Origin of the sequence: Leucobacter weissii (genome assembly GCF_017565745.1) — a bacterium.
Taxonomy (GTDB): Bacteria; Actinomycetota; Actinomycetes; order Actinomycetales; family Microbacteriaceae; genus Leucobacter; species Leucobacter weissii.
Genome location: NZ_JAGDYM010000011.1, coordinates 167,184 through 223,376, shown reverse-complemented (window position 1 = coordinate 223,376; position 56,193 = coordinate 167,184). Strand labels below are relative to the sequence as shown.

Annotated in this window: 54 protein-coding genes (2 of these 54 running past the window's edge); 30 read left to right on the top strand and 24 right to left on the bottom strand. The window is 69.3% G+C overall.

What is annotated here, in order from left to right; genetic code table 11:
• Positions 1 to 655: the 5' portion of an SDR family NAD(P)-dependent oxidoreductase gene (locus J4H92_RS10895; protein ID WP_208098209.1), read on the bottom strand. It extends 128 nt beyond the left edge of the window; 655 of the gene's 783 nt are visible here — the first part of the coding sequence; the start codon lies at positions 653 to 655; the stop codon falls past the left edge of the window.
• A 16-nt stretch (positions 656 to 671) separates the two neighbouring features.
• Positions 672 to 1,829, bottom strand: coding sequence for an MFS transporter (locus J4H92_RS10890; RefSeq protein WP_243752240.1), 1,158 nt, complete (start codon positions 1,827 to 1,829; stop codon positions 672 to 674).
• Between the two features lie 682 nt (positions 1,830 to 2,511).
• Between J4H92_RS10890 and J4H92_RS10885 the strand changes: the two genes are divergently transcribed.
• The 4 genes from J4H92_RS10885 to J4H92_RS10870 are packed head-to-tail and all read left to right on the top strand — an operon-like array spanning position 2,512 to position 7,787.
• The gene (locus J4H92_RS10885) at positions 2,512 to 3,873 is read left to right on the top strand and encodes a DNA methyltransferase (protein WP_208098208.1); all 1,362 of its coding nucleotides are present in this window, start codon (positions 2,512 to 2,514) and stop codon (positions 3,871 to 3,873) included.
• A complete protein-coding gene (locus J4H92_RS10880) occupies positions 3,866 to 4,852 on the top strand; it encodes a phosphoribosyltransferase-like protein (protein WP_208098207.1) in 987 nt (328 codons plus the stop codon). The genes J4H92_RS10885 and J4H92_RS10880 overlap by 8 nt, the downstream gene beginning before the upstream one ends.
• Positions 4,852 to 6,822, top strand: coding sequence for an ORC-CDC6 family AAA ATPase (locus J4H92_RS10875; RefSeq protein ID WP_208098206.1), 1,971 nt, complete (start codon positions 4,852 to 4,854; stop codon positions 6,820 to 6,822). Before J4H92_RS10880 ends, J4H92_RS10875 begins: the two co-directional genes overlap by 1 nt.
• Before the next feature lie 8 nt (positions 6,823 to 6,830).
• Complete coding sequence (locus tag J4H92_RS10870) at positions 6,831 to 7,787, top strand: hypothetical protein (protein WP_208098205.1); 957 nt, start codon at positions 6,831 to 6,833, stop codon at positions 7,785 to 7,787.
• A gap of 85 nt (positions 7,788 to 7,872) precedes the next feature.
• Here the strand turns inward: J4H92_RS10870 and J4H92_RS10865 are convergent, their stop codons facing one another.
• Complete coding sequence (locus tag J4H92_RS10865; RefSeq protein ID WP_208098204.1) at positions 7,873 to 8,433, bottom strand: hypothetical protein; 561 nt, start codon at positions 8,431 to 8,433, stop codon at positions 7,873 to 7,875.
• Positions 8,434 to 9,131: 698 nt separating this feature from the next.
• Here J4H92_RS10865 and J4H92_RS10860 point away from each other — a divergent pair.
• Positions 9,132 to 12,293 carry a fibronectin type III domain-containing protein gene (locus J4H92_RS10860; RefSeq protein WP_208098203.1) on the top strand — a complete coding sequence of 1,054 codons (3,162 nt, stop codon included), beginning with the start codon at positions 9,132 to 9,134 and terminating at the stop codon, positions 12,291 to 12,293.
• Between the two features lie 71 nt (positions 12,294 to 12,364).
• Positions 12,365 to 13,015, top strand: coding sequence for a TetR/AcrR family transcriptional regulator (locus J4H92_RS10855; protein ID WP_208098202.1), 651 nt, complete (start codon positions 12,365 to 12,367; stop codon positions 13,013 to 13,015).
• 15 nt (positions 13,016 to 13,030) lie between these two features.
• Here J4H92_RS10855 and J4H92_RS10850 read toward each other — a convergent pair whose 3' ends face one another.
• The 3 genes from J4H92_RS10850 to J4H92_RS10840 all read right to left on the bottom strand — a co-directional run bounded on the left by J4H92_RS10850 (position 13,031) and on the right by J4H92_RS10840 (position 15,942).
• Positions 13,031 to 14,092 carry an ABC transporter ATP-binding protein gene (locus tag J4H92_RS10850; RefSeq protein WP_208098201.1) on the bottom strand — a complete coding sequence of 354 codons (1,062 nt, stop codon included), beginning with the start codon at positions 14,090 to 14,092 and terminating at the stop codon, positions 13,031 to 13,033.
• Positions 14,093 to 14,306: 214 nt separating this feature from the next.
• Positions 14,307 to 14,921 carry a bifunctional 4-hydroxy-2-oxoglutarate aldolase/2-dehydro-3-deoxy-phosphogluconate aldolase gene (locus tag J4H92_RS10845; RefSeq protein ID WP_208098200.1) on the bottom strand — a complete coding sequence of 205 codons (615 nt, stop codon included), beginning with the start codon at positions 14,919 to 14,921 and terminating at the stop codon, positions 14,307 to 14,309.
• A gap of 4 nt (positions 14,922 to 14,925) precedes the next feature.
• Entirely contained in the window at positions 14,926 to 15,942 is a 1,017-nt protein-coding gene (locus J4H92_RS10840) for a PfkB family carbohydrate kinase (RefSeq protein ID WP_208098199.1), read from the bottom strand.
• 296 nt (positions 15,943 to 16,238) lie between these two features.
• On the opposite strand from J4H92_RS10840, the gene J4H92_RS10835 reads away from it, so the two are divergent.
• The 11 genes from J4H92_RS10835 (at position 16,239) to J4H92_RS10785 (ending at position 28,594) form a co-directional block, all read left to right on the top strand.
• Positions 16,239 to 17,681 carry an ABC transporter substrate-binding protein gene (locus J4H92_RS10835; RefSeq protein ID WP_208098198.1) on the top strand — a complete coding sequence of 481 codons (1,443 nt, stop codon included), beginning with the start codon at positions 16,239 to 16,241 and terminating at the stop codon, positions 17,679 to 17,681.
• A gap of 69 nt (positions 17,682 to 17,750) precedes the next feature.
• Complete coding sequence (locus tag J4H92_RS10830) at positions 17,751 to 18,692, top strand: carbohydrate ABC transporter permease (RefSeq protein ID WP_208098197.1); 942 nt, start codon at positions 17,751 to 17,753, stop codon at positions 18,690 to 18,692.
• Positions 18,692 to 19,510: a carbohydrate ABC transporter permease gene (locus J4H92_RS10825; RefSeq protein ID WP_208098196.1), complete on the top strand. Its 819-nt coding sequence runs from the start codon at positions 18,692 to 18,694 to the stop codon at positions 19,508 to 19,510. The genes J4H92_RS10830 and J4H92_RS10825 overlap by 1 nt, the downstream gene beginning before the upstream one ends.
• 22 nt (positions 19,511 to 19,532) lie before the next feature.
• Positions 19,533 to 20,975, top strand: a complete 1,443-nt coding sequence (locus J4H92_RS10820; protein ID WP_208098195.1) for an aldehyde dehydrogenase family protein — start codon at positions 19,533 to 19,535, stop codon at positions 20,973 to 20,975.
• A gap of 55 nt (positions 20,976 to 21,030) precedes the next feature.
• Entirely contained in the window at positions 21,031 to 22,062 is a 1,032-nt protein-coding gene (locus tag J4H92_RS10815; RefSeq protein ID WP_208098194.1) for a Gfo/Idh/MocA family protein, read from the top strand.
• Between the two features lie 7 nt (positions 22,063 to 22,069).
• Positions 22,070 to 23,293: a pyridoxal-phosphate dependent enzyme gene (locus J4H92_RS10810; protein ID WP_208098193.1), complete on the top strand. Its 1,224-nt coding sequence runs from the start codon at positions 22,070 to 22,072 to the stop codon at positions 23,291 to 23,293.
• Positions 23,290 to 24,897, top strand: coding sequence for an N-acyl-D-amino-acid deacylase family protein (locus tag J4H92_RS10805; RefSeq protein ID WP_208098192.1), 1,608 nt, complete (start codon positions 23,290 to 23,292; stop codon positions 24,895 to 24,897). Before J4H92_RS10810 ends, J4H92_RS10805 begins: the two co-directional genes overlap by 4 nt.
• Positions 24,894 to 25,955: an FAD-dependent oxidoreductase gene (locus tag J4H92_RS10800; RefSeq protein ID WP_208098191.1), complete on the top strand. Its 1,062-nt coding sequence runs from the start codon at positions 24,894 to 24,896 to the stop codon at positions 25,953 to 25,955. Before J4H92_RS10805 ends, J4H92_RS10800 begins: the two co-directional genes overlap by 4 nt.
• A 7-nt stretch (positions 25,956 to 25,962) precedes the next feature.
• On the top strand, positions 25,963 to 26,823 hold the full coding sequence (locus tag J4H92_RS10795; RefSeq protein ID WP_208098190.1) for an IclR family transcriptional regulator: 861 nt from the start codon (positions 25,963 to 25,965) through the stop codon (positions 26,821 to 26,823).
• 54 nt (positions 26,824 to 26,877) lie between these two features.
• Positions 26,878 to 27,300: a RidA family protein gene (locus J4H92_RS10790; protein ID WP_208098189.1), complete on the top strand. Its 423-nt coding sequence runs from the start codon at positions 26,878 to 26,880 to the stop codon at positions 27,298 to 27,300.
• A 40-nt stretch (positions 27,301 to 27,340) separates the two neighbouring features.
• Positions 27,341 to 28,594: a type III PLP-dependent enzyme domain-containing protein gene (locus J4H92_RS10785; RefSeq protein ID WP_341783072.1), complete on the top strand. Its 1,254-nt coding sequence runs from the start codon at positions 27,341 to 27,343 to the stop codon at positions 28,592 to 28,594.
• Positions 28,595 to 28,634: 40 nt separating this feature from the next.
• Here J4H92_RS10785 and J4H92_RS10780 read toward each other — a convergent pair whose 3' ends face one another.
• Both J4H92_RS10780 and J4H92_RS10775 read right to left on the bottom strand, forming a co-directional pair.
• Positions 28,635 to 30,080, bottom strand: a complete 1,446-nt coding sequence (locus J4H92_RS10780) for an L-lactate permease (RefSeq protein ID WP_208098188.1) — start codon at positions 30,078 to 30,080, stop codon at positions 28,635 to 28,637.
• 157 nt (positions 30,081 to 30,237) lie between these two features.
• Entirely contained in the window at positions 30,238 to 30,696 is a 459-nt protein-coding gene (locus J4H92_RS10775) for a MarR family winged helix-turn-helix transcriptional regulator (RefSeq protein ID WP_208098187.1), read from the bottom strand.
• A 91-nt stretch (positions 30,697 to 30,787) separates the two neighbouring features.
• Between J4H92_RS10775 and J4H92_RS10770 the strand changes: the two genes are divergently transcribed.
• Complete coding sequence (locus J4H92_RS10770; protein WP_208098186.1) at positions 30,788 to 31,423, top strand: NAD(P)H-binding protein; 636 nt, start codon at positions 30,788 to 30,790, stop codon at positions 31,421 to 31,423.
• A gap of 124 nt (positions 31,424 to 31,547) precedes the next feature.
• The gene (locus J4H92_RS10765) at positions 31,548 to 34,970 is read left to right on the top strand and encodes a hypothetical protein (RefSeq protein ID WP_208098185.1); all 3,423 of its coding nucleotides are present in this window, start codon (positions 31,548 to 31,550) and stop codon (positions 34,968 to 34,970) included.
• A gap of 98 nt (positions 34,971 to 35,068) precedes the next feature.
• Here the strand turns inward: J4H92_RS10765 and J4H92_RS10760 are convergent, their stop codons facing one another.
• Positions 35,069 to 35,485, bottom strand: coding sequence for a DUF4260 family protein (locus tag J4H92_RS10760; RefSeq protein ID WP_208098184.1), 417 nt, complete (start codon positions 35,483 to 35,485; stop codon positions 35,069 to 35,071).
• 155 nt (positions 35,486 to 35,640) lie between these two features.
• On the opposite strand from J4H92_RS10760, the gene J4H92_RS10755 reads away from it, so the two are divergent.
• On the top strand, positions 35,641 to 36,000 hold the full coding sequence (locus J4H92_RS10755) for a YbbN family protein (RefSeq protein ID WP_243752239.1): 360 nt from the start codon (positions 35,641 to 35,643) through the stop codon (positions 35,998 to 36,000).
• On the opposite strand, the gene J4H92_RS10750 is transcribed toward J4H92_RS10755, so the two are convergent.
• Positions 35,997 to 36,326: an antibiotic biosynthesis monooxygenase gene (locus J4H92_RS10750; RefSeq protein ID WP_208098183.1), complete on the bottom strand. Its 330-nt coding sequence runs from the start codon at positions 36,324 to 36,326 to the stop codon at positions 35,997 to 35,999. The two genes, J4H92_RS10755 and J4H92_RS10750, sit on opposite strands and share 4 nt — an antisense overlap.
• 245 nt (positions 36,327 to 36,571) lie before the next feature.
• Between J4H92_RS10750 and J4H92_RS10745 the strand changes: the two genes are divergently transcribed.
• Complete coding sequence (locus tag J4H92_RS10745; RefSeq protein WP_243752238.1) at positions 36,572 to 37,237, top strand: sigma factor; 666 nt, start codon at positions 36,572 to 36,574, stop codon at positions 37,235 to 37,237.
• Positions 37,238 to 37,479: 242 nt separating this feature from the next.
• On the opposite strand, the gene J4H92_RS10740 is transcribed toward J4H92_RS10745, so the two are convergent.
• Positions 37,480 to 38,007: a DUF1697 domain-containing protein gene (locus J4H92_RS10740; RefSeq protein WP_208098182.1), complete on the bottom strand. Its 528-nt coding sequence runs from the start codon at positions 38,005 to 38,007 to the stop codon at positions 37,480 to 37,482.
• 398 nt (positions 38,008 to 38,405) lie between these two features.
• On the opposite strand from J4H92_RS10740, the gene mgtE reads away from it, so the two are divergent.
• Positions 38,406 to 39,764, top strand: coding sequence for a magnesium transporter (gene mgtE, locus J4H92_RS10735; protein WP_208098181.1), 1,359 nt, complete (start codon positions 38,406 to 38,408; stop codon positions 39,762 to 39,764).
• A gap of 288 nt (positions 39,765 to 40,052) precedes the next feature.
• Here mgtE and J4H92_RS10730 read toward each other — a convergent pair whose 3' ends face one another.
• From J4H92_RS10730 to J4H92_RS10715, 4 genes are all read right to left on the bottom strand, one after another.
• Positions 40,053 to 41,081 (bottom strand): DNA topoisomerase IB, encoded by a 1,029-nt coding sequence (locus J4H92_RS10730; protein ID WP_208098180.1) that lies wholly within the window; start codon positions 41,079 to 41,081, stop codon positions 40,053 to 40,055.
• A gap of 77 nt (positions 41,082 to 41,158) precedes the next feature.
• Positions 41,159 to 41,653, bottom strand: a complete 495-nt coding sequence (locus J4H92_RS10725) for a DUF4385 family protein (RefSeq protein ID WP_208098179.1) — start codon at positions 41,651 to 41,653, stop codon at positions 41,159 to 41,161.
• Positions 41,650 to 43,236: an SDR family oxidoreductase gene (locus tag J4H92_RS10720; RefSeq protein ID WP_424960871.1), complete on the bottom strand. Its 1,587-nt coding sequence runs from the start codon at positions 43,234 to 43,236 to the stop codon at positions 41,650 to 41,652. Before J4H92_RS10720 ends, J4H92_RS10725 begins: the two co-directional genes overlap by 4 nt.
• Positions 43,223 to 43,711 carry a pyridoxamine 5'-phosphate oxidase family protein gene (locus J4H92_RS10715; protein ID WP_208098178.1) on the bottom strand — a complete coding sequence of 163 codons (489 nt, stop codon included), beginning with the start codon at positions 43,709 to 43,711 and terminating at the stop codon, positions 43,223 to 43,225. Before J4H92_RS10715 ends, J4H92_RS10720 begins: the two co-directional genes overlap by 14 nt.
• Before the next feature lie 246 nt (positions 43,712 to 43,957).
• Here J4H92_RS10715 and J4H92_RS10710 point away from each other — a divergent pair, with 246 nt between their 5' ends.
• Positions 43,958 to 45,010 (top strand): glycosyltransferase, encoded by a 1,053-nt coding sequence (locus J4H92_RS10710; RefSeq protein ID WP_208098177.1) that lies wholly within the window; start codon positions 43,958 to 43,960, stop codon positions 45,008 to 45,010.
• A gap of 10 nt (positions 45,011 to 45,020) precedes the next feature.
• On the opposite strand, the gene J4H92_RS10705 is transcribed toward J4H92_RS10710, so the two are convergent.
• The 5 genes from J4H92_RS10705 to J4H92_RS10685 all read right to left on the bottom strand — a co-directional run bounded on the left by J4H92_RS10705 (position 45,021) and on the right by J4H92_RS10685 (position 49,614).
• Positions 45,021 to 46,601: an ABC transporter permease gene (locus tag J4H92_RS10705; RefSeq protein ID WP_208098176.1), complete on the bottom strand. Its 1,581-nt coding sequence runs from the start codon at positions 46,599 to 46,601 to the stop codon at positions 45,021 to 45,023.
• On the bottom strand, positions 46,601 to 47,410 hold the full coding sequence (locus J4H92_RS10700) for an ATP-binding cassette domain-containing protein (protein WP_208098175.1): 810 nt from the start codon (positions 47,408 to 47,410) through the stop codon (positions 46,601 to 46,603). Before J4H92_RS10700 ends, J4H92_RS10705 begins: the two co-directional genes overlap by 1 nt.
• Positions 47,407 to 48,432, bottom strand: coding sequence for an ABC transporter substrate-binding protein (locus tag J4H92_RS10695; protein ID WP_208098174.1), 1,026 nt, complete (start codon positions 48,430 to 48,432; stop codon positions 47,407 to 47,409). The genes J4H92_RS10700 and J4H92_RS10695 overlap by 4 nt, the downstream gene beginning before the upstream one ends.
• A 220-nt stretch (positions 48,433 to 48,652) precedes the next feature.
• Complete coding sequence (locus J4H92_RS10690; RefSeq protein ID WP_208098173.1) at positions 48,653 to 49,255, bottom strand: TetR/AcrR family transcriptional regulator; 603 nt, start codon at positions 49,253 to 49,255, stop codon at positions 48,653 to 48,655.
• A complete protein-coding gene (locus J4H92_RS10685; protein WP_208098172.1) occupies positions 49,255 to 49,614 on the bottom strand; it encodes a cupin domain-containing protein in 360 nt (119 codons plus the stop codon). The genes J4H92_RS10690 and J4H92_RS10685 overlap by 1 nt, the downstream gene beginning before the upstream one ends.
• A 188-nt stretch (positions 49,615 to 49,802) precedes the next feature.
• Between J4H92_RS10685 and J4H92_RS10680 the strand changes: the two genes are divergently transcribed.
• Together J4H92_RS10680 and J4H92_RS10675 are read left to right on the top strand one after the other, a co-directional pair.
• A complete protein-coding gene (locus J4H92_RS10680; protein ID WP_208098171.1) occupies positions 49,803 to 50,135 on the top strand; it encodes a DUF7882 family protein in 333 nt (110 codons plus the stop codon).
• Positions 50,136 to 50,139: 4 nt separating this feature from the next.
• On the top strand, positions 50,140 to 50,433 hold the full coding sequence (locus tag J4H92_RS10675) for a DUF7882 family protein (RefSeq protein ID WP_208098170.1): 294 nt from the start codon (positions 50,140 to 50,142) through the stop codon (positions 50,431 to 50,433).
• Here the strand turns inward: J4H92_RS10675 and J4H92_RS10670 are convergent.
• The 3 genes from J4H92_RS10670 to J4H92_RS10660 form a co-directional block, all read right to left on the bottom strand.
• Positions 50,399 to 50,932, bottom strand: coding sequence for a DUF6328 family protein (locus J4H92_RS10670; RefSeq protein ID WP_208098169.1), 534 nt, complete (start codon positions 50,930 to 50,932; stop codon positions 50,399 to 50,401). The genes J4H92_RS10675 and J4H92_RS10670 overlap by 35 nt on opposite strands.
• A gap of 27 nt (positions 50,933 to 50,959) precedes the next feature.
• Positions 50,960 to 51,505 (bottom strand): type 1 glutamine amidotransferase domain-containing protein, encoded by a 546-nt coding sequence (locus J4H92_RS10665; protein ID WP_208098168.1) that lies wholly within the window; start codon positions 51,503 to 51,505, stop codon positions 50,960 to 50,962.
• Between the two features lie 134 nt (positions 51,506 to 51,639).
• Positions 51,640 to 51,897, bottom strand: a complete 258-nt coding sequence (locus J4H92_RS10660; RefSeq protein ID WP_341783071.1) for a Rho termination factor N-terminal domain-containing protein — start codon at positions 51,895 to 51,897, stop codon at positions 51,640 to 51,642.
• Positions 51,898 to 52,212: 315 nt separating this feature from the next.
• On the opposite strand from J4H92_RS10660, the gene J4H92_RS10655 reads away from it, so the two are divergent.
• The 5 genes from J4H92_RS10655 (at position 52,213) to J4H92_RS10635 (ending at position 55,545) form a co-directional block, all read left to right on the top strand.
• Complete coding sequence (locus tag J4H92_RS10655) at positions 52,213 to 52,686, top strand: DUF6098 family protein (protein WP_243752237.1); 474 nt, start codon at positions 52,213 to 52,215, stop codon at positions 52,684 to 52,686.
• A gap of 113 nt (positions 52,687 to 52,799) precedes the next feature.
• Entirely contained in the window at positions 52,800 to 53,069 is a 270-nt protein-coding gene (locus J4H92_RS10650; RefSeq protein WP_208098166.1) for a GlsB/YeaQ/YmgE family stress response membrane protein, read from the top strand.
• Positions 53,066 to 53,260: a hypothetical protein gene (locus J4H92_RS10645; protein ID WP_208098230.1), complete on the top strand. Its 195-nt coding sequence runs from the start codon at positions 53,066 to 53,068 to the stop codon at positions 53,258 to 53,260. Before J4H92_RS10650 ends, J4H92_RS10645 begins: the two co-directional genes overlap by 4 nt.
• Before the next feature lie 46 nt (positions 53,261 to 53,306).
• Positions 53,307 to 54,122 (top strand): trimeric intracellular cation channel family protein, encoded by an 816-nt coding sequence (locus tag J4H92_RS10640; RefSeq protein WP_341783070.1) that lies wholly within the window; start codon positions 53,307 to 53,309, stop codon positions 54,120 to 54,122.
• An 82-nt stretch (positions 54,123 to 54,204) separates the two neighbouring features.
• The gene (locus J4H92_RS10635) at positions 54,205 to 55,545 is read left to right on the top strand and encodes a ferredoxin reductase domain-containing protein (protein ID WP_208098165.1); all 1,341 of its coding nucleotides are present in this window, start codon (positions 54,205 to 54,207) and stop codon (positions 55,543 to 55,545) included.
• A 43-nt stretch (positions 55,546 to 55,588) separates the two neighbouring features.
• Here J4H92_RS10635 and J4H92_RS10630 read toward each other — a convergent pair whose 3' ends face one another.
• Positions 55,589 to 56,193: the 3' portion of an NAD(P)H-dependent oxidoreductase gene (locus tag J4H92_RS10630; protein ID WP_208098164.1), read on the bottom strand. 55 nt of this gene lie beyond the right edge of the window; the window shows 605 of its 660 coding nt (coding positions 56-660); its start codon lies beyond the right edge, outside the window; the stop codon is at positions 55,589 to 55,591.

Sequence of the window (56,193 nt, the reverse complement as noted above, 5' to 3'; positions counted from 1 at the left end):
GTCGGCGCTCCTCGCGGATGAAGCGATCCACGGCCGTATCAGGATCAGTACCGAAGCGCGCCGCGAGCTGCTCGGCGAAGCCGCCCGGCGCGTCGAACAGTGCCGTGCGGGTGGGGCCGGGTGAGACCACGTTCGAACGGATCCCGATCGGTGAGAACTCCGCCGCGAGCGACTTCGACAGCGACAGGATCGCTGCCTTCGACGCCGCATACGGGGCCATCGTCGGGTCCGGCATCCGAGCAGCCTCACTGCCGAGATGCACGATGCTGCCGCCTCCCTCCGACATGGCGGGGATCACCGCGCGCACGAGCCGGGCTGGAGCGAACACATTCACCTCGAACGTCGCCCGCCACAGTTCATCATCGAGTTCAACGAACGAGTCGCGGGTATCGAACAGTGCCGCGTTGTTCACCAGACCGTCGATACGTCCAAAGCGATCCAGCACCTCAGCGACCAGCCATCTTGCGGCCTCGGGGTCAGCAAGATCGGCCGCGATGAATCCCGCCGATTGCGGCAGCGCCCCGTCAGTAGGCGCGTTGCGGGCTACGGCGATGACGTGTGCGCCCTCGCTGGCGAGTTCGTGGACGGTCGCGAGGCCGATGCCGCTGGTGCCTCCGGTGACGATGATGAACTTGTTGTCGAGATTGAGATCCATGATGAGAGCCTCTTCCTTAGTTGGTCGGCTGAGTGAGCGTGTTCTTGCGCCTGGCGGAGATGCGTGCGGCGACGATGAGTGCCAGGCCGATTACGGTGAGTCCGGCGCCGACGAGGGCGGGGCTGACGAGTCCGTACCCGGCGGCGATGGCGGCTCCTGCGAGGCTGACGCCGATGGTGTTGCCGAGGTTGAACGCGGCGATATTCGTGGCTGACGCGAGCGTCGCCGCGCCCTGAGCGTGCCGCATCACGCGCGCCTGAAGGCCGGGCACGGTGGCGAAGCCCACCAGCCCGAGCAAGAACAACAGGATCGCAACCAGCACCGGCACTCCAGCCACCGCGCCCAGGGTAAGAATCACGACCGGCAACAGAATCGAGAGGATCAATACCGCATTATCGGCGTTCTTATCTGCCGCCTTCCCGCCGACGATGTTGCCAGCGAACAGCCCAGCCCCGAAGATCACCAGTAGCCACGGGATCGCAGACGCCGAGTAGCCCGTGACCTCGCGTAGCAGCGGCTCGATGTATGTGAAGACGCCGAACATGCCGCCGAACACCAGCGCCGTCGTCAGCAGCGAGGCGAGCACCTGCGGGCGGGCGAGCGCCCGGAACTGCTGTGCGACCGGCAACTGATCTTGTTCCGGCTTCGTGCGTGGTACCAGCGCGACAAGGCCGGCGAGAGCGAGCACGCCAAGGGCGCTGATGATCCAGAACACCATCCGCCACCCGAACTGTTGCCCCACCAATGCTCCGACAGGCACGCCCAGCACATTCGCGATTGTGAGGCCAGCGAACAGCGCGGCCACGGCAGAAGCCTGCTTGTCCTTCGGTACGAGCGATCCCGCGAGCACAGCGCCGATTCCGAAGTAGCCGCCATGCGCAAGGGCGGCAACGAAGCGACCGGCAAACATCACCTCGTAGTTTGGCGCCCACGCCGAGAGCAGGTTCCCGGCGACGAAGAAGCCCAGCAGCAGCACGAGCGCGTAATTCGGTGGCCGTCTCATCAGAAACGGGGTGATGATGAGCGCTCCTGGTACGACCGCTAACGCATACGCTCCGACGAGGTGCCCAGCCTGACTGATTGTGACGCCGAGATCACTGGCAACCTCGGTCAACAGACCCGCGATAACGAACTCGGTCAGCCCGATCCCGAACCCGCCAATGCTCAGCGCCAATAGCGCGAGTCTCGCCCGCTGACGGGGCGTATCCGGTGGGCTCTCCATGCGAGCGGCGGAGTGAGTTGCGGTTGCCATCGGGCAGGTTCCCTCCCTGAGATCGGGTGAAGTGCGTCCGGTCACACGATGCGAACCGGCCATGCAACTACCATCCCCGGGCGGTCCAGTGGTAGCCAGAACCCCGGTTTGCCTACCACTGCCAGGGACAGGCAGTGCCGGGGATGGACTGAAACACTGGATGCAGGTCTCGAGCCGAATCTTTGCGCGCTATGCCCGCATCGCCGCAGATCGAGCAACCAGCTCCAAGAACCAGCGTTCGACCCTCAGAAATGCGCCCCACGCCCCCGCACGAAGCACTTTGAACCAGCCCCGCTGTGACTCACTCAGCACAGCTCAACGAGCCGCCACACTTCTTTCAACGGAGGTTTGAAGGTCGCGAGTAAGCTCTGATTTGATATCACAGACCCATGCATAGGGGCGATTGCTCCTTGCCAGGTTCTCGCGTTCGTTGTAGTGAACCGGGTCGTCTCCTCGGTCGTTGCCTCCCGCCACAGTCGGCAATGTGTGGAGAATCCAGACACGAGCCTTCATTCTAGAACTGACTTCGCCGATGCTTCGGAGCTGGCGAGGGGGCCATTCGCCCCCTCCATACTTAGCGCGTTTCACGGGAGTCCTGACTGCAATGCTTAACGCCGCAGGCTTCAGACGTGACAACGATAGTATCGAAGGCGTGCTCATGAGAGGTCAGATGCGAGATGGGGGCCTGTCAGAGGCTCACCCCCCTACCTCTTCGTTTAGCGGCATATTCAGTCAACTAGAAGAGCAGTATCAGGGCCGTCCGATTGATGTTAGCTTTCGCGACCTGGTTGGTTCCTTACCTGCTGACGAGCTGACGCATGGAATCTTCCCCTACCCAGCGCGCCTGTTGAGGCAGATACCTCGGATGCTTCTCGCCTGCGAGCAAATCACTAAAGGAGTAGATTATGTGCTTGATCCGTTCTGCGGATCGGGCACCGTGCTCGTTGAAGCGCAAAAGCTGGGATTGCGATCTAGCGGTATCGAACAGAATCCAATAGGTGCTCTCGTATCGAGAGTGAAGACAACCCCGCTAGACACGGGCCAGTTTCGACGCAGCATTCGTCAGGTTCTGCAAGACGCGAAACAAGGGCGTCGCCGACGAGACGCGAAGGAATATGTTCGGCATTGGTATTCGTCAGAAGCATACTCTGCCCTTGCGCGTCTCTCACATGTACTTCAGGGCCGGAACGGCGTTGAAGCTGATGCGTTGTCCCTAGTTTTTGTCCTGACTGCCAAGAAAGTAGCTAATACTGATCGACGGATCCCGGTACCAGTCAGGCCGAAGTCTCCTACAGTTTTCTCTTCCAAGGATGTGTGGCAAACATGGGCCCAAACGGCCGAACAAGTCGCTAATCGACTTGAGAGAATTCAGGCATCGTGTACCGCAGCATCTGTAATCGAAGGAGATGCTCGTGATCCTGGTACTTGGGGCCAGGCATCACTGGGCGACAGAGCTTTAGTTTTTACCAGCCCGCCTTATGGTGCGGCGCAAAAGTACATACGCAGCACGAGTCTTGAACTGGGGTGGCTGCATCATGGTACTGACGCGGGAACCATCGGGCTTGAACGCAGCAGTATCGGTCGTGAGCATCTCTCCCTTGCTGAGCGTACTTCGTATAAGAACGAAGCGCTTCTACCTCACATTGGGGAAGTCATAGAGGCGGCCGAAGCGGTTTCAAAAACGCGAGGAGCGATTTATGCCCACTATTTCTCGGACATGGATAGGGTTTTCGCGAACGCTCAAGCAAAAGCGGCAAGAGTGGTCCTGATTTCTGGAACGAATACGGTCGGAAACCTGGAAGTTGAAACCTATGACCTATTAGGTGACATGCTTGAATATCGGGGTTATAGGCGCGCTATAAGTCTGCGTGATGAGATTCGAGGCCGATCTTTGCTAACGAAGCGCAGATCTGCAGCGAAACCATCTCACGCTGAATACGTTGAGGTTTTCGAGGCTGATGAGTAGTGATAGAAGTGATCAAGTTTTCGCTGTTGAAGACTCGATAGAGGAGGCAATACAGAGTCGCATACGCACACTCTCAGAGGAAGTCTGGTCAGGCGTAGTTCAAGGCTCAGATGTAGAGCGTTGGTTGGGCAACTTTGACGGGCGCGTGCTAGGCGTCGAACGAGAGCGGCTTCATGCTCTTCACCTCTTGGCTAACTTCGATTTCTTTGGAATCAACGAAGTCAGAGAAATGCTGAAATCGCTATTTCGGGATCTCTTCCGTTATCCGATTATCCAGGCGAGTAGAAAGGCTCTGGGGCATACTCGAGATTTTCTCTCCTTAGACGCGGAATTCCGCAGAGAGCTAGCCACGACGAGGTTCCTGGGGATGGGTAATCCATCAGAGAGTGGCGCCCACCTTCTCTACTATTTCCGGCAAGTCAATAAGCTGCCAAAGTCCCTGTTTATTCATCAACATGAGATTATGGCTAAGGCGCCGGGTGTTTCCAACAACGCCATAGCAATACAAGGATTGAAACGGCTTGTGTTTATCGATGACTTGATGGGATCAGGTCAGCAGGCAACGGAGTACAGCAAAAAACTGCTCCAGTATGTCCGGCAGACAGCACAAGAGAGTTCTCTGGACTTAGAGATCTCCTACTTCACACTCTTTGCGCGCTCCCAAGCCCTTGAAACTGTAAGGAAGCTCCCATTTGATCACGTAGAAACAGTGAATGAACTCGATGACGCGGAGAAAGCCTTCGACAAGCGCTCGAGAGTGTATATTTCTCCTCCTGTTGAAATCACTCTTGATGAGGCCAAGCGCTTCGCTGAAGCGTATGGGAAACTACTAGTTCCGAACCATCCGCTCGGCTATAAGGATGGGCAGCTGCTTATGGGATTTCAACATAATGTTCCCGACAATTCACTACCGATTTTCTGGCTAAACGAGTATTCAATTGAATGGGAAGCTGTCTTTCCGCGTTATAGCAAGGTGTAATGATGCCACAGAACCCCTTTGAGGTAACAAAAGCTGTAGACTTCACCGATCATGAGATTGCTACTCGCTTTGTAAGTTTCTCTACCGAAGACTATCCGCTGGTTGATCCGCGTAGTCCGATAACTCAGTATCTTGTGGGAGGTAAAGGGGGAGGTAGAACGCATCTAATGCGTTTCTACTCCTATCCTCTTCAGAAGGATCGTGCTTCCGGTAGCCTTCTGAAGGCGCTGAAAGGGGACGGTTACCTCGGTATCTACGTGCCTGCCAGCGGTCTTGACGGTAGCCGCTTCGAGGGCGCACATATCTCGGATGACGCTTGGCGAGCGGTATTTGCGCAGTCACTAGAGATCCGCCTTGTGCTGCTGCTTCTGGATATTATTTCTGACATTCAGGCCACAGAAAATCCCTGGAACGCGGACGAACTCGAACATCTGGTGGAGACCGGTTCGCAGCTCATCCTGGATTTTCCTAAATTGAAGGCGAACTCACCATTAGCGAATTTCAGGGAAGCACTTGCCGCAGTCCAACAGAACATCGATGCTGCAATAAATAATGCTCCGCTGAAAAAATCTTTAGAGGTTTTGATCCGGTTCTCGCCTGGATCGCTCGTATTCGGTATGGGTTCGGCTGTCCAGCAGCTTCAGGGGCTGGACGGCATGAAACTCACCTATATGCTCGACGAACTTGAGAACCTCACTGAGAGCCAACAGCTATTTGTGAACACGCTCGTTAGGGAGAAGAAGCTGCCGACATGCTTCTTAATCGGATCTCGTGAATGGGGCATCCGTACTCAGAAGACGTTAAGCGCTGGGGAGGAAAACAAAGAGGGCAGCGAGTTTCGAAAGGTTGTGCCAGAGAACGCGTATAGCCAGAGCGAAGAGGCCTACAAGCGATTCTGTGTTGACATGATCGAGAAGAGGCTTCGTGCGGCAGATTTGGAACCTCAGGCTTCGAGGGATTGGGTTCGCAAGCTTGAGGCCAGGAAAACGACTTCATTGTTAGATGACGCTCTACTAGATGCCATTGGATCTCGTGACAGGAAACATCTGACGCGCGTTCGCAAAGTAGTTCTTGAGACAACGCGAAGTCCTGAAATCGCTGACCAAGTAGTAGCGGAAGTGAGGTGCGATGAACACCCACTTCTGGAAAAGCTGGCGATCCTCAAAGCCTTCCAATTGTGGAGTAAAGAGGGTCTGTTTCGGCCGGGACACTTCCAGCAGGCAAGTGAATTTGTCCGCCCCTTAGCGACAGACTCAGCCCAGGTGGAGCAGAAGAACTTTCTTAACCTATGGAAGCATGACATGGCGGCCCAGGTCTATGCCGATCAATCTGTGGACCAACCCTACTTCGGCATAGACACACTAGTAGGTATGACAGGCTACCTGCCTCGGAACCTCCTGGTGATTCTCAAATATATAACTTCCCGGGCGACGTGGCGAGATGAGCAGCCTTTTGGAGAAGGTGTCGTTGTACCGATCTCCACACAGTCGGCAGGAGTGCGCGAGGCGTCTTCTTGGTACCTCAATGATGTAAAGCCGTTGGGGGAAATAGGAACGCACTGCGACCGCGCTATTCGACGCTTGGGTTCTCTGCTTCGGGATATTCGCTATTCAGATAAGCCTTCTGAGGTAAACCTGACTACATTCTCGTCGAACCTCGAGGGGCTGGATCAACAAACAATAAAGGTAATCGAGAGCTGCGTTAAGCATCGCATGTTGATTGAGGTCCCTATGGGCCGGCAATCTCGTAACCGCGGCTCCGTGCATAGGAAGTTTAAGCTCCATCCGATGCTGTCGCCTTTCTTCGGCCTGGGGTTCGGTCGAAGGGGAGATCTGTCGTTGACCGGAGACGAAGTGAGCGCACTGTTCTCACCTGGGTCAGACGAGGCCGCGTTTCAGACCGTAGCCAAAAGGCGCGTATCGCCTCTTACTGCACCATTCAAAAGTCCAGCAATGGATCAGCTGTTCTAGGTCAAGTTATGTATGACTACAGCATATTCTCTCGAACAAGGTTCAGTCCGGAGGAGTTAGGGGATCGTTCATTTGATTTCCTGCTGTCTGCCTACAACGATTCCGAGAGGGTGATAGGACTCTTTGAGCGACTGCCAGCCTCGCAGAAACTATGGCTCGTTCATCCAGAATATGGTTATCCCGCGGATGAACGTCCCTCATCTGCCTGGTGGTCGCCTAATCCGCACGAAGCGATCGTAGACGCGTGGGAAAGGTGCATAGACCAATTTCCGGCTGATCGCTCGAGTCGCGTTGCGATCGATATCACTGGGATGATGCGGCCCTATTTGCTATTGCTGCCGCTTATGTTGAAGCGTGCAGGATTTCAGTATGTAACTCTTCTCTATTCAGACCCGGTTTCCTATATTTCGGGGCATGAGACTACCTTCAGTAAAGGGCCCATCGAAAGGGTCGCGATTGTTCCTGGATATGGAGGACTTCATCGAACGGCGTTTGACGGTCGCGATTGCCTCGTTATCGGAGCCGGTTATGATCATGAGCTGGTGAAGGCTGCGGCAGAAAGCAAGAAGAACGCTGAGCACTACTTGTTGGTTGGGCTCCCAGGGCTTCAACCGCACATGTATCAAGAGAGTCTTTATAGAGTCTCTCAAGCGAGAGAATCCATCAATGACTATCGCACTCGTACCCTGCTCTTTGCGCCAGCTAGTAACCCATTCATGACCGCTCAAGTCCTGAGCGAACAGGTTGCAATGCTTCGTCAACGCGGAAAAGCAAATAACATATACCTTTGCCCTGTTGGGCCGAAAACTCAGGTCCTCGGCTTTGCCTGGTATTACTTGTGCGAGGCTCGGGGAACAGCCACGAGTATCGTATTTCCGTATGCCCAGAAATACAGCCGTGAAACCTCCTCGGGCTGGGCGACCGTCCATGAGTTCATTCTCGAATTAGACGCATTTAGTATTTGAATGCCCAGGTGCTCAGGATCATCGAGCGGCACCACTGTCCGTCGGCTCTACTAGCTTTGGGTGTGTCAAAGAAACCTGATTCTCGCTAACTGTCAGTCTGCTGCCTTTCCTCGCGGTTTGCTGTGGCTATCTCGTCTAGGGCGGAGGCAACGACATCCTCGACCCGCTCTGGTAGGTCCTGGTAGCCGTTGCTGGTCATCGCCTGGTTAGGTAAACCATTGACTTCGCGAATTCGGTTGATGATACGCTGCGATGCTTGGGCTTGATGCTGGAGTGCCAGTAGTTGCCCCTTCTGCTGAAATGGCGGGATAAGAAGCGCCGTTGACCACGCCATATAGTCCTTGAAATCAGGTCCAAAGCTGTCGGGCATGACCAAGGAAAATCTGCGAGCCGAGAGCCGGAGTTCCTCAAGTAACGACCCGCCTTCTTCTGAAATTAAGACCAGGCACTCACTTATGTCTCTATTCAGGGAGATCAGGCCTAAGTCGCGAACCTTATCGCCACACTCTAGGAGTTTCGCGCCTCTGTCGATCACTTCGCGCGTCCAGACGGCGTCTCGCTCCCTTTGTGCTTTTCGATTGTCGTTAAGTCGAGTGAATATGAAAGTCAGGAAGCCTCCCAGAAGAAGGAATGCTCCAGCGATCACTGAGACCCCCCACCAAGGGGGATTGACTACTGCTGTGACAATCTCACTTACTGCGCGAGGAGACGAATCTAAGGTAGCCAACACAGTCGCAGGTTAGCATCATGTATGCGCGATTAGAGGATGAGTCCGATTGCGTATATGGGAACTATTACCCACCTCAATCACCCGTGACGCAGCGCCACGGACCGGCTACACTCCAAACAGGCGAATCACCCGATTCCCAGTTAGAAACAGGGAACCCGAGACGCTCCACGACTTCGAGAAAAACCGGCTTTGATCAGGGATTCTCCAAGGGGTCGCAGGTTCAAATCCTGCCTGGCCTCTCACAGCTCTCGCGAGATGGTGCTTCTCGCCGCGCCACCACGTCTTTGGGGCGGGCACCACGGGCACTCGATTCCTGAAGACCGACTCCAGACCCCCGCTCGACGGATCCGGATCACGCATCGCCGCCGCCCGCGAAGCGAGTCCGACACCGCCGCTTCGAACCACTCGCAGTCCGGCACCGCACCCGCTTCCCAAATTTGATATAGTCGCACTATATTCGGTATAGAAGAAGTAAATTCAAAGATGCGAGTGGGTCTTCCGAGTTGCGTGAGGCAGCCAGGCGGGCACGGCGGACATCACCGCGGGAACCGCTCCTCGAGTCGACGGCGCAACCGCGTTCGACACGAAGGAAGCACCCCGCGATGCAGCACCGGATGCCACGAGAAACACAGCAGCAAACACCGCAGAGAACGCCACGACGACGACGCCCCACCGTCAAACTCCTGGCGGCCCTCGCCGCCGCGCTCATCGGCGCGACCGGGCTGATCGCCGGCCCCGTCGCACCGCCGGCGCAGGCCGCCTCGTCGCTCGACCAGAGCTCCACGAGGTTCACCACTCCCGGCAGCTACATCCCCGTCACCTCCGGGCCACTCCGACAGACCTTCACCGCGGGCAGAACCGGCGCGATCGACCGAATCGCGATCGCGTTCGACAGGTACAACCCTCAGCCTGAGGTGCGGGCAGAGATCGTGACGCTCGTCGACGGCTCCTTCGTCGGCGGACAGACGCTCGGCTTCGCGACCTTCCCGGCCGTGGGCGCGAACAGTTCGCCGGACGACCTGCGCACGGTCACGCTCGAGCAGCCCGCGCCCGTCACCGCGGAGACGCAGTACGGGATCCTTCTCAGATCCGACGCGACCGCCTGGGTGCGGCTGACCACTGGCTACGATCGAGGGAGTCTGCCCGCCTACGAGGAAGAGTGGTCGCTCGGCTTTGAGACCTACGTCGATGACGCGATGCAGGCTCCCGGCCTGCTCGGCGGGGACTCGCGGTTCTTCTTCAACCAGTTCGGCTTCGCGGCATTCATCTCGACCGGGTCGCACCGCCCCACGGTGACACTCGACGGATCACCGCCGCCCGGCATGATCAGCACGAGCGGCCCGGGCTACATCACCTTCGAGGGCACCCCGACCGAGGTCGGGTCGTACCCGATCACGCTGACGGTATCGAACGGAATCGGACCCGCGGTCACGCGCACGGTCACCCTCACCGTCGCGCCCGTCCCACCGAGCCGGCCACTCGGCCTGCGGCTGGTTTCGCTTCCGGACGGCAAGGTCACCGCATCCTGGGATCCCCCGTCATCGAACGGCGGCGTGGCCATCGCCGAGTATCGGTTGATGGTCCTCCCCGGGGTGGGGTGCACCACCGCCGAACTCAGCTGTACCTTCGACGGCACGCGCCTCACTCGAGGATCCAACTATCCCGCGAGTCTGACAGCGAACAACAGCGCAGGCGACAGCGAGCCGAGCTACGGAACTCTGCTCTACACCACCGCACCTTCGGCTGTCCGGGGCTTCTCGGCATATCCCGGCAATCAATCGGTGGAACTCGTCTGGAACGCCCCGACCTCCAACGGCGGCGCGCCGATCACGGAGTACGTCCTTGAACGGCGCTCGGACGGCGGCCCGTGGGGCCGCATCGGCGAGTACCCCGCCACGGCGCGCAAACTCATCGCCGTCGGGCTCGACAACGGCACGGCGTACGACTTCCGCATCGCCGCGCGCAACGGACCCCAGGGCCTGGGCCCCTGGGCCGAGGCCTCGGCCACCCCGGCGGAGGCACCGGGCGCGCCGACGGGAGTCACCGCCCAGTCGGGGGACGCCCGGGCGACCGTCTCCTGGCAGGCACCGAGCGACGGCGGCAGCCCCATCACCGAGCACCGGATCCGGCATCGCCCGCTCGACGGCGGCGACCCGGACGGCGACTGGCGCCTCACTCGCGTCCTCTCCCCCGACCTCTCCGAGTTCGAGTTCTCCGATCTGACGAACGGCATCACCTACGAGTTCCAGGTGAGCGCCGTGAACCGCGCAGGGACCGGACCGTGGAGCCAGAGCGTCTTCACCGTGCCCGCCGGAGCCCCCATCGCCCCGATGCTCGACTCGGTCGCCCCCGACGACCGCTCGGTGCACCTGCGCTGGACGCCTCCCCGCTCGGACAACGGCAGCGAGATCACCGGCTACCGGGTGGAGCAGCGCACGGCGGGCGGCGACTGGACCACCGCCGCAGCCGGCGTCGACCTCGACCTCGGGCTCGGCAGCAGCACGGCCGAGGTGACCGGGCTCGACAACGGCACCGAGTACGAGTTCAGGGTGCGCGCGATCAACGCGATCGGCACGGGTGCGGCCAGCAACACGCTCGGCGCCACCCCGCGCACCCTCCCCGGCTCGCCGCGACTCGTCGACGCCTCACCGGGCGATCGCCGGATCACCGTGGGCTGGCGCGCCCCCGAATCGGACGGCGGCGCCGAGATCGAGAGCTACCGCCTGATCCTCACCCGGCTCTCCGGCTCCGACTCCCCCGTCACTCACATCGTGCCGGCGAACGCACGCTCGTACACGTTCACCGACCTCGTGAACGGCGCCTCGTATCGGATCGAGATCGCAGCGCGCAACGCCGCAGGGGACGGCGCAGCGGCCTCGACCGCGGCCCTCACCCCGCGCACCTCGCCCGATGCACCGGAAGACCTGCGGGCGCTGCCGGGCGACCGCGAAGTCTCGCTGAGCTGGGCCGAACCCTCGAGCACCGGCGGCAGCCCGATCACCGGCTACAGCATCCGGTTCCGGATCGTCGGCGCCCCGGCGTGGGGCGAGGCGCAGGAGCTCGACCGGGGGCTGACCGCCTCCGTCGGCGGCCTCGACAACGGCACGGCATACGAGTTCCAGGTCGCCGCGGTGAACACGGTCGGCACCGGCGCCTGGAGCGCCCCGGTCGCCACGACGCCCTTCGTGTTCGAGCCGCGGATCACCGGGCCGGACGGCGGCCCGCTCGAGGGCCGGACGCTGCGCCGGGGCGACCGTGTCGCTCTGCGCGGCGATCACCTGCCGGCCGGCGCGGCCGTCGTCGTCGAGATGCGCTCCGACCCGGTCGAACTGGGCCGGGCGGTCGTGGGCGCCGACGGGTCGGTAGAGATGCCGATGAGCATTCCAGCCGATGCCGCGTACGGCGACCACGAACTGGTCGCCGCCCTCGCGGATGCGGGCGGGCCCGTCCCGTCCGTCTCGATCCCGTTCTCCGTCGCGGCCCGCCCCGTGACGCCGGGCCCGGAGCCCGGCCCGGGACCGGAGCCCGGCGGCGGCGATCCGGATCCGCGCGGGCCCGGCTCGGACGACTCCGACGCGACGCCGGCGCCGGAAGAGACCGGTGCGACGCCCGCCCCGGGCGACGCGGGGGCGCAGCCCGCTCCGCACCCCCTGCCCTCGACCGGCGGCGGCGCCGGGATCGGGCTCGCGGCCGCGGCCGCCCTGCTGCTCCTCGGCGGCGCGGGATCGTGGTGGGCGGCCAGGCGGACGAGCACCGGCGGGAGGCGGCGCCGCTGAGCGCGGGCCGGGTGCGCCGGGGGCCCGGCCCCGGCGCACCCGGCGCTCATCGCAGTGGTAACGTCGGTGACATGGCGCGCGCGTACCGATCTCCCCGCCGCGAGGCCGAGTCGGCGGCCACTCGGTCAGCGGTCATCGCGGCGGCGGCGAAGCTCTTCGTGCGGGACGGCTACGTCGCCACGTCCATCCGGGCGATCGCCGAGGAGGCGGGCGTCTCGGTGCCGACGGTCCACAACCAGGGCCAGAAGCACACCCTCCTCATGGCCGCGTTCGAGGTGGCGTTCGCCTCCGACGAGGGGTCGCACTCGCTGGCCGATCGCCCCCACATGGTCGAGGCCATGTCGCAGCCCGACACGGAGCTGGCGATCGCGCAGTACGTGCGACTGCTCGGCGAGGCGCATCGCCGCGCGGCGGGCCTCGTGCGGGCGATGGCCGCAGCCGCGGACGCCGATCCGCTGGTGCGCGCGGCCTACGCCGACATCGAGGCGCGGGGGCGCCGCGACACGGGCATCGCCGCCGGCTGGCTGGTGGAGCGCGGGCTGGTGGCGCCCGAGCACCTCAGCGAGGCGGCCGACGTCTTCGGCTACATCGTGAGCGCGGACGCGTACGTGCACTTCACCGAGACCCGCGGATGGTCGCTCGAGCGGTGGGAGGCGTTCACCGTCCACCAGCTCGCGCACATCGCGTCGGCGATCCCCGCGGTCGGGGCTCCGCGGGGATGACCGGTGCGGGCGGTATCAGTCGATGCGCTCCCCCGAGGCCGCGTCGAAGAGGTGCAGGTGCCTGGGCTCCGGCACGAGCACGACGGTCTCGCCGATCGACGGGTGGTTGCGCCCGTCGACCCGCGCGACGAGGTCGACCCGCTCCCCCTCGGTCGTGTGACCGTAGAGGTAGCCGTCGGCCCCGAGCTCCTCGACGAGATCGATCTGCACCTCGACGCCGGCCGCGCTCTGGGACGAGACGCGGAGATCCTCGGGCCGCACGCCGACGATCACGTCGCGGACGGGGGCCGAGCGCGGCAGCGCGAGCGTCCCGAAGGCCAGCCCGTCGGGCGAGGCGGTGGACGGGAACAGGTTCATCGCGGGCGACCCGATGAAGCCGGCGACGAAGACGTTCCTCGGGGTCTCGTACAGCTCGCGGGGCGTGCCGACCTGCTGGAGGAGGCCGTCCTTGAGCACCGCGATGCGATCCCCCATGGTCAGGGCCTCGGTCTGATCGTGGGTCACGTACACCGTGGTGACCCCGAGACGGCGCTGCAGCGACGCGATCTGGGTGCGCGTCTGCACCCGCAGCTTCGCGTCGAGGTTCGAGAGCGGCTCGTCCATGAGGAACACCTGCGGCTGCCGCACGATCGCGCGCCCCATGGCGACGCGCTGGCGCTGGCCGCCCGAGAGCGCCTTCGGCTTGCGGTCGAGGTACTCCTCGAGGTCGAGCAGCCGGGCGGCCTCGAGCACCCGGGCCGAGCGCTCCTCCTTGCCCACCCCGGCGATCTTGAGCGCGAACCCCATGTTCTCGGCCACGCTCATGTGGGGGTAGAGCGCATAGTTCTGGAAGACCATCGCGATGTCGCGATCCTTCGGGGGCACGCGGGTGACCTCCTGCTCGCCGATGAGGATGCGCCCGTGGTCGACCTCCTCGAGGCCGGCGAGCATGCGCAGGGTGGTCGACTTGCCGCACCCCGAGGGGCCGACGAGGACGAGGAACTCGCCGTCGCCGATGTCGAGGCTCAGCTGGTCGACGGACGGGCTGGTCGCCCCGGGGTAGACGCGCGAGATGCGGTCGAACGTTACAGATGACATGTTCTCCTCCACCGGCAGGCACGTGCCGGACGATCCGTGGTGAAAGACAGCGGCGGCGCGGCCGCTGCGGCCCGTGTGCGGGCCCGTGTGGTCGGGTGGGATGGGTGAATTCGTTCGGGTCGGAATCGGTCTGGTGGGAATCAGCGGATCGGCGGTTCGGGCGGGCGACGAGTCGGCCGCTGCGGCGGCCGCGCCCCTCCTCCGGTCGGTCCGCTCAGTCGGCCCTCCTCTCCCGGATGATCTCGCTCAGCAGGTCCAGCTGCCCCGGATCCTCGAGCGCGGATCCGACCGCGACGATGCGGGCGCCCGCGTCGAGATAGGCGGCGGCGTTGCCCGCGTCGAGCCCGCCGGTGGCCACCAGGCGGGCGTCGGGGAACGGGCCGCGCACGGCGGTGAACCAGGCGGTCCCGAGCGATGTCGCGGGGAACCCCTTGATCCAGGTCAGGCCGGCGGCCAGCGCCCGCTGCACCTCCGACGGCGTCGCCGCGCCGGGGAGGAACGGGATCCCCCGCTCCGCCGAGCTCGCCGCGAGACGGAGGTCGAGCCCGGGCGCCACGGCGAAGTCGACGCCGATGCCGGAGATGACGTCGAGCTGAGCGGGTTCGACGATGGTGCCCGCCCCCACGACCTTGCCGCGCTCGCGGCCGGCGGCCGCCACGGCCTCCAGCGCCGGGACGAACTCGGGGCGGTGGATCGGCACCTCGACCAGGTCGATGCCGAGATCCCAGGCGCGCTCGGCGCGGACCACGGCGTCGGCGGGCGGGAAGTTGCGCAGGATCGCCATGACCGGCGACGTCGCGGCGAGTTCGGAGAAGCTCGGATGGGGCATCGGATCAGTTCCTTCGCAGTGAGGCGGGTGACGGGGACTCGGTCGCGGGGCCGGGCCCCCAGATGCGCGCCGCGTCCCGGACGAGCGCGTCGAACGACGGCAGCACGGGTACGTCGGCGGTGATCTTGATGGCCTCCCGCGCCGCGAGATGGCCGATCATCAGGGCCTCCTGCGGCGAGCGCCCGCGCAGCTCCGCCGCGAGGAAGCCCGCCGCGAAGGCGTCGCCGGCGCCGACGACCTCGGTGACGTCGGCCGGCGGGGTCGATACGCGGAAGGATTCGCCCGCGACGTAGGCCGTCGCCGCGCGGGGCCCGTCCTTCACCACGAGCTGGGCGACGCGGGGCAGGAGGGCGCGCACCTCGTCGGGGCCGGGCGTCTGCCAGATGCGGTTGGCCTCGTCGAGACCGACGAAGACGATGTCCGCCTGCGCCGCGAGCTCGCGCAGGCGGGGCCCCGCCTCTCGCGCGTCCCAGAGCGCCGGGCGGTGGTTGATGTCGAAGGAGATCCGCTGCCCCTCGGCGCGCGGCGCCCGGAGGAGCTCGTCCACGAGCGCGCCGGCGGTTCCCGAGAGGGCGGGGGTGATGCCGGAGAGGTGCAGGATCCTCCGCCACCGGGGCAGCGAGCCCCGGTCGGCCGGTGACATGGCGGAGGCGGCGGACCCCTCCCGGTAGTAGGTGACGCGCGTCTCGCCCGACGATTGGTCCTTCAGGTACAGGCCGGTGTGCCGCGCCTCGTCGAACCGCACGCCGCTCACATCGACCCCGTGATCGGCGATCAGATCGCGCACGAAACGCCCGAGCGGGTCGCGGCTGAGTCGGCTCCACCAGCCGGTGGCGACGCCGAACTGCGCGAGGCTCATGGCGACGTTCGACTCCGCTCCCCCGATGCTGAGCCGCAGCGAGGTGCCCGGAGCGGTCAGCGCGCCCGGCGCCTCCGGCGTGACCATGACCATGGTCTCGCCGATGCACAGCACGTCGAGCTCCGGGGGCTGGGAGCGATGCTCGTCGGGGAACTCTGTCACGGGTCGCTCCTTCGGCGGGTACTGCGCGGGATTCGAGGGTCGGTGGTCGGCGGCGGGCGGGCGGCCCCCTCGCGCTCCGCGCCGCGCATCGGCGCGGAGCGCCATCAGACGGTCGGTGCTGCGCGGCAGCGGCGGCCGAACGGTGGCGGCGAGTCGGATAACCGGCCCGTAATGACACTGTAACGAAAAACAGCTTGATTTTGGAACATACTTCCAGAATATAATGAAGTGCCCGCCGACTCGACAACAGCGTCGAGTGAGACTGAGGAGGAAAAATGCGAGCGAAGCCTATACGCATGACGGGGGGTATCGCGCTGATCGCAACGGCAGCCATCGCGCTGACCGCCTGTTCCGCGCCCGCGTCGGAGGAGGATCCCGACGCCGACCTCTCGGGAACCGAGATCAACGTTCTGGCCCTGCAGGATCCGTTCTTCTACGCGCTCGAGGAGGTGATCCCCGACTTCGAGGCCGAGACCGGCATCACGGTCAACTTCGAGGGCGTGGACTACGACACCCTGAACTCCCGCGCCACGAACTCGTTCACGGCCAACCAGGGCGACATCGACGTCATCGCCCCCGACTCGATGTGGCTCTCCCGCTTCGCCGAGTCGAAGTGGCTGGAACCGCTGAACGAGCGGATCATCCGCGACAAGGACGAGGTGGCGATCGAGGACTACATCCCCTCGTCGCTGCACAGCCTCAGCGAGTGGAAGGGCGAGCTCTACACGCTGCCCGTCGCGACCTACGGCGCGGCCGTCTTCTACCGCCCGAGCGTGTTCGAGGAGCTCGGCATCGAGGCGCCCCCGCAGGAGGCGTCGGCCGACTGGACCTGGGAGAAGTACCTGGAGATCGTCGAGGAGATCCAGGGCCAGGAGGTCGACGGCACCGAGATGTACGGCACCGTGGTGCTGGGATCCGGTCCGCAGCCGATCAACCACATGTACACGCAGCTCGCCGCGAGCAAGGGGGCCCGCTGGTTCACCGCGTTCCCCGACGCCGACACCTGGGACTTCACCCCCACCTGGAACTCGCCCGAGAGCGCCGCCGCGATGGACTACTACAGCGAGCTCTACGCGAACTCGCCGGCCGAGGCCATCAACTACCTCTGGTTCGACGCCGGCACGCGCTTCGGCTCCGGGGACGTCGGCATGATGTACCACTGGACCCCGTACGCCTACCTCGTGCAGCGCACGGAGTACATGGGCACCACCGAGTCGGAGGCGGTCGACGACTACGCGCTCGCGGCCATGCCCCAGGAACCGGGCCAGGAGCAGGTGATCAACATCGGCGGCTTCGCGTTCGGCGTCGGGGCGAACTCCGGCAAGAAGGCGGCCGCGTGGGAGTTCGTCAAGTGGGCGAGCAGCGCGGAGACCCAGAAGAAGATGGCCCTGCTCGACATGCGGCAGTTCTCGGACTTCAGCCGCGTCTCGCTCTACGAGGACGAGGAGCTCCTCGAGGTCTACCCGTACCTGCCCGTGCAGTTCGAGATGATGAACGACGGCAACGGCAAGACCGTGCGCCCGCCGATCCAGAACTACTCGACGCTGGAGCAGAGCATCGGCAACACGCTGAACAAGATGCTCGTCGACGGCACCGGCGGGGCCGAGACCTCGCAGAAGATCAACGACGACCTCACGACCATCCTGGAGGACGAGGGCTTCATCCCCTGGTCGGGCGAGAGCTACAACGACACGCTGGCGGGGACCGAGGAGCTGCTGAAGCAGCTCGCCGCCGGCTGATCGTCAACACACGGGTGTTCCGGATGCCCGGGAGGGCGTCCGGAACACCCGTCAGGAAGGAAATCCCCGATGGCAGTCAAGCTGCACACCTCGGCGCACCCGGTGGTCGCGCCCAACGGGAACCGGACGCGCCGATCCTTCTTCAGCGGCCCGGGCCCCTGGCTGATCCCCAGCATCCTCGTGCTGCTGGTCGTCAGCCTCTACCCGCTCGTCTTCGCGGTGTTCAACAGCTTCCGCTTCTACAACCTCGGCACCTCCGCCGAACCCGGCGGGTTCGTCGGGTTCGCCAACTACGCCCGAGCGCTCGGAGACGACGACTTCCACCGCGCGATCCTGAACACCCTGGTGTTCTGCGTGACCGTCACGATCGTCGAGATGGTCCTCGGCGTGCTCATCGCACTGCTGCTGCGCGAGCGCCTCCGGGGCATCGGCATCGCCCGCGCGATCCTGATCATGCCCGTCGCCATCGCACCGGCCATCGCCGGTCTCGCGTTCCGCAGCATGTACACCTCGGGCACGGGACTGATCCCCGAGCTCCTCGAGCGGATCGGGATCCGTGTGCCGGAGGCCGGGATCCTCGGCGATCCGGCGACGGCTTTCCCCGCGCTGATGGTCACCGACATCTGGCAGTGGACCCCGTTCGTGGCGCTCATCACGCTGGCGGCGCTCCAGGGCGTCCCCGAGGACGTCGTCGAGGCCGCGCGGATGGACGGCGCCGGAGGGTTCCGGATCCTCCGCTCCATCACCCTGCCGATGATCGGCACCGCCCTCGCCACGGTCGCCCTGCTGCGGTTCATCCAGTCGTTCAACGTGTTCGACATCATCTACGTCCAGACCCGGGGCGGGCCCGGCGGGAGCACCACCACCATCGGCTTCGAGATCTTCATGGCGGGCCTCAACAACTACAACATCGGCTTCGCCTCGGCGCTCACGATGATCGCCTCGATCATCGTCGGCGTGTTCATCAACGTGTACTTCATCGTGTCGAACCGCAAGGGAAGGACGCCGTAATGCCCAGAGTCTTCCTGAGGGCCCTGCTGTACGTCCTCCTCATCGTGCTCTCGATCCTGTTCCTGGTGCCGGTGCTGTGGATGCTGCTGATGGCGATCCGGCCGTCGAGCATCACGGTGGCCGAGCCGCTGCAGCTGATCTTCACGCCCGACTTCTCGTCGTTCGCGTATCTGTTCACCTCGGGCGGCGGGCTGAAGTCGCTCGTGGCGAGCGTCATCCAGAGCGGCATCGCGACGCTCGTGGCGATGCCGCTCGCGATCACCGCGTGCTACGGCCTGACGCGCTGGCGCTACCGCGGCCGCAACCTGCTGGGCATGTGGTACCTCAGCCTCATGCTCGCTCCCCCCGTGGTCTTCGTGATCCCCCTCTTCATCATGCTGAGCACGATCGGCGTGGTCGGGACGAACTGGGCGGCGGTGATCGCTTTCCAGACCTTCTCCATCCCCCTCGCCGTGCTGCTGCTGCGCAGCTTCTTCGAGGAGCTGCCGGTCGAGATCGAGGAGGCCGCGCTGCTCGACGGATGCTCCCGCTGGCGGATCCTCGTACAGGTCTTCCTGCCCGTGCTCCGGCCGGGCCTCCTGGTCGCGGCCATCTTCGTCTTCTGCTTCGGCTGGAACAACCTGCTGTTCGTCATGCCCCTGACGAGCGGCGACAGCATCCCGCTCACCGTCCGGGCGCTCAGCTTCTACGCCACGAGCGGCGTGAACTGGACCTACATCGGCGCCACCGCGGTGCTCAGCATGATCGTGCCCATGCTGCTCTTCTTCCTCTTCCGCAAGCACATCGTGAGCGGCCTCACCTTCGGCGCGGTCAAATAGCTCAGTTAGGAGAACCCCAATCATGGAACAGCACAGACTCCACATCGGCGGCGAATGGGTGGCCGCGACGGGCGGCGGGACCTTCCCGGCGCACGACCCGGCGACGGGGGCGCGGATCGCCGACCTCGCCCTCGGCACCGTCGAGGACGTCGACCTCGCGGTGCGGGCCGCGCGCCTCGCGGCGCCCGGGCTCGCTGCCGCGAGCGTCGAGCAGCGGGCGGCCTGGTGCGAGGCCGCGGCCGACGCCGTCGTCGCGCACGCGGACGAGCTGGCGAGGATCCTCGCGGAGGATCAGGGCAAGCCCCTGGTCGCCGAGGCTCGCGGCGAGGTGCTCACCGCGGCGAAGGGCTTCCGCGACGCGGCCGGCCACGTCAGGCACCTCGACGGCACCGTCCCGCACGCCGAGGATCCGAACAAGAAGGTCCTCTGCGTGCGCCGCGCCCGCGGCGTCTACGCCGTGATCACGCCGTGGAACTTCCCGGTCAACATCCCCACCGAGTACCTCGCGCCCGCACTCGCCACCGGCAACGCGGTGGTCTGGGTCCCCGCGCCCTCCACCTCCCGCATCGCGGTGAGATTCGCCGAAGTGCTCATCGGCAGCGGGATCCCGGCGGGCGCGCTGAACCTCGTGACCGGGCCCGGCGCCGTGGTCGGCGACGCGCTGGTCGGCCACCCCGACGTCGATGCGGTCGGCTTCACCGGCTCCACCGCGACCGGCCTCTCCATCGCCAGGCGCGCGGCCGGCAAGCCGCTGCTGCTCGAGCTCGGCGGCAACGGGCCGACGATCGTGCTCGACGACGCCGATCTCGCCGGAGCGGCGAAGGCGATCGCCGCGGGCGCCTACTTCAACGGCGGCCAGGTGTGCGCCGCCACGGAGGTCGTGCTCGTGGAGCGCGGGGTGCACGACGAGCTCGCCCGCCTGGTGCTCGAGGAGACCAGGAAGGTCGTGCAGGGCGACCCGCTGGACCCGGCGACCACCATGGGCCCCCTCAACAACGAGGCCACTGCGCAGAAGATGGACGCCCACATCCTCGACGCCGAGGAGCGGGGGGCGGGGGTCGCCGCCGGCGGGCGCCGCGCCGACGACTCCTCCCTCTTCTACGCCCCCACGGTGCTCACCGATGTGCCGGCGGAGGCCGACGTGGTCCGCTTCGAGACCTTCGGCCCGCTCGTGCCGCTCGTCCCCGTGGACTCGGCCGAGGAGGCGGTGCGGATCGCGCAGGGCCCCCAGTTCGGCCTGAGCAGCGCCGTGTGGAGCCGGAGCGCCTCCCGCGCGTTCGCCGTCGCCGAGCGGCTGCGCACCGGGATCGTGAACATCAACGACTCGTCGACGTACTGGGAGATCCACATGCCGTTCGGGGGCGGCAGCGGAACGCTCTCCGGTCTCGGGCGCCTCGGCGGCATGCACACGCTGCTCGAGATGACCGAGATCAAGACCATCACGTTCGACGTGACCACCTTCTGACGCGCGCCGGATCCCCGGCCCGTCGACCACCACAGGCGAAAGGAAACAGAGAATCATGACTGAGAAGCTCAAGGTCGGCGTCGTCGGCCTCGGTATCTGGGGGCAGAACCACCCGCTGGTCTACAACGACTACCACCGCAGCGAGGTCGCGGTCGTCTGCGACATGAACGAGGAGCGCGCCCGCGAGGTCGCCGAGCGGCTGGGCTGCGACTGGACCACGAGCGTCGACGAGCTCGCCTCGAGCGACGTCAGCACCTTCAGCGTCGCCACCCCGGACCACACGCACTTCGCACCCGTCTCCACCCTGCTCAAGGCCGACAAGAACGTGCTGGTCGAGAAGCCGCTCACCACGTCGCTGGACGAGGCGCGGCAGCTCGTCGAGCTCGCCGAGGCCTCGAGCGGCATCTCGATGGTGGACTACCACCTGCGCTGGGACCCGCAGTGGTCGATGGTCAAGGACACGGTGTCGGAGGGCGGCATCGGCCGGCCCCACATGGGCTACATCCGGCTCTCCGACGCGATCGAGGTCGCCGAGAACTGGCTCTCCTGGGCCGGGCGCTCGGGCCCCCACTGGTTCCTGTACCCCCACATCTTCGACCTCATGACGTGGATCGTGGGCGAGGAGCCCGAGACCGTCTACGCCACCGGGCACCGGGGCATCCTGCAGGCGAAGGGCGTCGACACCTACGACGCCATGCAGGCGATGGTCTCGTTCCCCTCGGGCGCCAACATCACCTTCGAGACCTCGTGGGTGGTCCCGAACTCCAACCCGAGCGTCACCGACTGCCACATGGTGCTCTACGGCGAGACCGGCAAGATCGAGTACGACCAGGATTTCAGCGGCATCTCGTTCGCGACCTCCGAGAAGTATTTCTACCCCTGGGTGCCGCTCGGGAAGCGGGATCGCTGGGGCCAGCTGAACCACTACATGTACGCTCCGATGAAGTACTTCGTCGACTGCGTGCTCGACGGCCGGACCCCCGAGTGCACCTTCCGGGAGGGCATGGTCAACACGGCGATGATCGAGGCGACGCTCCGCTCCATCGAGACCGGTCAGCCGGTGAAGCTCGCCGAGCTGCTGGGCTGAGCGGACGATGACCGGGGTCGGGGGAACCGAGTGGCGGCTGCGCTGCGCCGTCTGCGGGCGCGAGCACGCCGTGCAGCACGCGGCGCCGTGCCTGGACTGCGGCGCGCCCGTCACGGCGCACCGCGTCTCGGGCGGGTTCGACGTGGCCGAAGGCGCGCCGGGCGTCTGGCAGTACGCCGGGCCGCTCGGCCTCGATCCGGCCGACGCGTGGATGAGCCTCGGCGAGACGATGACGCCGGTGATCCCCGACGGGCCGCTCGCCCGACGGCACGGGCTGGGGGCGGTGCACCTCAAGCTCGACCACCTCTGCCCCACCGGATCGTTCAAGGATCGCGCGGTCGCCGCCGCCGTCGCCCGGGGCCGCGGCTCCGGCGCGACGGGCATCGTCTGCGCCTCGAGCGGGAACGCGGCGGCGTCGGCCGCGGCCTACGGGGCCCGGGCCGGCCTGCCGGTGATCCTGGTGATGCCGTCCCGCACCCCTCGGGGCAAGCTGCTCGCGAGCGGGGCGTACGGCGCGACGCAGCTGCTGGTCGACGGCGACTACAGCGTCTCCTTCGCCGTGGCCCGGGAGCTGGCCCGCCGCGACGGGTACGCGAACGTGACGACGACCTACGTCAACCCCTGGGCGGTCACGGCGCTGCGGAGCGCGGCCTACGACCTGTACCGCCAGCTCGACGGGGCTCCCGACGCGGTCGTCGTGCCGACCAGCGCGGGCCCGCTCGTGCACGGCCTGGTCAGCGGCTTCGAGGATCTGCGCGCCTGGGGGCTCGTCGATCGGGTCCCGCGGGTCGTGGCGGCGCAGCCGGAGGGCTGCGCGCCGATCGCCAGGGCCTGGGCCGAGGGCGCCGAGCGGGTCAGGGAGTGGGAGCAGGTGGAGACCGACGTCTCGGGCCTCGACGACCCGCTCCGGGGCTACGCCCACGACGGCACGCTGACGCTCGAGACCGTGCGCCGCTCCGGCGGGACGGCGGTCGCCGTGTCGGACGACCGGGTGGAGCGGGAGCGTCGGAGGCTCGCGGAGGCTTCGGGCGTGCACGTCGAACCCGCGGGCGCGATCGGCGTCGCCGCGCTCGAGGAGCTGCGGATCCGCGGCGACCTGCAGCCGGGCGAGCGCGTCGTCTGCATGCTCACCGGGACGGGGCTCAAGCGGCCGCTGGAGAGCGGGCGCCCGCCGCTGCGGGCGGAGTCGCTCGAACGCGCCGTCGCGGCGGTGGCGGAGGAGACGACATGAACGACGGGTTCCTCATCACCGGCGGCACGGTGCTCGACGGCTCCGGCCGCCCGGCCGTGCGGCGCGACGTGCGCCTGCGGGGCGGACTCATCGCCGGCGTCGCGGACCGGCTCGACCCGGCGCCCGGCGAGACGGTCGTCGATGCGGCGGGTCTCGAGATCCTGCCCGGCTTCGTGGACGTGCACGCCCACGACGACGCGGCCCTGCTGCGGCCCGGCGCGATGGACCCCAAGCTCTCGCAGGGGGTCACCACCACCGTGATCGGCAACTGCGGGCACGGCTGCGCGCCGACCGGGGACCGCGCCATGATCGAGGAGTATTCGCGGGCCGTGCTCGGCGACTTCCCCGCGCAGCGCTTCGACACGTTCCCCCGGTTCCTCTCGGCGCTGGACCGAGCGCCGCTCCGCACGCACGCCATCGCGCTCGTCCCGCACGGGCCGCTGCGGGCCGCCGTGCTCGGGCCGCAGCGCCGCGCCGCGCGGGACGAGGAGGTCGACGCGATCTGCGGCGGCCTGGACGACGCGCTCGCCGCCGGCGCCGCGGGCCTCTCGCTCGGGCTGATGTACTCGCCGGGCAACGCCGCAGGGCCCGAGGAGCTGCGCCGCATCGCCGGCACCGTCGCCAAGCGGGGCAAGCTGCTCGTCGCGCACATCCGGAACGAGGCCGATCACCTCGAGCGATCGCTCCGGGAGTTCCTCGACCTCGGCAGAGGGACCGACTGCGCGCTGCACGTGAGCCATCTGAAGGTGACCGGCCCCGACAACTTCGGCACGATGCCGAGGATCATCGCGCTGCTGGACGAGGCGCGCGCCGCCGGACTCGACGTCACCGCCGACGTCTACCCGTACTCCGCGGGCAGCACGACGGCCATCACGCTCTTCCCCTCCTGGGCGGCCGACCGCGGCGCGGCGTCGCTGCTCGAGGCGCTCGAGGATCCCGCGGCGCGGCGGCGGATCCTCGACGAGGTGCGCGCTCCCTGGGAGGGACCGCTCGAGAACTACTTCGCCTCCCTCGGGCCCGCGAACCTGCTGCTGGCCGGCTTCGCGCTCGCGGAGCACGCCGAGCACGAGGGCCGCTCGCTCGCGCAGATCGCCGAGCTCCGCGGGCAGGACGCCGCGGAGTGCCTCGCCGACCTCATGCTCGCGGAGGAGGCCGGGCTCACGGTCGTGCTCTTCCAGACCGACATCGCCGGCATGGAGACCGCCCTGTCGTGGCCGCACACGCTCGTCGGATCGGACGGGCTCCCCCGCGAGCGCGGCTACGTGCACCCGAGGCTGTTCGGCACCTTCCCCCGCGTGCTCTCCCGCTACGCCGGACCGGGCGCACCCCTCAGCCGGGAGGAGGCCGTGCACCGGATGTCCTCCGCCTCGGCCCGTCGCTTCGGTCTCGCCGAGCGCCGGATCGCCCCCGGCTGCGCGGCGGACCTGCAGATCATCGATCCCGCCGTCTACCGCGACACCGCAGACTTCGGCGATCCGAGAGGGCTGACCGCCGGTCTCGAGCAGGTCTTCCTGGCCGGCCGGCCGGCGTGGCGGTCGGGGCGGCCCACGGGGGTCGACGCGGGCGTCGCGTACCGCATCGACGAGATCGGCCGCACGTCGTGACCCCGCAGCGCACGGACGTCGTCGTCATCGGCGGCGGGATCGCGGGCCTCTCCGTCGCGGCCCGGCTGAGCCGGCGGCTGCGCGTGACGGTGCTGGAGCGGGAGCCCCGCCTGGCGCTCCACGCCTCCGGGCGCAACGCCCGTCAGATGCAGCCGAGCTACGGCCCGGCCCACATCAGGGCACTCACCCGCCGCACGATCGAGCTGGTCCGCGAGATCGAGGCCGAGGGGCGGCTCACCGTGCTCACGCCGCGGCGGCTGGGCTGGGTCGCCCGGGAGTCGGGCCGGGGAGCGTTCGAGGCGATGCTCGCGGAGCACCCCGAGCTCGAGGCGCTCGAAGGCGACGCCGTGTCGCGCCGGCTGCCGCTCGCGGACCCCGGGGTCTACCGCCTCGGCGCCGTCGACCGCGAGGCCTACGAGGTCGACGTCGCGGGGCTGATCGAGCAGCTCGCCCGCTCGTCGCGGTCGAACGGCGCGCGGATCCTCACGGGTGCGCCGGCTGGACGGATCCGGCGCACCGGGGCGGCCTGGACGGTGGAGACGCCGAGCGGCCGGCACTCGGCGCCCGTCGTCGTCGACGCGGCGGGCGCGTGGGCCGACCGGATCGCGGAGCTCGCGGGGATCCCGCCGCGGGGCATCCGCTCCTACCTGCGCACGGTCGTCGTGACCGAGCCGCTGCGCGACGGCGGGATCGCCGACGGCGCGATGATCTCCGACGTCGAGGGCGACTTCTACGCGCGGCCGGAGGGCGCGGGCCTGCTCCTGAGCCCCTCGGATCAGCAGGAGGTCGAGGCCGGCGACGCGCAGCCGCACCCCGGCGTCGTCGCCGAGACCCTTCGCCGGGCCCGCGAACGACTCACGGTGCCCGTCCCCCCGCTCGCCCGGGCCTGGGCCGGTCTGCGCTCGATGAGCGGCGGCTCGATCCCCGAATCCGGGTGGGACGCGGAGGCGGAGGGGTTCTTCTGGCTCGCCGGGCAGGGCGGCTACGGACTGCAGACGAGCCTCGCTCTCGCGGAGAAGTCGGCGCGACTGGTCATGTCGCGGACCCAGGACATATAGTCGGCGCATGGACAACAGGAATACTTCATCCGAAGCTCCGGGCGCGGCCGCCGAGACGCCCGCCGACGGGCCGACGGCCGCCTCCCGGGGGCCCTCGGGCGCGAAGGCGGTGGACCGGACGGCGCGGCTGCTCATGGAGCTCGCCGAGCACCCCATGGGGGTGACGCTCGCGGAGCTCGGACGCCGTCTCGAGGATCCGGTGCCGACCGTCCACCGGGCGCTGGCCGCTCTGCGGCCCTACGACCTCGTGCGGGAGACCGTCGACGGGCGCTACGCCCTCGGGGTCTCGGTGGCCGTGCTCGCCGGAGCGCTCGCCGAGGGGCTCGACCTGCGCACCGAGGCGCTGCCCGTGATGAAGGAGCTGCGGGACCGCATCGGCGAGACCGTGCACCTCGGAGTGCTCTCCGGCGCCCAGATCGTCTACGTCGAGAAGCTCGACAGCCTGAACGCCGTGCGCATGGTCTCCCGGGTCGGCGGCACCAACCCGGCGCTGACCACGGCGATCGGCACGAGCATCCTCACCGCCTCGGACGAGACGACGGTCGATCGGACCATCGAGCTCTCTCGCGTGCTCTACGGCGAGGTCCCCCCGCGGGAGCGCCTGAGCGACACCTTCGAGCAGATCCGCTCGCGCGGCTATGCGACGGATCTCGAGGTGAACGAGCCGGGGATCTGCTGCGTGGGCGCCGCGGTCTACGACCTCACGGGCCTCCCCGTCGCCGGCATCAGCGTCTCGACCCCGACCCTGCGCTTCGACCGGGATCGGGTCGAGGAGCTCGGAGGCACCGTCGCGGCGGCGGCCGCGGAGATCTCTCGACGGCTCGGCTACCGCCCGTCCTCGGCCACCGCGGAGACCGAGAGCCGCTGAACCCCGCCGCGCCGCGGCGGTCCCACCCATCCACAGAACACCGGAGGCAGACAGATGACCGAGACCAGCACCCGCAAGACCGAGATCCGCACCGACGGCGCGCCGACGCCGATCGCGCCCTTCTCGCAGGCGGTGAGGATCGGCGATCTGATCAGCATCTCCGGCCAGGGCCCGCAGGATCCGGCCACGGGCGCCTATCTCCATCAGGGCGACCTCGCCGCCCAGACCCGCCGGACGCTGGACAACATCCGCGCGATCGCCGAGGCGAGCGGGGGCGGCTTCGACGACATCGCCTCGCTGCGCGTCTTCCTGACCGAGCGCGACCACTTCGCCGGAATGAACGAGGCCTACGGCGACTACGTGCGGGAGCACTGCCCCTCGGGCGTCTACCCCACGCGCACCACGGTCTTCGTCACGCTGCCCCACCCCGACATGCTCGTGGAGATCGACGCGCTCCTGGTGCTCGGCGGCGAGTAGCCGGTTCCGGACGCCGATCGACCCGGAACCAGGAGCAGCCGTGGCCCTCGAGTTACCAGACCCCGTCATCACCCCCGAGACCAAGGGGTTCCCCGAAGCGCTGTGGGGGCGCCGGCTCTCCGAGGTCGGCTCGGCCGGCCTGCAGCGCTCCGACTTCCAGACCCCGCTCATGACGCTCGACCTCCAGGCGGTGCGCCGCAACGAGCGCACCATGCTGGACTGGGTGGGCGCGCACGGCGCCGAGCTGTTCCCGCACGGCAAGACCACCATGTCGCCCGCCCTGTGGCGGCAGGCGCTCGAGGCGGGCGCGCACGGCATCACCTTCGCCACCGGCTGGCAGGCGCGGGCCGGCCTCGAGCACGGCGTGCCGAGCGTGATGCTGGCGAACAACCTCGTGGACCCGGTGGCCATCCGCAGCCTCACCGCCTTCCTCGACCGTCATCCCGAGCGACGGATGACCGTGTGGGCCGACTCGGTGCCGGCGGTTCGGGCGCTCGAGTCGGAGCGCCGGGCGATCGATGCGGAGACGCCGGTCGACGTGCTGGTCGACGTGGGCGCCGGGGGCGGACGGACGGGGGCCCGATCCCTCGCCGAGGTGCGCGCGACCGCCGAGGCGATCACCGCGGCGGCGACGCTGCGCCTCGCCGGGGTGACGGGTTGGGAGGGCCCGTTCGGCGCCGACCGGTCGGCGCGATCGCTGACGGCGGTGCGGGACTATCTGGATCGCGTCGGCGAGGCGGCCCGTCTGCTGCATCGCGAGGGGCTGATCGGACGGTCCGCCCCTCCGATCGTCTCGGCCGGCGGCAGCGCCTACCCCGACCTCGTGCTCGAACGGCTGGGCGGGGCGCTGCCGGAGCTCCGCCTGGTGCTGCGCTCGGGGGCCTTCCAGGTGCACGACGACGGCCTCTACACCAGGGTCTCCCCGCTGCGGGAGGGCAGCAGCGCGCTCGAGCCGTCGATGCGGGTGTGGGCGCGGGTGCTCAGCATCCCCGAGGCCGGGCTGGCGCTGCTCGACGCGGGCAAGCGCGACCTCGCCTTCGACGTCGATCTGCCGATCGTGCTGGACGCGGCCGACCTCGGCGGCGACGCGGCGACCTTCGAGGTGGTCTCGCTCAACGACCAGCACGCGTTCCTCACCGGCTCGGGCGTCGCCCGACTGAACGTGGGGCAGGTGGTGCCCCTCGGGCTGTCGCACCCCTGCACCGTCTTCGACAAGTGGCCCGTCATCGCGACGGTGGAGGGCGCCGCCTCGCCGGACCCGGTCGTCACCGGGGCGATCGCGACGCTTTTCTGAACCTCCCGGCCGGCGGGCCGGCGCGCCCCCGGGGCGGCCTTCATGCGAGACCGCCGAGCAGGGTCGTCATCGGCACGAGGAGCGCGACGACCGCGAGGTTCGCGCCCACGACCGTCCGCACGACCCGGCGCACGTCGACCGGCGCGGCGTCGTCGGCGGAGTGAGGCGTGCTCAGGCCCACGGCGAGGGCGATTCGGGCCGGAGAGGCCATGATCGCGGATCCGGCCGCCGCGGTGAGCGCACCGACCGCGAGACCCGTGTCGATGCCCAGCGCGCGGGCGATCTCGAGCACCCCCGGCGTCGTGACGGCGGCCGTGGCCGTGTTCGAGGTGGTGATGTATCCGAAGACGGCTCCGAGTACCGGGATCAGCGGCGAGAACCAGTCCCCGAGCGCGACCGCGGCGGCGGCCAGGGCCGCGCTCATCCCGTTGGCGGCGAGCAGGACCCCGAAGACGAGGAACAGCGCGGTCACCAGGAAGACCGGCCACCACTGCGCCGCCCCCCGCGCGCACGCCGCACCCACCGCCGCCCGGCCCAGGCCGAGCAGTCGCGGCGTCAGCGCGAGGGCCGCCACGATCCAGGGGGCCGGGTTTCCGAGGAGCGGAGCGGCCGGCTCGAGGCCCGGGATCCGGCTCGCGGCCACGCCCAGGAGGATCAGCACCATCAGCACGGCGTACGGCGCGAGGGCCCGCCGCACGCGCGCGTCGAACGCCGGCAGCCGGGCGCCCGTGCGCCGTGCGAGGACGAGCAGGATCGCGATGCCCACCGCCGAGGCGAGCACGCCGGCCAGCGGCGGGGCGATCCAGGCGTTCGCCGCGAACAGCGCGGCCGCCAGCGAGAGGAGCACGAGCAGGCACTCCCGGAGGATGCGCGGGTCGCCGCGGCGGCCGATCCCCACCAGGTAGACGGCGAGGCCCATCACGAGGATCACGGGCAGCGAGAAGAGGGCGGTCCAGCGGCCGAGGACGTCGGGCGGGAGGCCGCCGAGCTCGGCGATCACGAGGAACCCCGATCCGAGCGTGCCCCACGGGCACAGGAACAGTCCGAGGAGGGCGACGGCGCACGACCGGGTGGCTCCCAGCCCGGTGCGCATGAGCAGCGGCGCCCCGACGATCACGCCGGCGCCCCAGCCGATCATCGACTCCATGAATGGCGTCACCCCGAGGCCGATCAGCAGCACCGCGCGCCGCTCGTCCCCCGAGGCGAGATTGAGCCAGTCGCTGATCACGCCCTGCGCCCCCGCCCGGTCGAGGAGGTTCGAGAGGACGATCCCGCCGAGCATGATCACCGCGACTGCGAGGGTCACCCAGCCGAGCGAGGCGGCCAGCTCCGAGAATCGCGGCCCGGAGAGCGGGAACCTGGCCGACAGCACGAGGGCGACGACGATCCCCGCCGACACCGCGATGAGCGCCTGCGCACGCGCCAGCAGGAGACCGATGACGATGAGCACGGGCAGCGAGGCGAGCAGCAGATCGATCCCGCTCATGCTCGCCGCCAGCTCGCACCGGGGCGCCCGGCGCGCCCGGGGCGCCCGGGGCGCCGGAGCATCCTCCACCCAGGCATATTATGGAAGTTCATTCCAAAACAATATCCCAGGTCTCGGAGGGGCATCGGCGGCGGCGAGCCCGGCCGCGCCCGTCCCCTCAGGCGGTCGCCGACCAACCGGTGCCCGGAAGCGAATAGAAGTCGCTCACCGCATCCAGATACCGGACGACGACCTCGAGCTCCTCCGGGCTGAACGCGGCGCTGAGCCCGTCCAGCGCCTCGTCCGCCCCGCCGTAGAGAGCGGTCAGCGGGGCGATGGCCTCCGGCACGAGCTCCAGCACCGTCCGCCTCCGATCCGAGGGGTCGGAGGCGCGTCGCACATACCCTGCCGCCTCCAGGCGGTCGATGAGCTTGGTCACCGTACTGGTCGGCATGCCGGTCGTGTCCGAGATCTGCCGCGGTGTGCGCACGTCGTCCCGGAGCACGAGCAGATGCAGGGTCTGCAGGTCGGTGACGAGGAGGCCGTGCCGCCTCGCGACCCGCTCGTTGCCGAGGATGGCCAGGACCAGCTGGCGCTGCAGCGCCGCACGCGCCTGCGCGGCAGGGGTATCGCTCATCCGTACTCCCGGGTAGACTGTTCCCGAATCGGGATTATTCCGATCAGGGATTGACTGACCAGTGTACCGAGAACAGCGGGGAGCAGGGAAGGTGAGGGTTCTGATAGCCGGCGCGACCGGCATGGTCGGCGGACACGCGGTAGCGCAGGCGCTCGCGCGCGGGCACGAGGTGGTCGCGGTCGCCCGCACGCCGGCGAAGCTCGCGATCGATCACCCGCGGCTCGCGAAGGCCGCGGCCGACATCGAGGATCGCGGGGCGATCGCCCCGCTGCTCGACGGGGTCGACGCGGTGATCAGCGCGGTCGGGATCGGCGCGGCGAAGACCCCGACCACCCTGTATTCGGCGGGCACGCGCAACCTGATCTCGGGCATGGCCGCGCACGGCACGGATCGGATCGTGGTGATCTCCTCCGAGGTCGCCGAGCACTGGGCGCATCAGAGCCGGTTCAAGCTGCACGTCGCCCTGCCGCTGCTGCAGCGCTTCCTCGGCGCGACCTACGACGACATGCGGCGCATGGACGTCGTGCTCTGGGAGAGCCGGAGCGCGTGGACCGCGATCCGCGCGCCTCGGATCAGGAACGCCGCGGGCAGCGGCCGCTACCGACTCTCCCCCGAGCACGCGCTGCGCCGAGGATGGAGCATCGCCGCGCCCGACCTGGCCACTGCGCTGCTCGATATCGCGGAGCGAGACGATCTGGCTCGCCGCCACGTCTACGTCGCCAATTGAGCGCGCCGCGGGCACGGCAAACACACCTGATCCCCACAGCCGACGCGATCTCCCATAGGATTGCCGAGGCTCCACAATGCAGCGGAGCCTGCTGGGGGGCAAAAAAATGAACACTACTGCAGTCGTGTCCGGGCGCACTCGCGCCGGGCGGACTATCACCGCCGTCTTCGCGACCGGTCTCATCGGCGCGACCTTCGTCCTCGCCCCGGCGAGCGCGGCCTCCGCCGCCGAGATCCCCGTGACGACGGTGGACGAGCTGGAGGATGCGTTCGGCTCCGCCGCGCAGGGCGACACCATCGTGCTCGCTCCCGGGTTCCCCGACGAGGCGCCACTCCCCTCGGCGCTCACGCTGGAGGAGGGCCGCGCCCTGACGATCGATCTCGGCGGCAACGCGGTGACCCTGACCGGCGCCTCCGCCGACGGCGCGATCCGGATCGCCTCGGGCGCGAACCTGACGGTGACCGGAGCCGGCTCCCTCAACATGGAGAACTCCACACTCGAAACGGCCGCCGTGTCGGGCTCCGGCGCCCTGACGGTCGACGCCGCCACGGTGACGGCGACGGGGAGCGGTGGCCGCGGCTACGATACCCCTAACGCGACCGGTGGCCACGGAGGCGCCGGCATCGAGGGCGATGTCTTCTTGAGCGGGGGCGCCCGGCTCACGGCGACCGGGGGCGGGGGCGGTCACACGAGCCATCTCTTTTCCACGAGCGGGAACGGCGGCCCGGGCATCGGCGGCTCGGCCACCGTCGGCGTGGGCAGCGTCCTCGTCAACACCGGTGGCTACGGCGGGCCGGCATACGGCACAAGCGGTGCGACTGCCGGCAGCGGGGCTGCGGCCGTCGCCGGCACGTTGACCGTCGGCGGCGGAACAGTCACGCTCGTGGGCGGCGCACGAGGCGTCGCCAATGCCACCCAGGTGAACGGGCAGCCGGGTCCGGCCGCAAACGGCTCGGTCTCCGTCACGGGCGGCGGCCAGCTGACCGCCAGCTCGGGTTCGCCCGTCGGCTCGGCCTTCGGCCCGAGCAGCGCGGTCACCGTCGGAACCGGGTCGGCGCTCACCGTCGCGCAGAGCGGCTGGGCGCTGGGATCCGACGTCACTTCGACGAACGCGGGCGTCATCCGCATCGACGGCGCTCTCACCGGAGGCGGCACCCTGGTCAACCACGGCATCCTCGTCCCGCGCGACGAGGTGACCGCCGCAGTCACCGTCAACAACTACCGGCTGACGTTCGCCGGCACCGGCGCGTCACCGGTGGCCGATCAGCGCGTCTACGCCCCGACGCTGGCGTCGGTCGAACGGCTCTGGCCGGTGCCGGACGCCCCGGACGCGCACACGCTCTTCCTGGGGTGGACCACCGATGGCGTCGAGGGGCCCGTCGAAGACGGGACGCCCCTGAGCAGCATCTCCGAGAACGGCGCGGCCGCGCTGGAGGCCGAGTGGACCGGTGTGACGATCGCGGGCGAGGCGACGGTCGGAACGACCCTGACCGCGGAGCTCTCGGGCGGCCTGGGCGACGAGACCTTCCAGTGGACCGTGGACGGCGACGCGGTGGCCGGGGCGACGGGAACCACGTTCACGCCGGGCCTCGAGCACATCGGAACGACCATCGGCGTCACGGTCGGCGCGGGCGATCTGGTCGGCTACGCCTCCGTTCCGCCGAGCATCGGCGCGACGACCGGACCGGTCCAGGGGGCGTACTCCTACGGGCCGGTGATCATCGAGGGCGATCCCCGCGTGGACCGCACGCTCACGGCCGACATCACGGGCGCCTTCGATCCGCCGAACTCGGTCCTGGAGTTCCAGTGGTCCACCGCGGAGGCCGACGGCTCGGGCGGCTGGACCACAACGCCCATCGACGGGGCCACCGAAGACACCTTCACCCCGGGCGCCGCCCTGCTCGGCGAGCGCCTGATCGTGGAGGTCACGCCGACGCTGCCCTTCTACCCGCTCACGCCCATCTCCTCGGACCCGACGGAGCCGATCGGCGCAGCCGACTTCGCCTCGCTGCCCGAGGTCACGGTGGAGGGCGACGCGATCGCCGGAGCGACGCTCACCGCGAGCCTCTCCGGCAGCTTCGCGCCCGAAGCGGCGATCGCATACCAGTGGTTCCTCGACGGCGCGCCCGTCGACGACGCGGATCAGGCCACCTGGGAACTGCCGACCAGCGCCGTCGGCGCGGAGGTATTCTTGGAGGTCACCGGAACTCGCGCCGGATACACCGACTCCCCCGTGCGATCCAACGCACTCGGACCGATCCAAGGCGAGTACTCCTACGGGCCGGTGGTCATCGAGGGCAATGCCCGGGTCGACAGCATACTCACGGCCAACATCACTGGCGCCTTCGATCCCCCGAACTCGGTCCTGGAGTTCCAGTGGCTCACCGCGGAAGCCGACGGCTCGGGCGGCTGGACGACGACGGCCATCGCCGGGGCCACCGAAGACACCTTCACCCCCGATGCCGCCCTGCTCGGCGAGCGCCTGATCGTGCAGGTCACCCCGACGCTGCCCCTCTACCCCCTCACACCGCTCTCATCGGAGCCCACCGAGGAGATCGGCGCGGCCGCCTTCTCCTCTCTTCCCCAGGTCACCGTGGAGGGCGACGCGATCGCCGGAACGACGCTGACCTCGACCCTGTCCGGCGGCTTCGCGCCCGAGGCGGCGGTCGCGCACCAGTGGTTCCTCGACGGCGCGCCGGTGAGCGGTGCGGATCAGCCCTCGTGGCGGCTGCCAGCCGATGCCATCGGCCACGAGGTGTTCCTGGAGGTCACCGGGACACGCGCCGGATACGACGGCGGCACGGTACGGTCCGACGTGCTCGGCACGGTTCAGGGCGAGTTCCAGGCGAGCGAGGTCGTCGTCACGGGAACACCCCGGGCGGGTGAGACGCTCACGGCGGACGCCTCCGGAAGCTTCGATCCCGAGCCGGATGAGTTCGCCTACCAGTGGACCGCCGACGGCGCGCCCATCGACGGGGCCACCGACGCTGACCTGAAACTCGGTGACGACCATGTCGGCGCGGCTGTCCGGGTCGTGGTCACCGGGACGAAGTCCGACTATCTCGACGCGGTGGCCGCCTCGGAGCCGCTCACCATCGCCGCCGCCGAGTCGCCGATCCTGACCGTCAGCTCCGACGACGGGTTCCGCCCCGGCGGCACGATCCGGATCGAGGGGGCCGAATTCCCCGCAGACGGCGAGTTCGACCTCGAGCTGCATTCCCGACCGGTGCTGCTCGCGACGGCCACCGCGTCGGCCGTGGGCGACTTCTCGACCGAGGCGCAGATCCCCAGTACCACGACCCCCGGCGCGCACCGGATCGTCGCGGTCGACTCCAACGGCGCCGTCGTGGCCGAGGCCGCGATCCGCGTCGGCGAGCCACTGGCGGAGCCGGACGCGACTCCCGACACCGAGGATCCGGGCACAGCGGATCCTCTCGCGCGAGCCGGTGCGTCCCCCTGGATGGGCGCGCTGGCCGTGTCCGCGCTGGCGGTCCTCGCCGGGCTGACGCTGCTGCTCGCGCCGCGGGTGCGCCGCACGCGTCGGTGAGGCGCGGGACCTCCCCGCCTTTCCTCGGCCTCCGCTGAGGCGCCTCCGCCACACGGGTGGCGCCTCGGCGAACGCCAGGGGTTCGGCTCGGTGCACGCTCAGACCTCGGCAGCTGACGAGGATCGGGCGCCCCCGACCGGGCGGATACTGCCTTCGGGGTCGCGCAGCCCGAACCCGAAGGCCCGGTCCACGGCGATGTGCGCGAGCCAGGCGAGCCCGGCGAGGAAGAGTTCGAGCCCGCCGCGCAGACCCCAGCCGAGCGCGGGAAGCGGCAGGATCAGCGACGCCGCGATCAGCGCGATCGGCAGCCACGGCCGGTGCAGAAAGTTGTAGAAGCCCACGCGTTCGGGTCGCAGGAGCCCGGGGCGCCCGCCGAAGGCCCCGATGAGCGCGATATCCGGCAGCAGGCCGAAGAGGATCAGAACAGTGGCGGCGACCCAGCCGTACTTCACCCCCTCGAAGATCGCGAAGGCGAGCAGCGCCACGGCGAGCACGGACCAGAGGATGCGGATCATAAAGCTAATACTATTAGCCTTACTCGTCCGGTGTCCAGCCGGAGACGGCCAGCGGAACAGATGCGCAGCGAAGCGCGTTGCACCACCGTGAGCCCCGGAGAACAGCGAGGCCTCGACCGCGCATGGGAGACACGCCCGAGATGGAGGATCGACGCATGGGGATCGGTGCGATCATCCCGACCGGACGCCGCGCGGGCCGCGAATCCGGCACCGGTGCGAGCGGGGCGATCCGCGACGTCGAGGCCGGTATCGAGTTCGAGCTGTTCTCCTCCTCCTTCTGCGGCGCGTGCCGCCAGACCCGCGCCGTGCTGGAGCAGGCCGCGCGCCGCCTTCCCGGCAGCAGGATCTCGGAGCACGACGTCGCGTTCGAGCCGGAACGGGCGGAGGGCGAGAATATCGTCGCCACCCCGACGGTCATCGTCCGCTCCCCCGCTGGTGCGGAGGCGCTGCGCGCGACGGGCGTCCCCACGATCGCGCAGGTCCTCGACGCCGCGGCCCGCGCCGCATCGCTCTAACGATCGGACCCCGCCCCGGAGTCGGCGGCGAGGTGCCGGCCGGCGACCGCGTAGAGGCCCGGGTGCGGCGAGGCGATCTCCGCGGTGCGCCGGGCGAACTCGGCCGCCGCCGGGTCCGCCTGCGTCGCCGTCACGTCGTCGGCGCTCTCCCAGCGCGCGACGTTGACCACGCGGGTCCGGTCGAGGCTCGCCAGGATCGTCGCCGAGACGAACCCCGGGCGCCCGACCATCACCCGTTCGCTGCCCTCGTTGAGCAGGTCGATCACCTCCTGCTGCGTCTCGGGAGCGACGTCGATGATGTTGATGAACGTGACGGGAGCGGCCATGACGGTGTTCCTTTGCTTCGGCAGGCGTTCGGCGGAACGAGGATCCGCCGAACCAGGCGGTGCGGTACCGCCTCGGTGAACAGACGAGACAGCCCCGGAAAGCGTGAGCCGCGGATCGGAGCGGATGCGCGGGGATCACGGATCGGTCGGCTGCATCGTCTTCTTCTCAGAGGGCAGCGCGCACCGGATCCGCGCCCGTGCGCGCGGCAGCCTGGACTACGCTGACGAGAGGAGCGAGAGGTCGGATGAGCACTGCAGAGCACCCGGGCATGCCGGATCCGCCGCCGGCGGAGGCTGTGCGCGAACGGCGCATCCTGCTCGGCCTGAGCTACCGGCTGCTCGGCTCGGTCGCCGACGCGGAGGACTGCGTGCAGGAGACCTACATCCGCTGGTACCGCCTCGACGAGGAGGAGCGCCGAGGGGTCTCCTCGCCGCTAGCGTGGCTGATCACGACGGCGAGCCGGATCGGCCTCGACATGCTCACCACCGCCAGGGCCCGCCGCGAGCGCTACATCGGGGAGTGGCTGCCCGAGCCCGTGCCGGGATCCGGGCTCTGGAACAGCCAGGGCGGCGGCGGATCCGCCGACGACCCCGCCGACCGGATCAGCATGGACGACTCGGTGTCGATGGCGATCGTCGACGGCGGCGGACTGGTCTCCGCGGCGCTCGAACCGCTCAGCGGCGCCGGGCCGATCGCGCGCTTCCTGCTCGGGGTGTTCGAGCGGCAACCCGGTCTGCTCCTGCGCGAGGAGCTCGTCAACGGCGAACCCGGGCTCGTCGCAGGCATAAGCACCGGCACCGGCACCGGCGACGAGATCCTCGCGGTGATCTCGCTCGCGCTGCACGAGCGCAGGATCTCGCGCCTCTGGACGATCAGGAACCCCGAGAAGCTCACCCCCTGGCAGCGCTGAGGGGGTGCGCGCGGCATGGGAACCGGCACACCCGGTCGAGCCTCGGGGCGGGCGAAGATCCTTCCGGCGGCGAGCGCCGCGCTAGTGTCCCGCGGCGCAAATTCGTTCTATAGATCGTGTGCGGAGTCGGCGCATCGCAAGGCAAGTGAGCGAAGGCTCGCCGGTGGCAAGTCGAGCGAGTGCGCCGCTGCGAGGTGTCGGCCCGGTGCGCGAGTTATGGAGCGAATTTAAGACGCGGGACACTAGGCGGCGATCCTCATGACCGTGCGGATGTTGCGATTGGTGGTCGTGCGCTTCCAGACCGCGCGTCCGAGCTCCTTGCCGAACGGCGAATCGGTCGAGTCGCCGACGGGGACGTTCCAGTACACCACCGTCCCCGGACCGGGCTGCACGCGATCGTCCCCGCGCGGGAGGTCGCGGCACTTCTGGATCAGCGCGTCCCGCGTCTCGCCGTCCGCGCAGAAGATCACGTAGGAGTGATGACCGGTGTCGGCGGCGTCGAAGGGCAGTTCGTCTCGTGCTCGGCGCAACTCGTCCAGCGTGACCAGCACGATCCAGGCGTCGTAGCCGAACCGCTCGGCGAGCGCCCGCTCGATCGCGGCCTTCAGCTCCGCGCGATCTCCGGTGTCCGCGGTGAACCGCACGTTGCCGCTCGCGAGATAGCTGCGGACGTCGCCGAGGCCCAGCGCGGCGACGGTCTCCCGGAGATCCGCCGACCGGATCGTGATGCCGCCGACGTTCACGCCGCGCAGCAGAGCCGCATAGTCCATACCACCCTCCCGCACACGACTCTACGCGTGCCGAAGGCCGCCCGCTCGCGATCCTTCGTATATATACTGGGAGCGATTCCGCGCCGCCGTGCTCACGCCAGTCGATCTGCTGGGGTGGCGCGCCGGCGCCAGACGCCGAAGCGAGGTGAGTGCCTGTTGTCGAGCGACGATCATAGTCCGGGCACCGCGCCCGTTCCGCGTTCTGCCCTGCTCTCCCGCTGAGCCGGAGGAAGCGGACCCGCGCGGACACCCGGCGAGGTTCCCCACACCGTTTCCTTCCTTCCGCACGCGCGGCTGGCGCGCATCGAGGCGCGCCGCCCGCTCCCGTGCGGGCGCGCGTGCCGCCGGCACCCCGTCCGCACGGGAGCGACGCATGCCGACCCAGAGAGAGCAGCATCATGACCGATGACCAGACCCGTCCCCCGACCGCTGTGATCGACACGATCACCGAATCCGTGAACAGCCGGGATCTGAGCGGACTCGCGGCGGCGATCGGGGAGCTGACCACGCGACAGCTCGTCGCGGCGCTCGAGCGACTCAACGCCCGGCAGCGCGCGGTAGTGTACCGGCTGCTTCCGAAGCAGCAGGCGCTCGAGGTGTTCGAGGCGTTCCCGCCGACGCTGCAGGGCGAGCTGGTGGCGGGGCTGCAGGACGGCGAGGTCGCGGCGCTGTTCGCCGAGCTGGATCCGGACGACCGGGTGTGGCTGCTGGACGAGCTGCCCGCGCTGGTCGCCCAGCGTCTGCTCCGGGGGCTGCCCGAGCACGAGCGTCAGCTCACGGCCGAAGTGCTGGGGTATCCGAACGGCTCGATCGGGCGGCGGATGAGCCCCGAAGTGCTCACCACCCATCCGGAGCGGACGGTGGGCGAGACGCTGGCCCGCCTGCGGCCGCGCGTTCACGACGCCGAGACCGTCTACACCCTGCCCGTCCTCGACCACGAACGGCGCATCGTCGGGGTCGTCAGCCTGCGCGACCTGCTCGGCGCCGACGACACCGCGGCGGTCGCATCGGTGATGCGCGACGCGCACACCGCCGGCGCGACCGAGGACGCCGAGCTCGCCGCCCGTCGCTGCGCGGACCTCGGCGTGCTCGCCCTGCCGGTGGTGGACAGCGAGTCGCGGCTGGTGGGCATCCTCACGATCGACGACGCGGTGCGGATCCTGGAGCACGAGGAGAGCGAGGATGCGGCCCGCCAGGGCGGCGTGGAGCCGCTGCGCCGACCGTACCTCTCCACGCCGGTGCTCAGCATCGTGCGCTCGCGGGTGGTGTGGCTGCTGGTCCTCGCGATCGGTGCGACGCTGACCGTGCAGGTGCTCTCGGTGTTCGAGGCCACCCTGGAGCAGCTGACCGTGCTGGCCCTGTTCGTGCCCCTGCTGATCGGCACCGGCGGCAACACCGGCAACCAGGCCGCCACGACCGTCACCCGCGCCCTCGCGCTGGGCGACGTGCGGCCCCCGGACGTGCTCAAGGTCCTCACCCGCGAGATGCGCGTCGGTGCGATGCTCGGCCTGCTGCTGGGCGCGATCGGCTTCGCGATCACCGCGCTGGTCTACGCGCCGCAGGTCGGCCTGGTGATCGGCCTGACCCTGCTCGCCGTGTGCACCGCGGCGGCCACCATCGGCGGGATCATGCCGCTCGTCGCGCGCGCGATCCGCGTCGACCCCGCCGTCTTCTCCAACCCGTTCATCACCACCTTCGTGGACGCCACCGGGCTGATCATCTACTTCCTGATCGCCCGCGCCGTCCTCGGCCTGTGAACGCCGGATCCCCCGGAGCTAGGGCATGTCTCGTAGATCTTCGTCGTCGCGAGCAGAGCCCCGGCGGTGCGTATCGCGAGGCGGAGGAGAGAGGCGATGCCGGAAGGCTCGCACCGGGCGCTCGAAGCAACGCATCGCGTTGCGCGCCCACGTGCCGAGGGCCGTATGCGGCCCTCGGTGCAGGCGCCCAGGGCAGAGCAACGCTCTGCCGCGCCGTCGACTGACGACAACGCAGCAAGACGTGCCGCCAGGGCTCGCGCAGCAGACGCAGGATCTGCGAGACATGCCCTAGCTCCGGAGGATCCGGACCAGCGACTGCTCGTCGACCGAGAAGTGGGTGCGCTCGCGAAGACGGCTGCGCTCGCGTCTCGCCGCCTCGATCGCCTCCGGATCCTCGCAGAGCTCGAGCAGCCGTGGCGCGATGTACGAGCCCTTCGCGACGGCCGGCGTGTTGCCGAGTCGCTCCGCGACCCGCTGGACGATCGCCCGCGTGGCGGCGGCGCGCGACTCGGGACTCGCCCACGACTCGGCGTCTGAGGCGAACAGCTCGGCGCACGCGATCAGCGTGCCGCCCCAGGTGCGGAAGTCCTTCGCGGTGAACGCTCCCCCGCCGGTGTGCCGTCGCACGTAGGCGTTGACGTCGCGGCTGCGCACGCGGCGCAGGACGCCGTCCTCGTCGAAGAAGCGGAACACCTCCGGGCCCGGGATCTCGAGCAGTTGCGAGACCACCCGGGCCGCGCGCGCGTCGCGCGCCCGGACGCGCTGGCGCTTCCCGCTCTTGCCCGTGAAGTCGAACCGCAGGCCGCCGGCGCTCGCCTCGACGTGCTCCTCGGTGAGCGTCGTGACGCCGTAGCTCTGATGCAGCTCCGCGTACCGGTGGTTCCCGACGCGGAAGTAGTGCAGGTCGATCAGCCGGATCACGCACGCCACGACCCGGTCCTTGGGCAGCCCGCGCCGCCGCAGATCCCGGTCGACGCGCGCACGCAGCTTCGGCAGGGCATCGGCGAACTCGGTGAGGCGAGCGTATTTCTCCCGCTCGCGGCGACGACGGAAGGACGGGTGGTAGATCGACTGCCGTCTTCCCGCCTGATCGACCCCGATCGCGAGCACTTTCGCCCGAGGCGAGTGCGCGATGCGCACCTCCTCCCACGCGGGCGGGATGACCAGGGCCTCGATCCGTTCGATCTCGCGCCGGGATCGGATGCGGCGTCCGCGTCGCAGGTAGACGAACGCGTCGTCCTCCCGGCGCCGCGTGATCGTCAGCGATCTCCGTTCGGCGCGGCGCTTCCGGGAGCGCGGCCTCGTCTCACCTCCCATCGGGCCCGCCGCTCGTGGCACGGGTCGCGGCCCGCGCGCGCTCGGCCGGTCGCTGCGGGCGAACGCGCATCACGGCCTCACCCCTCATGACGCTCACGATGCCGCGCGCGCAGCGCGAGGTACCGGGGATCCCGGGCCGCGCGGTCCCATGCCGCCTTGAATATCCGGGCCGCCTCGGCCTTCACCGGATCCTCCGGCCCGCGGGGCGCCTCGGCCCGGCCGTGCGCTCCGCTGCGTCCCTTCCGATCGTCGGGCACCGGGCCGATGTACTTCTTCCCGCCCCGATGATTCGCGTATCTGCGGGCACGGGTGAACCCCATCTGGAGGAACTTCCGCGACATATCGGCGCCGACGAAGTCCTCCGCGTCGAGATATTCCGAGAACAGCTGCCAGATCTCCTCGCTCGACCGGCGCGCCTGCTCCGGCGTCGCGAATCTCCAGTGCGGCAGGATCTCCGACTTGTAGGGCTCCACCTTCAGGACGCCCTGCTCCCCGCGGCCGATGCGATAGAGATCGGGGCGCTCGCGAAAATCGATCCGCGCGAAGTCGAGCGAATAGTCGAACTCCTTCACCGCGACCCCCCGGCCGAGCCGACCGCGGAGGTCGGTTCCTCTTCCGCGAGCGCCACGATCCTCCGCGCCATGTCGGAGAAGACGACCCCGTGGAACGGCACGACGCCGAGCCAGTAGAGCCGGCCGGTCAGACCCGAGGGGAAGAAGATCGCCTGCTGCGTGTAGACCACGCCCCCGTCGTCGTCGACGACGCATCCGATCTCGAGCCACGCGGTGCCGGGCAGCTTCATCTCGGCCCGGAGACGCAGCATCCGGCCCGGCTCCATCGCCTCGACGCGCCAGAAGTCGACCGCGTCGCCCACGGCGAGCCGGGCCCTGCTGCGGCGGCCGCGGCGCAGCCCGACCCCTCCGACCAGCCGGTCCATCCAGCCGCGCACGCTCCACAGCAGGGCGGGCGAGTACCAGCCGTTGGCGCCGCCGATGCCCTCGATCACCGCCCACAGCCGCTCCGCGGACGCAGTGGTCGGCCTGGTGCGCTCGTCGGTGAACACGGTTCGGCCCGCCCAGTCGGGGTCGCTGGGCAGCGGGTCGCTCGGCGCTCCCGGAAGCGCGGCGTCGACCCAGCTGGTCTCGATCACGTCCGTCTCCATGCGGCCGAGCGCCAGGCGCACCGCGCGGCGGTACCGGGTGAGCCCGCCCTCCGGGGGCGGGACGATCCCGTCGATGTCGCGATCCTTCATCACGCAGTCGTGCTGCAGCGACTCGACGAGCGGCCTCGCGAGCTTCCGCGGCACGGGCGTGACGAGGCCGACCCAGTGCGAGGCGAGACGCGGCGTCAGCACCGGCAGTGCGAGGATGCGGCGCTGGGGCAGGCCGGCCTCGACGGCGTAGCCGTTCATCATCTGCCCGTACCGGAGCACATCGGGACCGCCGATGTCGTAGGCGCGGTTCACCGCTCCGTCGACCCGGGCCGACGCGAGGAGGTAGTACAGCACGTCCCGGATGGCGATCGGCTGGATGAGGTTGCGCACCCATCTCGGCGCCGGCATCACCGGCAGCACCTCGGTCAGGTGGCGGATCATCTCGAACGAGGCGGAACCGGATCCGATGATCACGCCCGCCTGCAGCACGACCGTCGCCACCTCCGATCGCAGGAGGATCCTCCCGACCTCGCGGCGCGAGGCGAGATGCGGCGACAGGGCGACCCCGCGGCCGTCGGGGGCGAGCCCGCCCAGATAGATCATGCGGCGGACGCCCGACTGCTCGGCCGCGCGAGCGACGTTCCGCGCGATCCGCCGGTCGACGCTCGAGAACCGGGTGCTGCCGTTCATCGAGTGCATGAGGTAGTAGACGATGTCCACGTCACGCATGGCCGCGGAGACGGCCCTCGGATCCGAGGCGTCCCCCTCGACGATCTCGGCCCGTTCGCGCCAGGGCATCGCGCGCACGCGGTCGACGGACCGGGAGAGCACCCGGATGCGGTACCCTGCCGCGAGCAGCCGCGGCACGAGCCGGCCGCCGACATACCCGGTCGCCCCGAGCACCAGCACGCGCGGGCGCTCGCCCGATCGATCCGGAACCGCCCGCAGCCGATCCTCCCCGCCGGTGGGGAAGCTCAGAGCGGCCGGATCATCGGAACTCAACCGTGTCCGTCCCTCCCGGCCCCTCGGTTCCGAGCAGCTTCGATGCGAGCACCCGGACGGCGCCCACGATCTTTCCCCCGTCGACGCCCCAGAACTGAGCCGAGTCGCCGTCCACGCGCAGCAGCGCGAGGTCCGGGTCCTGCTTCCCCTCGGGGAAGTAGGCCTCGACCCGCGCATCCCAGAGCTCGGCGACCTTCGCGGGATCGTCGACGAGCGACGCGGATCCCGAGACCGACAGCCAGCTGTCGGTGTTCGCGAACGAGAGGTTCGCCTCGGGATGCCGCCGGACCGAATCCGCCGCCTCGCTGCTCGACGCGATGAAGAACCACACCGCGCCGTCATCGGTCACCTGCTGCGGCGTCATCGGATGCGAGACGATCTTGCCCTCCTCGGTCACCGTCGAGAGCATGACGAAGCGCTCCTCCCGCATCAGCTCGACCACTTTCGCCGCGGTGAGATCGATCGAATCAGTCATCTGGTGTGCCTCCTCGGGGTGAGCGGACCGGAGCGGGCCTCGGTCCCGAGACGTCCGGCGCCGCTTGCGCGAGATCTCAGGCTATTCGACTCGCCCCCCGGCTGATAGGCCCTTGACACGCCCGCGGCTGCGCGTCAGGCGGAGTGACGAACCTCCGATGACGGACCCTCGCTGACCGGTGCCGACCCGCGCCGGAGGCTCTGCGCCCTCGCGAGCCCCTGGGAGTCGATCGTCTAGGGTGGTGGGATGCCCACCCGGATCGCTTTCGCGCGCTGGCGCAGCGACGTGCCGAGCGGCGGCAACCGGTACGACGACGAGCTGACCGCAGCGCTCCGCGCCGAGGGCTTCGATGTGCGGGAGCATCCCGTCCCCGGCTCCTGGCCCGCGCCGGGGGCCGCGGATCGCGCTCGGCTCCGCGAGCTGCTGCTGGCCGACCCGGGCACCCCGGGCGAGCACTGGCTGATCGACAACATCGTCGGCTCCGCGGCGCCCGAGATCATTCGCGAGGCGACGTCGGACGGGCGACGCGTGTCGATGCTCATGCACTTCTTCGCAGCCGATGAGCGGGCGATCCCGGCCGAGGAACGCGCGCGCCTCGCCGCTGCGGAGGCGGAGGCGGTGGCCGCGGCGAGCGCGATCGTCGCGACGAGCGCCTGGACGGCCGGCGAGGTGGCTCGACGGTACGGACGCACCGACGTGGCCGTCGCGCTTCCCGGCGTCGAGCCGGCCGGGCTCGCCCCGGGTGCGCGGCGCGGCGGCGGAGGATCCCCTCGGCTGCTCTGGCTGGCGCGGGTGACGCGCACGAAGGATCCGCTCGCGCTCGTCGACGCGCTCGCCGGGCTGCGGGATCTCGGCTGGAGCGCGCGCCTGGTGGGCCCGGACACGATCGACCCGGCGTTCGGCCGCGAGGTGCGCGGGCGGATCGCCGAGCTCGGCCTCGCCGACCGCGTCGCGGTGCTCGGCGCGCGCGAGGGCGACGCACTCGCATCGATCTGGGCGGAGACCGATCTGCTCGTGCACACCGCCCGCTCGGAGGCCTACGGCATGGTCGTCACCGAGGCGCTCGCGCGCGGTATTCCGAGCGTCGTGCCGGCCGGGACGGGGGCGGTCGAGGCGCAGCAGGGCGCCGGCGGACGCTTCCCTCCCGGCGATGCCGCCGCCCTCGCGGGCGCGCTGCGCGACTGGCTGAGCGACGCGCGGCTGCGGGAGCGCTGGCGCGCGGCTGCCGCGGAGCAGCGGCGGGCGCTGCCCTCCTGGCAGCGGGCCGCCCGGTCGGTCGCGGCGGCGCTCGCGGGCTGAGGGCGACGGTTCACCAGCGACGCTGCTCGGGGGCGACCACGGCGAGCACGCGCGCCTCGATCCGCTCCACGATCAGGTACGCCAGCAGGGAGACCAGGGTGACCACCACGACCGTCGACCACAGCGAGGTGTAGCGGCTCGTGGCCGCGTCGACGGCCATCAGATTGCCGAGCCCGGTGCCCGTGGCCAGCCACTCGGCGACGGTCGCGCCCAGCACGGCCGTGGGGGCGGCGATGCGCGCTGCGGCGAAGAACGCGGGCGCCATCGCCGGCAGGCGCCCGAGCAGCAGCACCCGGCCCGGCGGGGTCGCGTAGCTCGCGAAGAGGTCGGCGACCTGACCGGGCAGCTGGCGCAGGCCGGCCAGGCACGAGACGAGGGTCGGGAAGAACGTCATGATCGCCACGACCACGGCCGTGCCGAGCGCGCCGCGCCCCAGCGCGGCGACCAGCAGCGGGGCGATGGCGATGATGGGCACGCAGCGCAGCGCGACCGCCACCGGCGTGAGCGCGAGGCGAACCCGACGCGAGAGGGAGAACGCCGCGGCCAGCAGCACACCGGCCAGCAGCCCGGCGAAGTAGCCGGGGATCGCGACCGCCGCCGTCTGCCCGAGCGCCGCGAGCAGCTCGGCACGGTGCTCGGAGGCCGCGGGCCCCGACACCAGCCAGTCCCACACGTCCCATGGCATCTTGGCGAAGAACGGGTCGAGTCCGAGCGCCGCGAAGAGCCCCACCCAGATGACGAGCACCAGCGCGACCGTCGCCGCCGCGCCGCCGAGCGCCCGCGCCCAGCGCTGGGACAGGGATCGCCGCTCGATCGGCGAGGGCGGGGTCAGCAGCACCGTCGGCTGATCCGGCGTGAGGCGCCGCGCCGCGAGCGAGACGAGACCGTAGCCGATCAACGACACCGCGGTGCTCAGCACCATGAGCGCCCAGAGGCCATCGGTGTCGAGGCTCCGCATCGCGAGGATCGACAGCACCCCGAGGCCGCGCTCCGCGCCGGTGAACTCCCCGACCAGCGCCCCGAGGAAGGCCGCCGGCACCGATGCCTGCAGCCCCGCCATCAGATACGGCAGCGCCGCCCGCCCGCGCACCGCCACCAGCGTCGTCCACCGCCCGCGTCCGTACGAGGCCGTCAGCTCGAGCCAGTTGCGCGGCACGGCGCGCAGGCCGACGAGCAGCGGCACCAGCGTGAGGGTGAAGACCGCGAGCGCGGCGAGCGTGATCTGCGGGCCGTCGCCGAAGCCGTACACGAGCCGGAGCAGCGGCCCCAGAGCGACCAGCGGCAGGCAGTACACGACCAGGGCGATGCGCAGGACGAACCGTTCGAGTCCGGGCAGCAGCACCACGAGCAGCGCGAGCACGATCGCCGCCAGGTTGCCGAGCGCGTACCCGGCGAACGCCTCGCCCGTCGTGTAGAGCAGCCCGCGCCCGTACGTGCCGGCGTTCTCCACGAGCTTGGCCGCGATGCCCGAGGGCACGCCGATCAGATAGCGGTCGGCGAGGACGGTGCGGCCCAGCAGCTCCCAGAGGCCGAGCACCGCCGCCCCGGCGAGCACCGCCCGCAGCGGGGCGGCTCCGACGCGCGCGCTCATCAGTCGATGCCGAGCAGCCGGCCGATGCGTTCCACGAGCTCGCCGAACTCCGGGCGGCGGAGGTGCTCGATGCGTCGCGGCCGTTCCAGACCGACGTCGAGATCGGCGATGATCCCGCCGGGCCTGGGCGACATCACGAGCACGCGATCGGCGAGCAGCACCGCCTCTGAGATCGAGTGGGTCACGAGCAGCGTGGTGGTCGAGGCGCTCGACCACAGCGGCGGCAGTTCGATGTTGAGCCGCCGTCTGGTCAGCTCGTCGACGGCGCCGAACGGCTCGTCGAGCAGCAGCAGCCGCGGCTCGGTGACGAGGCATCTGGCGATCGCCGCGCGCTGCCGCATACCGCCGGAGAGCTGCGCCGGCCGCGCCCGCTCGAAGCCCGCGAGCCCGACGGTGCGCAGCAGCTCCGAGATCCGCGCGTGATCGACGGGCTGCCGCGCGAGCCTCTGCGCGAGCGCGACGTTGCCGGCCGTCGTGCGCCAGGGCAGCAGCGAGGCGTCCTGGAACGCGATCGAGAGCTCGCCGCGCCGGCGCACCTCCTGCGGCGCATCTCCCCCGATGCGCACCGAGCCGCCACGATCCGCCTCCTCCAGGCCGGCGACGATCCGCAGCAGCGTCGACTTGCCGCACCCGGACGGCCCGACGAGCGCGGTCACCGAGCCGGGCGCGAGCGTCAGGTCGAGCGGCTCGAGCACGCGCAGCGGATCCCGCGAATCCGCGGCGAAGGTCTTCGCGACACCGCGGCAGACGACCTCGGGAGCGCCGACGGCCGCAGGTGCGCCGACGCCCGCGGCGCCGGGATCGTTCACGCGGCCGGTCCGTCCCGATAGATCTCCTCGAGGAGCGTGCGGTCCCACAGGGCCTCGGTGCCGCCGTCGATGCCCAGCAGCTCGAAGAGCCGCAGGTTCTCCGCGATCTGCTCGTCGGTGAACCATCCGAAGCCGAACTCGTCGGTCGCGTCGGAGTACATGATGTCGAGCTGCACCTCGGCCTGCTCGCGCTGCGTCGCGAGATCGAGCCCGGCGTCGGGGTAGAGCTCCAGCGTGAGCTCCGCGGCGGCCTCGGGGTCGTCCTGGTAGAGCTGCCACCCCTGCGCATCGGCGCGGATGAGCCGCACGATCCGGTCGCGCGTCTCCTCGTCCTCCAGGCTCGAGCGCAGCACGGTGTAGGTCTGGCTCATCGGGTTGTAGCCGAAGTCGGCCAGCAGCATGGAGTGGGCCTCGACGCCCTGCACGGCGAGGGCGACCGGCAGGTCGTTGTAGAAGCAGTAGAGACCGTCCACCTGGCCCGCGGTCAGCACCGCGGGGTCGTACTGGCTCGGCACGAACTCCACCCGGTCCTCGGCCAGCCCGTTGATCGAGAGGAACGCCGAGAGCGCCGGGTTGTTCGCGGTGGCGACGCCGATCTTCTTGCCGACCAGATCCTCCGGCCGCTCGATCGGAGCCCCGGCGAGCGAGAGGATCGTGGCGGCGCTCTTCTGGTACTGCGCGCCGACGATGACGAGGTCGGCGCCCTCCGCGTTCGACCGGGCGACGCCGTCGGCGGCCGAGACGTTCAGCAGCGCCGCGCCGCTCACCGTGCTGGCGTCTCCGGCCACGTTCGGTCCGCCCGGGGCGAAGGAGACCCGCAGCCCCTGCTCCTCGAAGAGGCCGCGGTCCTGCGCGAGATAGGTGCCGCCGAACTGCACCGAATGCGTCCACGAGAGCTGGTAGGTGACCTCTGACGGACCGCTCGGATCCGAGGGGCCGCGGCTGCAGGCGACCATCCCGCCGAGTGCGAGTGCGCCGGCGCCGCCGAGGATCGCGCGGCGGGTGATGGGATGCGTTGACATGCGACCTCCGTTGGGGTGGCGGCGGGTTCGACCGAACGAGCCGCGCTCACCCCGGCTTTCGCAACAGTTTAGGGCGCGTCGCCGTGGTGCCGTCCGCCGGGCGCGGGGGCTTGCCCGTGCGCCGACGGATGCGGTAATGGCGCGCAGGACGCCGCGCGGGCCGCCTCCCGCCGTCCTGCATCGGCGCCTCGCCGTCGAGCGGTTCCGCGGCGAGGCGGGATCAGCCCGCGCGCGGACGGAAGAGGCGCCGGGCGAGGATCACCGCCCGGCGTTCCAGTTCCGCGACGTCGGCGGGGAGGAGCGAGGAGGCGATCTCGTACTCGTATCCGTCGAAGAAGGCGACGAGGATCGCGACCAGGTCGTCGAGCGACGCATCCGCCCCGACGTCGAAGGAGCCGTCCTCGACTCCGTCGGCGACCGCGTCGCGCAGCTCTCCGAGCCAGAGAGCGTACACGCCCTGCAGGCGGACGGCGAGCTGCGGGTGCCGCCGCTGCAGGCTCGCCATCTCGATCCAGAGCAGGCCCCGACTGTGCAGATCGGGCATCTCGCAGACGATGCGGACCATCCCGAGCACCCGCTCCCACGGCGGGATCCCGGCGATGCCGAGCGATGAGAAGCGCTCGACGAGCTGGTCGTTGGCGTGCGCCAGCGCCTCGCCGAGCAGGCGCTCCCTGCTGCCGAAGTAGTGCTGGATCATTCCCACCGAGACGCCGGCCTCCTCCGCCACGTCGCGGAGACGCGTGCCGTCGTATCCGCGTGCAGAGATGCACTCGAGCGCCGCGGTCAGGATCCGCCGCCGCTGCGGCCCGGCCGCTCGGACCATCAGCTGTAGATGACGTACACCTTCGACAGGCGCTCGGTCACCGTCCAGGTGCCCGTCCACCCCTTCGGGAAGATCGCCAGATCGCCGGCGCCGACCTCCTGGGGCGCCTCGCCGTCCCGCTGCACGGTCATCCTCCCGCCGAGCACGTAGATCACCTCGCCGCTCTCGGCGAAGTCCCAGCGCGAGACGCCTTCCTCGGTCTCCCACGTCCCCGCGTGGAGGCCGTCGTCCTCGGTGGAGAAGAGGTTGAAGGTCTTCGTCTCGATATCCGCCCCGAGCGGATCCGCCAACGGCAGCTGCAGCGGCTCGATGGTCTTCTGCGCGTCCTCGACGTCCGCGATGCGACTGATGATGGCCATGATCCTCCTCGATACTGAGCAATACCAATATATTGATATCGGTCTTCCGAGATTACACCCGAACCCGCGTCCGGACAAGGCCCCCGCAGGCCTCGACGGCCCGGCCCGGACGCCGCCGGACGCCCGGATCGGCGGCGCTCCCCCCGAAGCGCTGTCGCTTTGCCCGGAAGAGTGGGAGTATGACACCCATGGGATTTCTCAACTACGGAGGATCTCAGGAGTACGAGTTCGAGGATCGGACGCTCGCGCACCTGAAGATCGCCATCACGATCAAGCTCAGACGGCAGGAGAGCTTCCTCATGAGCTGGGTGAATCCCGCCGAGCGCGGCGGCGGCCGCGTCTCGATCTGGCTCGCCCCGTCCATCCCCCTCACCTTCAGGTTCGCGGGCAGCCGGACGCCCAAGCTGGACAAGTCGTGGCTGGCGGTCCTCGCGGAACTCGCCAACACCCCCCGGGGGCTCATCGTCGTCTCCGAGCAGGAGGCGCAGAAGCACCTCGCGAGGCGCAAGGATCAGGAGTAGGCCCATGGGTTCCCTCTACTACGGCGAAGGGGCGCGGTTCACGTTCGACGACCGCCTGCTGACCCACCTCAGGACCGTGATACTCGGCAAGCTCAACCTGCAGGAGAGCCTCGTGTTCACCTGGTCCGGCGACGGGCGTCAGCACAGCATCTGGCTGCATCCCGCGGTCTCCCTCCGTTTCGAGTTCGACGACGAGGCCACCCCCGAGATCAACCACGCCTGGATCGAGCGCCTGCTCGCGCTCGCCAACTCCGGCTCGGGGCTCAGGATCGTCGAGGAGCCCGAGGGCGAGGGCTGAGCGCCCCGCCGGCGAGGACGACGAGCGTCCAGAGCCCGGCGGTGACGATCAGGCCGGCGGCCAGAGCGATCAGTCCGGCCGTCCGGTTGTAGGCGAAGTCGAAGACGAGACCGGTCACGCCCGACGCGAGCACCGCCACCACGGCGAGGTTCACGATCAGCAGCGAGTTGCCGACACGGACCACCCGGGCCTTCTGTCGCTTGCCGAAGTGGCTGCGGTGCAGCGCGACGAGGGCGAGCCCGAGCGCGGTGGCGAGCCCGGCGAACCCGACCAGCACCAGGTAGAGCGGCCGCTGATAGTCGTCCAACTCCGTGAACCGGGGCTGGAAGGCGACCGCGAGGAGGAAACCGCCGAGGATCTGGGTGCTGGTCTGGGTGATGCGGACCTCCTGGAGGATCTCGCTCCAGTTGCGGTCGGCGCGCTCGGTCGGCGTCTCCGACCGGCCGTCCAGCGCGGCGGCGCTGCGGGACTCGCCCGCGGTCCGCTCGCCGCCCCGCATCAGAGACCCCGACCCGCGCCCGGCGGATCACACCGTCTGACCGGCGTGCCGCCCCTCCCCGATCTCCTCGACCAGCTTCCGGTTGAACGCCGGCAGATCGTCGGGAGTGCGGCTGGAGACGAGCCCCTGGTCGACGACCACCTCCTCGTCCACCCATTCCGCGCCCGCGTTGCGCAGATCGGTGCGCAGGCTCGGGAAACTGGTGAGGATGCGGCCCCTCACGACATCCGCCTCGATGAGGATCCACGCCCCGTGGCAGATCACGCCCACGGGCTTGTGCTGCGCGAAGAACTCGCGCGCGAAGCGCTGCGACGCCTCGTCCATCCGGATCCGGTCGGCGTTCACCACTCCCCCCGGCAGCACCAGCGCGTCGAAATCCGCTGCGGAGGTCTCCCCCGGGTGCGCGTCCACCGCCTGCCGATGGCCGTTCTTCCCAGTCACCTCGGAGCCGTTCGGGGCGATCAGGCTCGCCCGAGCGCCGGCCTCCGTCACCGCCTCCCACGGGCTCGTCAACTCGCTGTCCTCGTACCCGTCGCTCACGAGGAACGCCACCTTCGAATCTGAGAGATGCATCGTCTCGAGTCCTTTCCGCCTGTTCGGTTCTCGTCCGGTCCACTCCCACGCTCCCAGGCGGCTCCGCTCGGGAAAAGGGGGTGGCCCGAGGCTCCGGATCGTGTTAACGGACGCGCGGCCGGGGCGCGGCCGCCTCAGTGGTTCCGGATCCTGTCGATGAGCTCGGCCTTGCGCAGCTTCGAGTATCCGGTCAATCCGAGTTCTTTGGCGCGGCCGCGCAATTCCGCCACGGTACGGTCCTCGTAGTCGTCGGCTCGGCCGCCGCGGCGGCCGAGCGCGGCGCGCCCGTCCTTCGCGGCGGCGTTCGAGATCCGGGCGGCCTTCTCCTGCGAGGCGCCCTCCTCGCGGAGACGGTCGTACAGTTCGGGATCCTTCAGCCGGGGATTCGGCACGATGTTCACACTCCTCGGTTTCGACAGCGGGACGGCGCGACCTCCCCGTCTCCTCTCGGTTTCGACGGCAGCGCGCTCAGCGGCAGCGTAGGCCGCCGTCTGAACAGCGGCGAGGCCCTCGACATCCGCGGGGCCGGCGGGTACGCTCCTCCGCGGACCGCGCCCGTCGTGCCGATCGCACAGAGCGACGTGTTCTGCAAGGGGCTCCCGTGCATCGCGGCGCGGTCATACGATCCCGGAGAGGATAGCCTCACGGAGCAGTGGACTGCGGCTCGACCACCGGCAGGTCGAATCAGTGATGGGAGAGGAAGCGGAATGCACCGTGGACGCGATGAAGAGCAGGACGAATTCGAGCTCGGGATCCTGCGCACCATGTACGAACTGGAGACCGCCGTGCGACGCTTTCCCGGGCTGCACGTGCGCCACTCCCCAGGGCCTTTCGTCGATGCGAGCGGCCCGAACGTCGATCTCGAAAGCGGGCTCGAGCTGCCCGGCCTCTCGGCGGATCCGCTGGACCCGGAGGACTGGTGGCACCGCCCCGTCGCGGATTGGCTGGCGCGGCAGCTCCGCGGATACCGGCAGCTCGCCGATCGCGAGCCCGACCGCATCGCCTGGGTGCTGACCGGCCAGTTCGTCGGCCGAGGCCCGGATGGCGAGCCGCTGCTCGCGAACGTCCTGCCCGTGGCCGGGCTCTCCGACGAACTGATCGCGGAGGCCGAGGACCGCTATCGCACCTTCTTCGACGCCGGGCGGGACACGGCGGGCGGGTCGCGCCGCCCCTCCCCCTAACGCATGCGCGGCGCCGTACGCAAGCCCCTGGAAGCTCCGCGGTGCGACGCCTAGCGTTGAGATGAGCGCCCGGGGCCTCCCGGGAGTCGTCCGATCGATGAAGGAGCAAGACCATGGGTTTTCTCGCATTTCTGTTACTCGGCCTCATCGCCGGTGCCATCGCCAAGGCGATTCTGCCCGGACGGCAGGGAGGGGGTTGGATCGCCACGCTGATCCTCGGCGTGGTGGGCGCGATCGTGGGCGGCTGGCTCGGTTCGCTGCTCTTCAACGCGGATCTCGACCGTTTCTGGTCGCTTGAGTCCTGGCTGCTGGCGATCGGCGGATCCGTCCTCGTGCTGCTGGTCTACGGCGTGCTGGTCGGTGGCCGGAAGCGCGCGGAATGACCGCCCCACAGCCGGCGGCAAGGCGTCCCTCCGCGGACGACCGCGCCGCGGATGCCGACGAGGACGTGACGAGCGATCCCGCCCACGACGACCGCCTCGGCTCCGACTGGGTGGATGAGGGAGGAGCGACCGCCGACGGACCGGCGACGGCGGATCGCTCCCCGGAGGCGAACGAGCCCGCCGCGGATTGATCGGGTCTCGGCGCCCTCCGCCTGCCGCACGGGGCAGAATAGAGGGGTGCCCGTAGAGACCTTCGAGATGCCGATCGCCGTCGACCTCGTGGCGGTGGGAGTCGGCAGCCTGCAGGGCGCCCTCTTCGCGGCCGGGTTCAAGCGGATCGACCTGCTCGGCGTCGCCATCATCGGCATCGCCTCGGGCATCGGCGGCGGCTTCCTCCGCGACATCCTGCTCGGCGTCTCCCCCGCGGCGTTCTCGAGCGACCTCTATCTGATCGTCGCCACCGGGGCGGCATTCATCGGCATGCTCCTGCAGCGTCTCCTGCGCAAGGCGGACCCCGTCATCACGCTGTTCGATGCGCTCAGCCTGGGCCTGTTCGGCGCGATCGGCACGACCAAGGCGCTCGCGTTCGGGCTGCCGATCGCACCGGCGCTGTTCATCGGCGTGGTCTCGGCCGTGGGCGGCGGCGTGCTGCGCGACGTGATCCTCAACATCCCCATCGCGCTGATGCACGTGGGGTCGCTGTACGCGGTGGCGGCGCTGCTCGGCGTGACGGTGCTCGCGGTGCTCCTGGCGTTCGACGTTCCGGTGATGGTCGCCGGCGGCGTCTGCGTCGCCGTGACGACGCTGCTGCGTCTGCTGGCGGTGCGATTCGGCTGGAGCCTGCCGGAGCAGCGCGCGCTGAGCAGGATCAGGCTCCGCAAGCAGCGCCAGGTCGAGGAGGCGATCGACCAGGCGCTGCACACGGGGATGCTCACCGTGCCGATCGCCCTGCCGCAGCCCCAGCCCGACGAGCAGGAGACGCCGACGAAGCCGCGGCGGAGGCGCCACCGACGCGGCAGAAGCCGCGGTGGTTCCGGCCCCCAGGCCCCGTAGGAGATGCCCCGGGACGAAGCCCCGCGCACTCGGCTGCGCGCGTCGAATTGTGCACTCCGTCCCCGCCCGCGAAAATGAAGGCATGAATCCGACTGGGGGGCAGACGGCGAGGTCATCGACGACAGAGACGGCGGAGGACGCGAAGCGCGGGCGGGCGCGCGTCATGCTCTACGCCGTGCTGCTGGCGGGTGTGCTCCTGGTGAACGCGGCGGTCTTCGCGTGGGGCGCCTTCGCAGGATGGTGGCAGCCGCACGCACGCAATCTGCAGGTGATCGCCGCGATCTCCCAGTTCAACCTCCTCTTCGCGATCCTGCCCCGGCAGCACTGGATGGTGAACTTCCTCTCCTGGCTGGCGACGCGGGCTCCCACCTCCTGGCCGCTGCGACTGCGCTGGAGGCTCGCGCAGTACTACCACGTCGGCGGGCTGCATGTCGGCGGAGCGATCGCGGGCACCGCCTGGTACCTCGTCTACGTCGTGCTGCTCGCACCGGCCTGGGCAGATGGGGAGGCCGGCTACGACGACGTCTCCGTGGCGATCGCGATCCTCGTCGTGCTCATGCTCCTCGCGATCTGCGTGCTCGCGGCGCCGGGCCTCCGGACCCGCCATCACAACCTGTTCGAGGCCTCGCACCGCTTCGGAACCTGGACCGTGCTCCTGCTGGCCTGGGGCAACGCGCTCGTCCTGGCGCACCTGCAGACGCCCGCGCGCACCTTCTGGGAGGCGCTGCTCGCCTCTCCGGTGTTCTGGATGCTCGCGGTCTCGACCGTGTTCGCGATCTGGCCGTGGCTGCTCCTGCGCCGGGTACCGATCACGGTGGAACGCCCCTCGAGTCATGCGGCGGTGGTGCGCCTGGACTACGGCGTGGTGCCCCCGGTCGGAACCACCCGCGCGATCAGCAGGAATCCCTTGTTCGGCTGGCATCCCTTCGCCTGCGTGCCCGCACCGGCCGGAGAATCGGGCTATCGGATGGTCGTCTCGCGCGCGGGCGACTGGACCTCCCGCTTCATCGACGACCCGCCCTCGCGCATCTGGGTGCGCGGCCTTCCGACCGCGGGCGTCGCGAATGCCAAGCGCCTCTTCAACCGGGTGCTCTACGTGACCACGGGAAGCGGAATCGGTCCCGCCCTCGGGCATCTGCTGACCGATACGCAGGGCGCCCGACTGGTGTGGGTCACGAAGGATCCGCGGACGACCTACGGCGACGATCTGGTCGACGAGGTGATGGCGGCGCAGCCCGCGGCGGTGATCTGGAACACGTCCGAGCAGGGCAAGCCCGACGTCTTCGCGCTCTCCCACGACGCGTATGTGGAGTCCGGCGCGGACGCGGTGATCTGCGTATCGAACCGCCCGGTCACCAGCCGGGTCGTCGGCGAGTTCGAGCGGCGAGGGGTGCCGGCGTTCGGGCCGATCTGGGATTCCTGAGCGACCGGCTGCCCGGGGGTCCGCCGTGGGAAGAGGTCGCCGCTCAGGCTGCGGCCGTGCCCCCGCGCAGCTCGGCCAGCTCGCGCCCGGAGCGCTGAGCGTCCGCCTCGGCGTTCGCCTTGAGTCCGGCGGCCAGCTCGGTGAACGGGTCGAGCGCTGGATTGACGCCGACCAGCGTGAACGGGCGCTGCACCACGCGGAGGTCGAGACCCCAGACGTCCTCGAGCACCCGGCGCAGCCAACCGGTCGAATGGTCCCAGCCCTCCTTGGGCGTGCCCGGATCGTAGTTGCCGCCGAGCACCGTGACGAGCGTGGCCGGCTTGCCCTGCAGCGCGGTCCCCTCGGGGTTGATGCGCGCGTCCGTGTAGGCGAGATCGAACCAGGTCTTGAAGTGCTGCGAGACCCCGAAGTTGTAGAGCGGCACGGCGAACAGCAGCGCATCGGCATCGACGAGCTCGTCGGCGAGCGCCGTGGCGAGTGCGAGCGCCTCGCGCTGCGCATCGCTGCGATCCGCCTCCTCGGCGAGTCCGCCGATCACCGCGTTCTGCCAGGCGGTGGCCGGGATCGGGTCCGCGGCGAGGTCGCGACGCGTCACCGTCGAATCCGGGTGGGCGGCCGTCCACTGCGCTTCGACGAGGTCGGCGAGCG

Coding starts and splice junctions, on each gene's coding strand:
- J4H92_RS10790 (WP_208098189.1), top strand. CDS start 26,878: ATGACCGAGACCAGCACCCGCAAGACCGAGATCCGCACCGACGGCGCG.
- J4H92_RS10810 (WP_208098193.1), top strand. CDS start 22,070: ATGACCGGGGTCGGGGGAACCGAGTGGCGGCTGCGCTGCGCCGTCTGC.
- J4H92_RS10715 (WP_208098178.1), bottom strand. CDS start 43,711: ATGACTGATTCGATCGATCTCACCGCGGCGAAAGTGGTCGAGCTGATG.
- J4H92_RS10655 (WP_243752237.1), top strand. CDS start 52,213: ATGCACCGTGGACGCGATGAAGAGCAGGACGAATTCGAGCTCGGGATC.
- J4H92_RS10740 (WP_208098182.1), bottom strand. CDS start 38,007: ATGGACTATGCGGCTCTGCTGCGCGGCGTGAACGTCGGCGGCATCACG.
- J4H92_RS10880 (WP_208098207.1), top strand. CDS start 3,866: ATGAGTAGTGATAGAAGTGATCAAGTTTTCGCTGTTGAAGACTCGATA.
- J4H92_RS10695 (WP_208098174.1), bottom strand. CDS start 48,432: ATGTCAACGCATCCCATCACCCGCCGCGCGATCCTCGGCGGCGCCGGC.
- J4H92_RS10680 (WP_208098171.1), top strand. CDS start 49,803: ATGGGATTTCTCAACTACGGAGGATCTCAGGAGTACGAGTTCGAGGAT.
- J4H92_RS10670 (WP_208098169.1), bottom strand. CDS start 50,932: ATGCGGGGCGGCGAGCGGACCGCGGGCGAGTCCCGCAGCGCCGCCGCG.
- J4H92_RS10795 (WP_208098190.1), top strand. CDS start 25,963: ATGGACAACAGGAATACTTCATCCGAAGCTCCGGGCGCGGCCGCCGAG.
- J4H92_RS10645 (WP_208098230.1), top strand. CDS start 53,066: ATGACCGCCCCACAGCCGGCGGCAAGGCGTCCCTCCGCGGACGACCGC.
- J4H92_RS10835 (WP_208098198.1), top strand. CDS start 16,239: ATGACGGGGGGTATCGCGCTGATCGCAACGGCAGCCATCGCGCTGACC.
- J4H92_RS10675 (WP_208098170.1), top strand. CDS start 50,140: ATGGGTTCCCTCTACTACGGCGAAGGGGCGCGGTTCACGTTCGACGAC.
- J4H92_RS10775 (WP_208098187.1), bottom strand. CDS start 30,696: ATGAGCGATACCCCTGCCGCGCAGGCGCGTGCGGCGCTGCAGCGCCAG.
- J4H92_RS10850 (WP_208098201.1), bottom strand. CDS start 14,092: ATGTCATCTGTAACGTTCGACCGCATCTCGCGCGTCTACCCCGGGGCG.
- J4H92_RS10705 (WP_208098176.1), bottom strand. CDS start 46,601: ATGAGCGCGCGCGTCGGAGCCGCCCCGCTGCGGGCGGTGCTCGCCGGG.
- J4H92_RS10805 (WP_208098192.1), top strand. CDS start 23,290: ATGAACGACGGGTTCCTCATCACCGGCGGCACGGTGCTCGACGGCTCC.
- J4H92_RS10825 (WP_208098196.1), top strand. CDS start 18,692: ATGCCCAGAGTCTTCCTGAGGGCCCTGCTGTACGTCCTCCTCATCGTG.
- J4H92_RS10845 (WP_208098200.1), bottom strand. CDS start 14,921: ATGCCCCATCCGAGCTTCTCCGAACTCGCCGCGACGTCGCCGGTCATG.
- J4H92_RS10745 (WP_243752238.1), top strand. CDS start 36,572: ATGAGCACTGCAGAGCACCCGGGCATGCCGGATCCGCCGCCGGCGGAG.
- J4H92_RS10860 (WP_208098203.1), top strand. CDS start 9,132: ATGCCACGAGAAACACAGCAGCAAACACCGCAGAGAACGCCACGACGA.
- J4H92_RS10635 (WP_208098165.1), top strand. CDS start 54,205: ATGAATCCGACTGGGGGGCAGACGGCGAGGTCATCGACGACAGAGACG.
- J4H92_RS10855 (WP_208098202.1), top strand. CDS start 12,365: ATGGCGCGCGCGTACCGATCTCCCCGCCGCGAGGCCGAGTCGGCGGCC.
- J4H92_RS10730 (WP_208098180.1), bottom strand. CDS start 41,081: ATGGGAGGTGAGACGAGGCCGCGCTCCCGGAAGCGCCGCGCCGAACGG.
- mgtE (WP_208098181.1), top strand. CDS start 38,406: ATGACCGATGACCAGACCCGTCCCCCGACCGCTGTGATCGACACGATC.
- J4H92_RS10870 (WP_208098205.1), top strand. CDS start 6,831: ATGTATGACTACAGCATATTCTCTCGAACAAGGTTCAGTCCGGAGGAG.
- J4H92_RS10820 (WP_208098195.1), top strand. CDS start 19,533: ATGGAACAGCACAGACTCCACATCGGCGGCGAATGGGTGGCCGCGACG.
- J4H92_RS10650 (WP_208098166.1), top strand. CDS start 52,800: ATGGGTTTTCTCGCATTTCTGTTACTCGGCCTCATCGCCGGTGCCATC.
- J4H92_RS10665 (WP_208098168.1), bottom strand. CDS start 51,505: ATGCATCTCTCAGATTCGAAGGTGGCGTTCCTCGTGAGCGACGGGTAC.
- J4H92_RS10750 (WP_208098183.1), bottom strand. CDS start 36,326: ATGGCCGCTCCCGTCACGTTCATCAACATCATCGACGTCGCTCCCGAG.
- J4H92_RS10830 (WP_208098197.1), top strand. CDS start 17,751: ATGGCAGTCAAGCTGCACACCTCGGCGCACCCGGTGGTCGCGCCCAAC.
- J4H92_RS10780 (WP_208098188.1), bottom strand. CDS start 30,080: ATGAGCGGGATCGATCTGCTGCTCGCCTCGCTGCCCGTGCTCATCGTC.
- J4H92_RS10760 (WP_208098184.1), bottom strand. CDS start 35,485: ATGATCCGCATCCTCTGGTCCGTGCTCGCCGTGGCGCTGCTCGCCTTC.
- J4H92_RS10685 (WP_208098172.1), bottom strand. CDS start 49,614: ATGGCCATCATCAGTCGCATCGCGGACGTCGAGGACGCGCAGAAGACC.
- J4H92_RS10875 (WP_208098206.1), top strand. CDS start 4,852: ATGATGCCACAGAACCCCTTTGAGGTAACAAAAGCTGTAGACTTCACC.
- J4H92_RS10710 (WP_208098177.1), top strand. CDS start 43,958: ATGCCCACCCGGATCGCTTTCGCGCGCTGGCGCAGCGACGTGCCGAGC.
- J4H92_RS10690 (WP_208098173.1), bottom strand. CDS start 49,255: ATGGTCCGAGCGGCCGGGCCGCAGCGGCGGCGGATCCTGACCGCGGCG.
- J4H92_RS10815 (WP_208098194.1), top strand. CDS start 21,031: ATGACTGAGAAGCTCAAGGTCGGCGTCGTCGGCCTCGGTATCTGGGGG.
- J4H92_RS10755 (WP_243752239.1), top strand. CDS start 35,641: ATGGGGATCGGTGCGATCATCCCGACCGGACGCCGCGCGGGCCGCGAA.
- J4H92_RS10885 (WP_208098208.1), top strand. CDS start 2,512: ATGCTTAACGCCGCAGGCTTCAGACGTGACAACGATAGTATCGAAGGC.